The organism is Saccharopolyspora sp. NPDC050389, assembly GCF_040655595.1.
Classification (GTDB): Bacteria; Actinomycetota; Actinomycetes; order Mycobacteriales; family Pseudonocardiaceae; genus Saccharopolyspora.
The window spans coordinates 1-56,302 of sequence record NZ_JBFAKG010000043.1; the positions used below are offsets into that span (position 1 = coordinate 1).

Below are 56,302 nucleotides of genomic sequence, written 5' to 3' on the forward strand. Positions count from 1 at the left end.
ACACTGCGAGGGCCTGAGCCCGGTGCAATACCGGGCCCAGGCCCTCGCTGCCTAGACTCTCAATTACCGAGTCCAACTTCCGGGGCCCACTTCAAACGGTCGGGGCTTCTTCATTTCCGGCACTGCGCACAACGAGTGGTATTAGCCGATGCTTCCCGTCTGCCATTTCGAACGCTGCGCGAGCAAGCGGCGACGAACAGCGATCGAATTGGGAACCACCAGGATTTCCGGGCGATGCCGCTAGCCCGCCGACGACGGTTCGCAGGCGGTGCCCGCCGGAGGCAGGCGGAGGAACGCCAAGTACCGGTTGGCGTGGGCGATGGTGCACGCGTTGCCGGTCAGGTAGAGGCCGTGCCCGAAACCGTTGTAGCGCAACGTGGCCGAGCCCGGCACCGTCACCACGACGTTCGCGGTGTAGTCGTAGTCGGTCCAGGTCCCGGCGCCTAGCATCGGTGGGAGCCGGTCGGCTGGCAGCGGTGCCGGGTCGTTGCGGATCGGGGTCGGCCAGCCGACGCAGGCCAGCGAATGCCACAGCGAGTTCCCGGCGAAGTTCGGCGATAACTGCTCATCGAGCGCCTTCACCCGCTGGAAGTCCTCGAAATCGTCGAAGACGAGGCCGTCCGCGCACTGGGTCACGAACATGCCCCGGAACGCCGGGGGCTTCGGGCTGTTGGTGACCTGCTGGACGAGGTCGGCGAAGCCGGAGACGTCGCCTGCCGCGGCCTTGTCGATGGACCGGGCGAAGCGCTGCCAGTTCCGGAAGTCGGGTGCCGCGCCGGAGCTGATCACGTCGGGTGCGGCGGCGACCTTCAGATCGAACCCGCTGTAGGCGATCCGCTCGCCCTGCACCGGGATCGGCGAACGGTCGGCGGCGGCGATCAGATCGCGCCAGACCGCGCCGGCGTCCCGCCCGTGCAGGGAGCAGTCGGCGCTGGCCGCGCACCAGGCGGTGAACCTGGCGAACTGGGCCTCGCTGCCGCGAGCCTTGAGCCGGATCTGCTCCCCGCGATCGGCGAGGTGGTCGACGACGCCGTCGTCGAATCGGTGCGCCGCGTGGCCGCCGGTGGCACGGCGATGGATGCGGAGGTGATCGGCCAGCTGCTCTCCCGACGCCGACGCGACAAGCCCCTCCCACGACTGACGCCGAGGGAACACGAGGTGCTCGGGATGATGGCCGAAGGCCTGTCCAACGCGGCGATAGCGGCCCGCCCCCGGGTAACCGACAAAGCGATCGGCAAGCACACCCAACAACATCTTCACGAAACTAGGCCTGGCGCCATCGGAAGACCAAACATTGCACCACGCACCACCTCACCCGGCTAGCGTGCAATTTCCCGAGAAATTGACCACCACCCGGGGATGGTCAATTTCTCGGGAAATTGCGCTTTTTAACCCATCCGGGGTATCCGAGTAATCCACAGCCGCCAGACTCATCCACAGATTCGAAAACAGCGGGTGACACACATGCCCCGAGCCGCCAGCCTGTCCTACATGGACACCACTACCGATTTTCCGCAAAAGACCGAAGCGCCGCTGTTCACCCGCGCCGATGCGATCTCGTACGGCCTCAAGGATCGTGAACTGCGCGCCAAGTTCCGCAAGGTCATTCACGGGATCTACACGATCAGCGAGGCGGATGTCACGCACGAACTCCGATGTCGGGCCGCAGCCATGACCCTCCCCGCTGATGCCATCATCAGCGGCCGCTCCGCCGCAACCTTGCTCGGAGTCCCGCTAGCAGGGCCGAACGATCCCGTAGAAGTGCTCGTCGGCGGGACGAACTACATGAACCGCCGGTTCGGGCTACGCGCCTGGGCACGGAAAAGTGCTGATGATGAGCACGTCCCGTGGGACGGCATTCGACTCGCAACACCTACCCGTGCCGCCTTCGACGTACTCGCCCGGAACGCACCGAGCTTCGGCATCGCCAACTGCGATGCCATGCTGCACGCCGGGCTTGTCAATGAGGACGAGCTGGCGCACTTTATCGCAACCCGCCGCTACTACGGGGTCCGCAAAGCTCAGCGGGCTTTCGAGCTTCTGGACCGTCGCTCGGAGTCGATACCCGAGTCCGTGCTGCGGGTGACCCTCGTTGAGGGCGGGCTCTCGCCGACGCCTCAGGTCGAGGTGTACGACGAACGCGGATTCGTGGCCAGGGTCGACCTCGCTTTCGAGGAACGGAAGGTAGCCGTGGAATACGACGGAGCCTGGCACGCCAATCCCGAACAACAACGACACGATCGGCGACGGCGAAAACGCCTTCAGAAAGGCGGCTGGACCATCATTGTCGTAACGGCGGACCACCTCTACGGCAAACCAAAAGAAACAGTCTCCGAAGTCAGACAGGCCCTCAGGCGCCGAGAGTGACCACAGGAGTGCCGTAGGGCAATTTCCCGAGAAATTGACGTTCACCCGGGGGATGGTCAATTTCTCGGGAAATTGCACCGTCCCCGAGTGACTCCGGTCAGGGGAGGGTTCGGATCGCCCGGGTTTGGGTTGCTCTGGCTTCGAGGTCTTCGTCCGACGGGTAGTCGATCGCCGTCAGCGTCAGGCCGTGGGCCGGGGCCACCGCCGTTGTCCGGGTCGTGGACTCCAGGAGCTCCGCCGGCCACGGCTCGGCCTTGCGGCCGTCTCCGACCGTCAGGAGCGTGCCCACCAGGCTCCGGACCATCGAATGGCAGAACGCGTCCGCGCTCACGTTCGCGACGATCAGGTGCTCCGCCACCCGCTCCCATTCGAAGCGCTGGAGCTCGCGCACCGTCGTCGCGCCGTCCCGCGGCTTGCAGTACGCCGCGAAGTCGTTCAGGCCCAACAACTCCTGCGCCGCGGCGTTGAGCGCCGCCACGTCCAGCGGCCGGTTCCAGGCGAGCGTGTCCCGGCGCCGCAGCGGGTCCACGCCCCACGGCGCATCCGACACCTGGTACCGGTAGTGCCGCCGCAGCGCCGAGAACCGCGCGTCGAACGCCGCCGGCACCACCCGCGCCCCGAGCACGCGCACGTCCGGCGGCAGGATCCGGTTCCACCGGTGGACCATCCGCCCCAGGTCCGGAATCCCTTGCTCGTCAACGGAAATCCGCCCGCTCCCGGCCGGGTCGTGGGGCACCGCGTCGAGGTGCAGGACCTGCCCCGAGGCGTGCACGCCGGAATCCGTCCGCCCGGCGACCACCACGTGCCGCGGCACCGACCGCCCCGGCGGCTGCTTCGCCAGCGCATCCTCCACCAGGCCCTGCACGGTGCGCTGCCCAGGCTGCTTCGCCCAGCCGCAGAAATCCGTGCCGTCGTAGGACAAGTCGACGCGCACGCGAACGAGCCCGCCCTCCCCAGCGGGAGCGACGGGCTCGTTCACAGCAGCACTACGTGCCTGAATCAGGACTCGTCCTTCTTCTCGGCAGCGGTGTCCTCGGCCTTGGCCTCGGTCGCCTCCGGGGCCTCAGCGGCCTCGGTGGTCTCCGCCTGAGCCTCGGTCGCCTCGGCCTTCGGGGCCTCCTCGTCCTTGGCGAACTTCGTGCCGCGAGCGGCCTCCGCCTCGGTGGTGACGAGCTGCTCGGTCACCAGCGCGATGACGGCCATCTTCGCGTTGTCACCCTTGCGCGGCATCGTCTTGACGATGCGGGTGTAACCGCCGTTGCGTTCCGCGAAGTGCGGGCCGATCTCCGCGAAGAGCTTGTGCACGACATCCTTGTCGCGGATGGTCTTCATGACCTCGCGACGGTTGTGCAGGTCGCCCTTCTTGGCTTTGCTGATCAGCCGCTCGGCGATCGGCCGCAGCCGCTTCGCCTTCGCCTCGGTCGTGGTGATCCGGCCGTGCTCGAACAGCGAGGTGGCCAGGTTGGCCATGATGAGCCGCTCGTGCGCCGGCGACCCGCCGAGACGCGGACCCTTGGTCGGGGTGGGCATCGGTTGCTCCTCTCAGGGCGCGCCGGTGTACCCCGGACGCGCACAACACAGCTACAGCTGCTCTGTCTCCGCGTAGTCCTGACCGTCGTCGTAGCCGTTGTCCTCGACGGGCCCGACCGCGCCGACGGTGGTCTCCTCGGAGGACCAGCCTTCGGACGGGTACTCGGCCGCCGCGGCCGACGGGTCGAATCCGGGCGGGCTGTCCTTGAGCGCGAGCCCAAGGCCGGCCAGCTTCATCTTGACCTCGTCGATGGACTTCGCACCGAAGTTGCGGATGTCCAGCAGGTCGGCCTCGCTGCGCGAGACCAGCTCGCCGACGGTGTGGATGCCCTCCCGCTTGAGGCAGTTGTAGGAGCGCACCGTCAGATCGAGGTCCTCGATCGGCATCGCGTAGGCCGCGATGGTGTCGGCTTCCGCCGGCGACGGGCCGATCTCGATGCCTTCGGCGTCGATGTTGAGCTCGCGGGCGAGCCCGAACAGCTCGACGAGAGTGCGTCCGGCCGAGGCCACCGCGTCGCGCGGGGTGATCGACGGCTTGCTCTCCACGTCGAGGATCAGCTTGTCGAAGTCCGTGCGCTGCTCGACACGGGTGGCCTCGACCTTGTAGGTCACCTTCAGCACCGGCGAGTAGATCGAGTCCACCGGGATGCGGCCGATCTCGGCACCGGTCTGCTTGTTCTGCATCGCGGGGACATAGCCACGACCGCGCTCGACGACGAGCTCGATCTCCAGCTTGCCCTTCGCGTTGAGGGTGGCGATGTGCAGGTCGGGGTTGTGCACCGTGACGCCGGCCGGCGGCACGATGTCAGCCGCGGTGACCTCGCCCGGGCCCTGCTTGCGCAGGTACATCGTCACCGGCTCGTCTTCCTCGGAGCTGACGACCAGCTCCTTGATGTTCAGGATGACGTCGGTGACGTCTTCCTTCACACCCGGAATCGTGGTGAACTCGTGCAGCACACCGTCGATGCGCAGGCTGGTGACCGCCGCCCCCGGGATCGAGGAGAGCAGGGTACGACGCAGCGAGTTGCCGAGGGTGTAGCCGAAGCCCGGCTCCAGCGGCTCGATGACGAACCGGGAGCGCGTCTCCGACACCGCCTCTTCGGACAGTGTGGGTCGCTGGGAGATGAGCACTTCGTTTTCCTTTCCTCACGACGCCCGCTATTTGACGCCGATGGAATGGCGTTGCCCGCGAAGCGCGGGCCGGTGGCGGATTCCTGCACCACCACCGCTGGTTGCGACCGCCGGCGGCCGGGCCCCGAGGGGTGACCGCCGGCGGGACGCGTCACTTCGAGTAGAGCTCGACGATGAGCTGCTCGGTGACCGGAGTGTCGATCTGCGCGCGCTCCGGGCGCTGGTGCACCAGGATCCGCAGGTTCGAGGACACGACCTGCAGCCAGGCCGGGACCGGACGGTCGCCGAAGGTCTCCTTGGCGATGATGAACGGCGTCGTGCCGACGGACTTCGGCTTGACGTCGATGATGTCCCACTTCGACACCTGGAAGCTGGGGACGTTCACCTTCTTGCCGTTGACCGTGAAGTGGCCGTGGCTGACCAGCTGACGCGCCATGCGGCGGGTCCGGGCCAGGCCGGCGCGGTAAACGACGTTGTCCAGCCGGGACTCCAGCAGCTGCAGGAGGTTGTCACCCGTCTTGCCCGGGCGCCGGTTGGCTTCCTCGTAGTAGTTGCTGAACTGCCGCTCGAGGACGCCGTAGGTGAACTTCGCCTTCTGCTTCTCCTGGAGCTGCAGCAGGTACTCGGTTTCCTTGATGCGCGCACGGCCGTGCTGACCCGGCGGGTACGGACGGCGCTCGAACGCCTGGTCACCACCGACGAGGTCAACCTTGAGACGGCGGGACTTGCGGGTCGCGGGACCGGTATAACGTGCCATCTTTGTCTACTCCTTCCCGCGCCTCAGACCCGACGCCGCTTCGGCGGGCGGCAGCCGTTGTGCGGCTGCGGGGTCACGTCCTGGATGGTGCCGACCTCGAGACCGGCGGCCTGCAGCGAACGGATCGCCGTCTCGCGGCCCGAACCCGGACCCTTGACGAAGACGTCGACCTTCTTCATGCCGTGCTCGGCAGCCTTGCGGGCCGCGTTCTCGGCGGCCATCTGCGCGGCGAACGGGGTGGACTTACGAGAGCCCTTGAACCCGACGTGGCCGGCGGAGGCCCAGGCGATCACCGCACCGGTGGGGTCGGTGATCGAAACGATGGTGTTGTTGAACGTGCTCTTGATGTGCGCCTGGCCGTGAGCGACGTTCTTCTTTTCCTTGCGCCGCACCTTTTTGACGGCACCAGCGCGAGACTTGGGTGGCATGGCTTTAGCTGACTCCTAGCGAGGCTTACTTCTTCCCGGCCTTCTTCTTGCCGGCGACCGTCTTCTTCGGCCCCTTGCGGGTACGGGCGTTGGTCTTCGTCCGCTGCCCGTGAACCGGCAGGTGCCGGCGGTGCCGAAGCCCCGCGTAGCAGCCGATCTCGATCTTCCGGCGGATGTCGGCCTGGACCTCGCGGCGGAGGTCACCCTCGACCCGGTAGCTGCCCTCGATGAATTCGCGCAGCTTCGCGAGCTGGTCGTCATCGAGGTCGCGCGGCCGGGCGTCGGGCGAGATGCCGGTCGCGGAGAGGATCTCCTTCGACCGGGTCTTGCCGATCCCGTAGATGTAGGTGAGCGCGATCTCCATGCGCTTTTCGCGCGGGAGATCAACGCCGACGACCCGTGCCATCTGGCCGGTTCTCCTTCGTTTTCTCCAGGTCTGCTCCCTCGCCGCCCCCGCAACTGGTGCGGAGCCCCGGCCTGGTCCGGGGGTCAGTCGGCCCGCGTTTGAGCCAACAGGTCGAGGGAGTTCTTCTCGTTGTCTTGCGACGCTGTGCTGCGCTCAGCCCTGACGCTGCTTGTGACGGGCGTTGTCGCAGATCACCAGCACCCGCCCATGACGGCGGATGACCTGGCACTTGTCGCAGATTCGCTTCACACTCGGCTGGACCTTCACGGTCGTGCTCTCCTGCTCGGACGCGTGTCCGGTTGCCCGGACACCGTGGAGGTCACTTGTAGCGGTAGACGATGCGCCCACGGGAAAGGTCGTACGGCGAGAGCTCCACCACGACCCGGTCCTCGGGCAGGATGCGGATGTAGTGCTGACGCATCTTGCCACTGATGTGTGCGAGGACCCTGTGGCCGTTCTCCAACTCGACACGGAACATCGCGTTGGGGAGCGGTTCGATCACCCGACCCTCGACCTCAATGGCCCCGTCTTTCTTGCCCATGTCCTCCGCGTTTCGTGACGGTGACGGTTTGCGGACCTAAGTCCCGCCGCTTGCACCGGAGGCCCCGGCACCCGCGACGGGCACACTGCAGCACGGCCCGAAACACCGATGACGACCCGATCCGGATACTCGGAAGCGGATACCCAGGCACAACGAACCGGCGCTACGAGTGCGCCGATATTCCACTGTACGCGCCGCCGTTTGGGCGCTCCACATCGGGGCAGCTCAACGGCATCCTGGTCACTCTGCGCAACATTGATATCACGCTGCACGACTGCACCAATGCGGCGGGTTGCGTGGGCGCTCCGCGGCTCACTACGTTCGATCACGCTCGACACCGGGGTCGAGGCCGACGCCGTGGGACAACCGAGGAGAAGCGTGACACCCCAGCAGGACCAGCAGATCGGCAAGGTCGGGCAGAACGCGGCCAGCAAGCTGGACGAGTACCGGACCTTCTTCCAGACCGCGGTACGCAACCCGCGGATGGTCGGCGCGGCGACACCGACCTCCGCCGCGGTCGCCGCCACGGTGGCCCAGGTGGTGCCGACCACCGGCGCTCCGGTCGTGGTCGAGCTCGGCCCCGGCACCGGCTCGCTGAGCGACGGCATCCGCCGCAGGCTGCCCGAGGGCGCCCGGCACGTCGGCATCGAGCTCGGCGAGGGCATGGTCGAGCACCTCCGGGCCCACAAGCCGTGGATGGAGATCGTGCACGGCGACGCCGGCGACCTGCTGGCGCTGCTGGACAAGCACAACATCGACCGCGTCGACGCGGTCATCAGCAGCATCCCGTGGTCGCTGCTGCCGAGCGACACGCAGAACCACATCCTCCGCCAGGCCTCCGAGGCGCTCGCCCCGCAGGGCGCGTTCACGGCGCTCACCTACCTGCCCGCCGATCAGACGCCGGGCGGCCGCCGCTTCCGCGCCCGCCTGGAGCAGACGTTCGACGAGATCATCACCCACACCACCTGGCGGAACATCCCGCCGATCCTGCACTACATCTGCCGGCGGCCCCTCCACTAACCGCCCTGACCGGGCGGAGCTCGGGTCTTGCCCGGGGGAACCCCGGAGGCGGCGAGGTACGACGGGGGCGCAGGCTTTGCACATGAGCGAGAGCACCCCCGCAACGCGACTTCGTGAAAACGCACTGCCACGCGCTGCGACCCGCGCACGACGGCGGGACGCTGCGATGGAAGCACCAGCTACCGTCGCCGCGTTCAGCGAACTGGCAGGAGCAGCCGTGAGCAAGCGAAAGAAGCTGCGCGAGTACTGGACGTTCCTGAACCGCGCGGCCCGCCAGCCGTCGACGTTCGGCGCCGTCCTGCCGACCTCCCGGCACGTCGCGTCCGCGGTGGCCACCGTGGTGCCCAGCTTCGGCGCGCCCACGGTGCTGGAACTCGGCCCGGGCACCGGCGCCCTCAGCAGCCCCATCCAGCACCGGCTGTCCGGGGACGCGCGGCACCTGGCGGTCGAGATCGACCCGGAGATGGTCCGCTACTTGCACCGCACCAAACCCTGGCTGGAAGTCATCGCGGGCGACGTCACGCACCTGCGCGAACTGCTGGACACCGCAGGGGTCGATCGGGTGGACGCGGTGATCAGCAGCATCCCGTGGACCCTGCTGCCGCCGGACAAGCAGCGCGAACTGCTCGAACAGGCGGTCTCGGTGCTGGCGCCGGGCGGCGTGTTCACCACGGTCACCTACCTGACGACGCTGTGGCGGCCATCCACCCGCGCGTTCGTGTCGGCGCTGGAGGACACCTTCGACGAGGTGATGCCGCGCACTGTGATCTGGCGGAACGTGCCTCCGGCCCGCATCTACGCCTGCCGCCGCCCGAAGTGACCGTTTCCCCTGCTCAACGCCCGTGAGTGTTTTGGGTCGCCATAGCAGCCCAAAACACTCACGGCACCGGACCTGCGGAAACGAAGCAGGAAAAGCAGCGGGCGCGCAGTTCTGTCCAGAACTGCGCGCCCGTTGCTGTGTTCGAGGCCGCCGGTCAGTCCTCGGCGGCGGTGAGGACCCAGGGGCCGTCTTCGGTGATCGCAACCGTGTGCTCCCAGTGCGCCGCACGGGAGCCGTCCTCCGTCACGACGGTCCAGGCGTCGTCGAGCTCTTCGGTCTCCGCCGAGCCCAGCGTGAGCATCGGCTCCACCGCGATCGCCATGCCGACCCGCAGCTTCGGGCCGCGCCCGGGCTTGCCGAGGTTCGGCAGGAACGGCTCCATGTGCATCTGAGTACCGATGCCGTGGCCGCCGTACTCCGCGATGATCCCGTACTCCAGGCCGTCGGCCTTCGCCGCCGCGAGCGCCGCGGTCTCCACCGCGTGGGAGATGTCGGTCAGCCGGTTCCCGGCCCGGACCTGCTCGATGCCGGCCCACATGCTGGCCTCGGTGGCCGCCGACAGGGCGCGGTCCTGCGCGCTCACCTCGCCGATCGCCAGCGTCACCGCGGAGTCGCCGTGCCAGCCCTCCAGGATCGCGCCGCAGTCCACCGACAGCAGGTCGCCCTCGGCGAGGGCCTCGCTGCGCGACGGGATCCCGTGCACGACCTTCTCGTTCAGCGATGCGCAGATCGACGCCGGAAACCCGTGGTAGCCCTTGAACGACGGCACCGCGCCGGCGTCCCGGATCACCTGCTCCGCGACCGCGTCCAGCTCACCGGTGCTCGCACCGGGCTTCGCGTGCTCGGTAACCGCGGCCAGCGCGCGGGCGACCACCAGGCCGGCGGCGCGCATCGCCTCGATCTCGCCCCGCGACTTGAGCTCGATGCCCTTACCCCGACGCAACAAGGCACTCACCTTCAGGATTCTTTCTAGGATTGCGGTTCCGGCCGGCCGCCGCTGCGACCGGCTGACCGGCTCAAGCGCGGTTGCGCAGCGCTTCCAGCGCGCGGGACGTGATCTCCTCGATCGAGCCGACGGCGTCGATCTTGATGATCCGGTCCTGGTAGTACTCCAGCAGCGGCTCGGTCTCCGAGCGGTACACCGCCAGCCGGCGCCGGATGATGTCCTCGGTGTCGTCCGCGCGCCCGCGGGCCAGCATCCGCGTGACCAGCTCTTCCTCCGGCACGTCGAACTGCAGCACCGCGGTCAGCTCCGTGCCGCGCTCGCGCAGCATCTCGGCCAGCACCTCGGCCTGCGAGGTGTTGCGCGGGTAGCCGTCGAGCAGGAAGCCCTTGGCGGCGTCCTCGTCGGAAAGGCGGTCGCGCACCATCTCGTTGGTGACCTCGTCCGGGACCAGCTCTCCGGTGTCCAGGTAGCTCTTGGCCTTCTGACCGAGCGGAGTGGCGTTGCCGATGTTCGCGCGGAACAGATCTCCGGTGGAGATGTGCGGGACGTCCAGCTGCTCGCTGAGCACGGCTGCCTGGGTGCCCTTGCCCGCACCAGGCGGGCCGACGAGAACCAATCGCACCAAGGGTCTGCCTCCGAATCAATCCGATCGCGCGCCAACTGCTGACGAGCTCCGCGGGCGCCCACCTGCATCCGGGCAGCCGCGCTCACACCCTACGCATGGGCTCGACGCACCAGGTCGACCCACCCGTCACGGGGGTATCCGGGCATGCGCCACTGCGCGCCCGGACCGTCCAGCCTACCGGAGGAAACCCTCGTACTTGCGCTGCGTGAGCTGGCTCTCGATTTGCTTCACGGTGTCCAGACCGACGTTGACCATGATCAGCACCGCAGTGCCGCCGAACGGGAAGTTCTGGTTCCCGCCCTGACCGCCGGTGATGCCGAGGAAGAAGTTCGGCAGGATCGCGATGACGCCCAGGTACAGCGAGCCGGGCAGCGTGATCCGGGAGAGCACGAAGCTCAGGTACTCGGCGGTCGGCCGACCGGGCCGGATGCCCGGGATGAAGCCGCCGAACTTCTTCATGTCGTCCGCGCGCTCTTCGGGGTTGAACGTGATCGACACGTAGAAGTACGCGAAGAAGATGATCAGCGACATGTACAGCAGGATGTGCACCCAGCTGGACGGCGACACGATGTAGGTCTGGATGAACCGGGCCCACCAGGTGTCCTGGTTGCCGGCGAGCTGGCCGAGCAGCTGCGGCAGGTACAGCAGCGAGGAACCGAAGATGACCGGGATGACACCCGCCTGGTTCACCTTCAGCGGCAGGTACGTGGAGGTTCCGCCGTACATCCGGCGGCCGATCATGCGCTTGGCGTACTGCACCGGGATCCGGCGCTGCGCCTGCTCGATGAAGACCACGGTCGCGATGATCACGACGGCGAAGGCACAGACCACGGCGAACACCAGGCCGCCGTGCGACTGCAGGATCGCGCCGCCCTCGGCGGGGATCCGCGAGGCGATCGAGACGAAGATCAGCAGCGACATGCCGTTGCCGATGCCGCGCTCGGTGATCAGCTCGCCCATCCACATCAGCACCGCGGCGCCGGCGGTCATGACGACCACGATGGTGATCAGGTTCAGCACCGAGTCGTCCGGGATGACCGACACCGAGCAGCCCTGGAACAGCTGACCGCGGACCGCGAGCGCCACGATGCCGGTGCCCTGCAGGATCGCCAGCGCGATCGTCAGGTACCGGGTGTACTGCGTCAGCTTCGACTGGCCGGACTGGCCTTCCTTCTTCAGCTGCTCGAAGCGCGGGATGACCACCTGCAGCAGCTGGATGATGATGCTCGCGGTGATGTAGGGCATGATGCCCAGCGACAGCACCGACAACTGCAGCAGCGCACCGCCGCTGAACAGGTTGAGCAGTGAGTAAACGCTCTGCGAACCGCTGCCCTGGATCTGCTCGATGCACTGCTGGATGTTCGGGTACGACACCCCGGGAGCGGGGATCGTGGCACCGAGCCGGTAGAGCACGACCATGCCCAGGGTGAAAAGGATCTTGCGGCGCAGGTCCGGCGTCGCCAGAGCCGAGCGGAAGGCGCCGAGCACGCGAACCTCCTGTACGCGAGCCGGTCGGAACCGGCCGGGAAAGATGCGGCAATTTCCGCAGCACCCGATGTTTACGGCACTGCCGGGGCGACTCTAGCAGGCCCGAACGTGGCCACGGACGGCGACCGAAGCCTCACTGCTGATCACGGCGTCAGCCATCGGCGAACAAAGACATTCACAATTTCCCCGAAAACCGGGAAAACCACTGGGCCACGTTCCCGAATTATCCGAAATCGGCAGCGCCGCAACGCAATTCGAGTACCCGAACGGGGTGCTCTGCGCCGAGTTCTCCGCCCGGAAAAGCCCCGCGCACTTCACCTGATCGGGAAAAGACCGAGGGCCGGTGATCGGGAAAAGGCCGAGGGCCGGGCGACTTTGTCGTCGCCCGGCCCTCGGTGGGAAAACCGTTGTCAGCGGTCCAGCTTGGTGACCGAACCACCCGCAGCGGTGATCTTCTCCTGGGCGCTGCCGGTGAACGCGTGCGCGGTCACCTCCAGCTTGACGCCCTCCAGGTCCCCGTCACCGAGGATCTTCACGAGCTCGTTCTTCTTGGCCAGGCCCTTGGCGATCAGCTCGTCGATGCCGACGGTGCCGCCCTCCGGGAACGCCTGGGCCAGCCGACCGATGTTCACACCCTGGTACTCGGTGCGGAAGCGGTTCTTGAAGCCCTTCAGCTTCGGGAGCCGCATGTGGATCGGCATCTGCCCACCCTCGAAACGAGGGGAGACGTTCTTGCGAGCCTTGGTGCCCTTGGTACCGCGGCCCGCGGTCTTGCCCTTGGAGCCCTCACCGCGACCAACGCGGACCTTGTCGCGCTTGGCGCCGGGAGCCGGACGCAGGTCGTGCAGTTTGATGACCATGTCAGTTGACCTCCTCGACCGTCACCAGGTGACGGACGGCGTTGATCATGCCGCGCACGTTGGAGTCATCCGGACGCACCACGGACTGACGGATCTTGCGCAGCCCGAGGGTGCGCATGGTGTCGCGCTGGTTCTGCTTGGTGCCGACCAGACCACGCACCTGGGTGATCTTCAGCTGTGCCATGTCGATCAAGCCCCCTGCTGCGCCGCACGGGCACGCAGGATGAACGCCGGGGCGACATCCTCCAGCGGCAGGCCGCGACGAGCCGCGACCTCCTCCGGCCGCTGCAGCATCTTCAGCGCGGCGACCGTGGCGTGCACGATGTTGATCGGGTTGTCGCTGCCCAGCGACTTGCTCAGCACGTCGTGGACACCGGCGCACTCCAGCACCGCACGCACCGGGCCACCGGCGATGACACCGGTACCAGCGCTGGCCGGACGCAGCAGCACGACGCCGGCGGCGTCCTCGCCCTGCACCGGGTGGGTGATGGTGCCGCCCAGGCGCGGGACGCGGAAGAAGTTCTTCTTCGCCTCCTCGACGCCCTTGGCGATCGCCGCCGGAACTTCCTTGGCCTTGCCGTAACCGACACCGACCATGCCGTCGCCGTCGCCGACGACGACCAGCGCGGTGAAGCTGAACCGCCGGCCACCCTTGACGACCTTCGCGACGCGGTTGATGGTCACGACGCGTTCGAACTGCGGGGTCTTCTCTTGGGCCGCCCCGCCACGGCCGCCGTCGCGGCGGTCCCGGCGGTCCTTGCCGCCGGACTCCCCGCCCTCACGCCGAGTGCGTCCAGGCATCAGGCGTCCCTTCCGTTCTCGTTCTTAGCCACTTGTCAGAACTCCAGTCCGCCGTCACGGGCGGCGTCGGCCAGCGCGGCCACCCGACCGTGGTAGGCGTTACCGCCGCGGTCGAACACGACCTTGTCGATGCCGGCGTCCTTGGCACGGGCCGCGACGAGCTCGCCGACCTTGGTGGCCTTGGCCTTCTTGTCACCCTCGAAGGCCTGGACATCGGTTTCGAGGCTGGTAGCCGAGACCAGGGTGTGGCCCTTGGTGTCGTCGATGACCTGCGCGACGATGTTGCGCAGCGAGCGGGTCACGACGAGGCGCGGGCGCTCGGCGGTGCCGACGATCTTCTTGCGGATGCGCGTGTGCCGCTTGGCACGGGCAAGCCGACGCTTGGTCGAGATGTCCTTGCCCACCGGCTTGCGCTTGGTAGCTGTCGTCTCGCTCATGGTCACTTACCCGTCTTCCCGACCTTGCGGCGGATGATCTCCCCTGCGTAGCGGACACCCTTGCCCTTGTACGGGTCGGGCTTGCGCAGCTTGCGAATCCTGGCCGCGATCTCGCCGACCAGCTGCTTGTCGATGCCCTTGACCGAGATCTTGGTCGGGCCGTCGACCGCGAACTGGATGCCTTCCGGCGGTTCGATCACGATGGGGTGGCTGTAGCCGAGGGAGAACTCGAGGTTCGATCCCTTCAGCAGCACTCGGTAACCGACGCCGTGGATCTCCAGGCCCTTCTCGTAGCCCTGGCTGACGCCGATCACCATGTTGTTCACCAGCGTGCGGGTGAGCCCGTGCAGCGAACGGCTTTCCCGCTCGTCGTTGGGGCGCTTCACCAGCACCGCACCGTCTTCGTCCTTCTCGACGATGATCGGCTCGGCAACCTGGTGGTGCAGGCTGCCCTTGGGGCCCTTCACGGTCACCGCCGGGCCGTCGATGGTCACCTCGACGCCGGAGGGGACGGTGATCGGCAGCTTTCCGATGCGCGACATTGCCGCTCCTCCTCCCTTACCAGACGTAGGCGAGGACTTCCCCGCCCACGCCCTTCTTCATGGCCTGCCGGTCGGTCAGCAGACCGCCGGAGGTCGAGATGATTGCGACGCCCAGGCCACCCAGCACCTTCGGCAGGTTGGTGGACTTGGCGTAGACCCGCAGGCCGGGCTTGGAGACCCGGCGCAGGCCCGCGATGCTCCGCTCGCGGTTCGGGCCGTACTTGAGCTCGACGACGAGCTGCTTGCAGTTCTCGCCCTCTTCGACGCGCGAGCCGGACACGTAGCCCTCGCGCTTGAGGATCTCGGCGATGTTCGCCTTCAGCTTGGAGTGCGGCATCACGACCTCGTCGTGGTATGCCGAGTTTCCGTTGCGCAGACGCGTCAGCATGTCTGCGATCGGATCGGTCATCGTCATGACCTGCTCAACCTTTCTCGTCTGGTTCCGATGGGCCCCGATCGCGTACCACCGGTGAGGTGGCCGTCTGGGCCCTGGCCTGGACGAAGTTCGGGGTTTCCGGCCGAGCAGCCGGTTTCCCTTGTCAATTCTCGCGTGCAAGCACGGCATTAGCCGCGGAGCGTGGGCATCAGCCCTGGTAGCGCCTGCTGAGGGTACCGGCAGCCGGCATCACCCCAGCAGGCGGGCAGTCACCAGGAGGACTTGCTCACGCCGGGCAGCTCGCCCGCGTGCGCCATCTCGCGGAAGCACACCCGGCACAGCCCGAACTTGCGGAACACCGCACGCGGCCGACCGCAGCGCTGGCAGCGGGTGTAGCCGCGGACGTTGAACTTCGGCTTGCGCGCCGCCTTGATAACCAGCGCCTTCTTGGCCATCGCTCAGTTCTCCTTGAACGGGAAGCCCAGGTGCTTCAGCAGCGCCCGGCCCTCCTCATTGTTGGTGGCAGTGGTAACGACGGTGATGTCCATGCCACGCGGGCGGTCGATGTTGTCCGGGTTGATCTCGTGGAACATCGACTGCTCGTTGAGGCCGAACGTGTAGTTGCCCTTGCCGTCGAACTGCTTCGGCGACAACCCGCGGAAGTCACGGATTCGCGGCAGCGCGATGGTGACCAGGCGGTCCAGGAACTCCCACATCCGGTCGCCGCGCAGGGTGACCCGCGCACCGATCGGCATGCCCTCGCGAAGCTTGAACTGCGCGATGGACTTGCGGGCCTTGCGGATCTCCGGCTTCTGACCGGTGATGATCGACAGGTCGCGGACCGCGCCCTCGATCAGCTTGCTGTCCCGAGCGGCGTCGCCAACACCCATGTTGACCACGACCTTGACCACGCCCGGCGTCTGCATCACGTTGGAGTAGTCGAACTCCTCGTTGAGCGCCTGGCGGATCTCCTCGCGGTAACGGGTCTTCAGCCGCGGAACGATCTTCTCAGCGGTAGTCATGATCAGACGTCCTTACCGTTACGACGAGAGATGCGAACCTTCTTGCCGTCCTCACCGATGCGGTAGCCGACCCGGGTGGGCTTGCCGTCGGAGTCCACGACCATCACGTTGCTCACGTGGATCGGCGCTTCCTGGGTGACGATGCCGCCGGACTGCGCGCCACGCTCGGTCCGCGAGACCTTGGTGTGCTTCTTGATCCGGTTGACACCCTCGACCAGCACGCGCTGCTCCTGCGGGATGGCCTTGATGACCTTGCCCTTGGCGCCCTTGTCCTTGCCGGAGATAACGACGACCGTGTCGCCCTTCTTGATCTTCATCACAAAACCTCCGGCGCGAGCGAGATGATCTTCATGAACTTCTTGTCTCGCAACTCGCGGGCGACCGGTCCGAAGATACGGGTGCCCCGCGGCTCGCCACCGGGCTTGACCAGCACCGCGGCGTTCTCGTCGAACCGGATGTAGGAACCATCCGCGCGACGCTTTTCCTTCTTCTGCCGGACGATGACGGCCTTGACCACATCGCCCTTCTTGACACCGGCACCGGGGATGGCTTCCTTGACGGTCGCCACGATGATGTCCCCGAGGCCCGCGTACCGGCGACCCGACCCACCGAGGACACGGATCGTAAGGATCTCCTTGGCCCCGGTGTTGTCGGCGACACGCAGTCGCGACTCCTGCTGGATCACGTCTTTCTCCTGACCCTAAGTACCCGGACCTGGCCCGGGCACACTCTGGCGCGCCAAATTTCCGACCTGACGCGCGCGGTCAACTTCCGGCACGCGAACCGGCCGACCGCTGGGAGGATTCCCGGCGGCCGGCCGGCCGCACACCTTCGTTTACTTGGCCTTCTCGAGGATCTCGACCAGTCGCCAGCGCTTGCTGGCCGACAGCGGACGAGTCTCCATCAGCAACACGCGGTCGCCGACACCGGCGGTGTTGGCCTCGTCGTGCGCCTTGACCTTGCTGGTCTGCCGCATGACCTTGCCGTAGAGCGCGTGCTTCTTGCGGTCTTCGAGGGAGACCACGATCGTCTTGTCCATCTTGTCCGAGACGACGTAGCCCTCGCGCACCTTGCGACGGTTGCGCTCCACGCCCTGTCCTTTCTCGCTCATGCCGCGCCCTCCTCAGCGCCTTCGGGGGAAACCGTCAGGCCCAGTTCGCGTTCACGCATGATCGTGTAGATCCGGGCGATGTCCTGCCGGACCGTGCGCAGCCGCCGGTTGTTGCTCAGCTGACCGGTGGCCATCTGGAAGCGGAGGTTGAACAGCTCCTCCTTGGCTTCCTTCAGCCGCTGGACGAGCTCCTCAGCGTTGAGTTCGCGGAGCTCGGATGCGGTGACACCCGCTGCCATCAGAAGTCACCACCCTCGCGGGACACGATCTTGCACTTCATCGGGAGCTTGTGCGCCGCACGGGTCAGCGCCTCGATCGCCGTCTTCTCGTTCGGGAAGGTCAGCTCGAACATGATGCGTCCGGGCTTGACGTTGGCGACCCAGGCCTCCGGCGAACCCTTACCGGAACCCTGGCGGGTTTCGGCGGGCTTCTTGGTCAGCGGGCGGTCCGGGAAGATGTTGATCCACACCTTGCCGCCACGCTTGACGTGCCGGGTGATCGCGATACGGGCCGACTCGATCTGACGGTTGGTCACGTAGCCGTGCTCGATCGCCTGAATGCCGTACTCACCGAAGCTGATCCGGGTACCACCCTTGGCCATGCCCGTGCGCTTCGGCGCGTGGCTCTTGCGCCACTTCACCCTGCGTGGGACCAGCACGTCTCAGCCCTCCGTCTTCTCTTCAGCCGCAGCAGCCTGCGGCTGCTCGCCTTCCGCGGCCTTCTCGGCCTTGGCGGGCTTGTCAGCTGCGGCGCGGTCCGCGCCACCGGCACCCCGGCGACGGCCACCGCGGTCGGCACGGCCACCGCGGTCACCGCGGTCGCCGCCGCCGCGCGGCGGACGGACCTCGGACTCCTGCTGCTTCTGCTTCAGGCCACCGACCAGCTCGCCCTTGTAGATCCACACCTTGACGCCGATGCGCCCGAAGGTGGTGCGGGCCTCGAAGAAGCCGTAGTCGATGTCCGCGCGCAGCGTGTGCAGCGGAACCCGGCCCTCGCGGTAGAACTCCGAGCGGGACATCTCCGCGCCGCCCAGGCGACCCGAGCACTGCACCCGGATGCCCTTGACCTGCGACGAGCGCATGGCCGACTGAATGGCCTTGCGCATCGCGCGCCGGAAGGACACACGGTTGGACAGCTGCTCGGCCACGCCCTGCGCGACCAGCTGGGCGTCCGCCTCGGGGTTCTTGACCTCGAGGATGTTGAGCTGGACCTGCTTGCCGGTCAGCTTCTCCAGCGAACCGCGGATGCGGTCCGCCTCGGCACCGCGACGGCCGATGACGATGCCCGGCCGGGCGGTGTGAATGTCCACGCGGACCCGCTCGCGGGTGCGCTCGATCTCAACCTTCGAGATCCCAGCGCGCTCCATACCGCGAGACAGCTGCCGGCGGATCTTGACGTCCTCCGCGACGTACTCCGAGTACTGCTTGTCGGCGTACCAGCGAGACTTCCAGTCCGTGGTGATGCCGAGTCGGAAGCCGTGCGGGTTAATCTTCTGACCCACTACCGGGCACTCCCCTTCTGGCTCTTTCGGGACTTGGTCGCCGCCTTCGGCCGAGACTCGACCTCGACCGTGATATGGCTGGTCCGCTTGCGAATCCGGTACGCACGGCCCTGCGCGCGCGGCCGGAACCGCTTCAACGTCGGACCCTCGTCCACGTACGCGTGGTGAACCCACAGCGTCTCGGGGTCGAGGGAAAGGTTGTTCTCCGCGTTGGCGACCGCACTGGCGAGCACCTTCGACACCGGACCGCTGGCGGTCTGCGGCGCGAACTGAAGCACGGCCAGGGCATCGCTGGCGCTCCGGCCCTTGATGAGCTCGACCACGCGCCGCGCCTTCATCGGCGACACGCGGACGAACCGGGCCCGCGCCACTGCGCGCGGGGTCTCCTCCGCGGCAGTGTCGTCGGAACGGGCTGTCATCCTGCTACCCCTTGCTCTTACTCGTTCGTGTCACAGACCCGCTCAGCGGCGGCGCGACTTCCGGTCATCCTTGACGTGGCCCTTGAAGGTGCGGGTCGGGGCGAATTCGCCCAGCTTGTGCCCGACCATCGACTCGGTGACGAACACCGGGATGTGCTTGCGGCCGTCGTGCACCGCGAAGGTGTGGCCCAGCATGTCCGGGATGATCGTCGACCGGCGGGACCAGGTCTTGATCACGGTCTTCTTGCCCGACTCGTTAAGCACGTCCACCTTCTTGAGCAGGTGGTCGTCCACGAACGGGCCCTTCTTCAGGCTGCGTGGCATGTTTGCTTACCTCCCTGCTCAGCGCTTCTTGCCGGTACGGCGACGGCGGACGATGAGCTTGTCACTGGGCTTGCGGCGGCGGGTACGGCCCTCCGGCTTGCCCTTCGGGTTGACCGGGTGACGACCACCGGAGGTCTTGCCCTCACCACCACCGTGCGGGTGGTCCACCGGGTTCATGACGACACCACGGACGGTCGGGCGCTTGCCCTTCCACCGCATGCGGCCGGCCTTGCCCCAGTTGATGTTGGCGTGCTCGGAGTTGCCGACCTCGCCGACGGTGGCCCGGCACCGCGCGTCCACGTTGCGGATTTCGCCCGAGGGCATCCGCAGCTGGGCGTACGGGCCGTCCTTGGCCACCAGCTGCACCCGGGCACCGGCCGAGCGAGCGATCTTCGCACCCTGTCCGGGGCGGAGCTCGATCGCGTGGATCACGGTGCCGGTCGGGATGTTGCGCAGCGGCAGGTTGTTACCCGGCTTGATGTCCGCACGCGCACCGCTCTCGATCGCGTCGCCCTGCTTGATGTTGTTCGGCGCGATGATGTAGCGCTTCTCGCCATCGGCGTAGTGCAGGAGCGCGATCCGAGCACTGCGGTTCGGGTCGTACTCGATGTGCGCGACCTTGGCCGGCACACCGTCCTTGTCGTTGCGGCGGAAGTCGATCACGCGGTAAGCCCGCTTGTGACCGCCACCCTTGTGCCGCGTGGTGATCTTGCCCTGAGCGTTGCGGCCCGCCTTCTTGTTCAGCGGACGCACCAACGACTTCTCCGGCTCCGACCGGGTGATCTCGGCGAAGTCGGACACGCTCGCGCCGCGACGGCCCGGCGTCGTCGGCTTGTACTTGCGAATGCCCATTGTTAACGCAACCTCGTCCTAATCAGCACCGGTCAGGCGGCCGGTCCGCCGAAGATCTCGATCGGCTTGCTCTCCGGCGACAGGGTGACGATCGCCCGCTTGGTGTCCTTGCGCTTGCCGAACCCGGTGCGGGAACGCTTGCGCTTGCCGTTGCGGTTGATCGTGTTGACGCTGGTGACCTTGACGTCGAAGATCTTCTCGACCGCGATCTTGATCTCGGTCTTGTTCGAGCGCGGGTCCACCAGGAAGGTGTACTGCCCCTGCTCGAGCAGCCCGTAGCTCTTCTCGGAGATCACCGGCGCAAGGATGATGTCTCGCGGGTCGGCGCTCACTGCTCTGCCTCCTCTGCGGAAGACGCGGCGGCCTTGACCGACCGGCCCTTCACCGGGCCCGCGACGAAGCGCTCGTACGCGGCCTTGGTGAACACCACGTCATCGCTGTTGAGCACGTCGTAGGTGTTCAGCTGACCCGGGTCGATCAGGTGCACGTTCTGCAGGTTCCGCAGGCTCAGCCACGAGTTCTCTTCCTCGTGGCGGTTGAGCACCACCAGAACCTTCTTGGCCTCGGTCCAGTTGCGCAGCGCGGTCTTGGCCAGCTTGGTGGACGGCGACTCGCCGCCGACCACGCCGGTGACCACGTGCAGCTGGCCGGCGCGAACCCGGTCGGAGAGGGCACCGCGCAGGGCGGCGACCTTCATCTTCTTCGGGGTCCGCTGCGAGTAGTCCCGCGGCTGCGGCCCGTGAACGATGCCGCCGCCGGCGAACTGCGGGGCCCGGATGGAGCCCTGCCGGGCGTTGCCGGTGCCCTTTTGCCGGTACGGCTTCTTGCCGCCTCCGGACACCATGCCGCGCGTCTTCGTGGCGTGCGTGCCCTGGCGCGCGGCGGCCAGCTGGGCCACCACGACCTGGTGCATCAGCGCCACGTTCGCCTGCACGTCGAAGATCTCGGCGGGCAGTTCGACGGTGCCGTCGGTCTTACCGTCCGGGGTACGGACGTCGAGCGTCAGGCTCATCACGCACCACCCTTCGCAGGACTCTTAACCAGAACCAGGCCGCCCTTGGGGCCGGGGACGGCACCCTTGATCAGCAGCAGGCCGGACTCGGACTCCACCTTGTGAACCTTCAGGTTCTGGGTGGTGACGCGGTCCGAACCCATCCGCCCCGACATCCGCATGCCCTTGAACACGCGACCGGGGGTGGCGCAGCCGCCGATGGAACCCGGCTTGCGGTGCACGGCCTGGGTACCGTGGCTGGCGCCCTGGCTGCGGAAACCGTGCCGCTTGATGGTGCCCGCGAAGCCCTTGCCCTTGCTGGTGCCGACCACGTCGACCACCGCGCCGGCCTCGAAGAGGTCCGCGCCGATCTCCTGGCCCAGCTCGTACTCACCGGCGTCCGCGGTGCGCAGCTCCACGATGTGGCGGCGCGGCGTGACGCCGGCCTTGGTGAAGTGGCCGCCTCGCGGCTTGTTCACCTTGCGCGGGTCGATGGCGCCGAACGCCAGCTGCACGGCCGAGTAGCCGTCTTTTTCGGGGGTCCGAATCTGGGTCACCACGTTCGGCCCGGCCTGCACGACCGTCACCGGGACCACCCGGTTCTGGTCGTCGAAGACCTGGGTCATGCCGAGCTTGGTGCCCAGAATCCCCTTGATCTGCCTGTCAGACATAGGTCTCGTTCTCTCCAGCTACCTCGTCGCCGCGCTTACTGGATGTTCACGTCGACGCTGGCCGGCAGGTCGATGCGCATCAACGCGTCGACCGTCTTCGGCGTCGGTTCGAGGATGTCGATGAGCCGCTTGTGCGTCCGCATCTCGAAGTGCTCCCGCGAGTCCTTGTACTTGTGCGGGGAGCGGATGACGCAGTAGACGTTCTTCTCCGTGGGCAGCGGCACCGGCCCAACGACCCGAGCGCCGGTGCGCGTCACGGTCTCGACGATCTTGCGTGCGGACGCGTCGATCGCCTCGTGGTCGTAGGCCTTGAGCCGGATGCGGATCTTCTGTCCCGCCATAGTGGCTTGCCGTTCCTCTAGTCTCGTGCCGCGGATTCGTCTTGGGTGCGGGTGCACCGCACCCTCGCGGGCGGTGGTGCCCCACGCGGCCTCAGCCTGGTGTCGTCCCGATGCCGGGAGGCGCCACAGCTCTCAGTCCGCCCCTGTTCAGGTATCTGGTGCCCGGTACACGCGGTCGGGCGTGTCGCCCGGCTACCGCATACCGGTCCCCTCGAACGTCGCCGACGGGGTGGGCCTTGCGGCCCGTACACCTTCTTGTGCCCTGTTCGGCCCGCCACCGGCGAGCCGGCGGCACCAGCACCGTCTGAGAACAGTCCTGAACCGGAACAAGGGCGCGAGGCCCTCGCAGCAAGGCGGCCGCAGCTTCGAACCTTCTCGAATTCGGTCAGTTCAAAACCCGGCCGCCCTGAACGAGCAACCCATACAGGATGACACACCTGTTTAGCCAGCCCAAACCGGGGGTGGCATTACGGGGGAACTGTAGCCGGACTCACCTTGCTCGAGTGGTCCCGCGGTCACCCTGCGTTGGTCGAGCGGCTGCGCCGCTCCGAAGACGAACCCTGGGCAGGTTTGTCACCTGAAAAGCAAGAGGGCCCGCTCCCGACGCACGGGAGCGGGCCCTCGCCACGTCACTTGTTGATCTTGGTGACGCGACCGGCGCCGACGGTGCGGCCACCCTCGCGGATCGCGAAGCGCAGACCCTCGTCCATCGCGATGGGCTGGATCAGCTGGACCGACATCTCGGTGTTGTCGCCCGGCATGACCATCTCGGTGCCCTCGGGGAGGGTCACCACACCGGTCACGTCGGTGGTCCGGAAGTAGAACTGCGGACGGTAGTTGTTGAAGAACGGCGTGTGCCGGCCACCCTCGTCCTTGGACAGGATGTACACCTGAGCCTCGAACTCGGTGTGCGGGGTGGTGGTGCCGGGCTTCACGACGACCATGCCGCGCTCGACCTCTTCGCGCTTGACGCCACGAATCAGCAGACCGACGTTGTCACCCGCCTGGCCCTCGTCGAGCAGCTTGCGGAACATCTCGACACCGGTGACGGTGGTCTTGATCGGCTTGTCCTTGATGCCGACCATCTCCACCTCCTCGTTCACCTTGACCACACCGCGCTCGATGCGACCGGTGACCACGGTGCCGCGGCCGGTGATGGAGAAGACGTCCTCGATCGGCATCAGGAACGGCTTCTCGATCTCGCGGACCGGGTCCGGCACGTTCTCGTCGACCGCGTCCATCAGCTCGACGATCTTGGCGCCCCACTCGGCGTCGCCCTCGAGCGCCTTCAGCGCGGAGACGCGGACCACCGGCACGTCGTCGCCCGGGAACTCCTGGGCCGACAGCAGCTCGCGGACCTCCATCTCGACGAGCTCGAGGATTTCCTCGTCGTCGACCATGTCGGACTTGTTCAGCGCGACCAGGATGTAGGGCACGCCGACCTGGCGGGCCAGCAGCACGTGCTCGCGGGTCTGCGGCATCGGGCCGTCGGTCGCCGCGACCACCAGGATCGCGCCGTCCATCTGCGCGGCACCGGTGATCATGTTCTTCACGTAGTCGGCGTGACCGGGGGCGTCAACGTGGGCGTAGTGACGCTTCTCGGTCTGGTACTCGACGTGCGCGATCTGGATCGTGATACCGCGCTCGCGCTCCTCCGGTGCCTTGTCGATCTCGTCGAACGGCGTGAAGGGGTTCAGGTCCGGGTACTTGTCGTGCAGCACCTTGGTGATGGCTGCCGTGAGCGTGGTCTTGCCGTGGTCAACGTGACCGATGGTCCCGATGTTGACGTGCGGCTTGTCCCTCTCGAACTTCGCCTTCGCCACTGGATTGTCCTCCTGGACTTGTTAACTTTCCGCCGTACGACTGGTTGTGCCAGGCGGAGTCCTGTCGGGTAGGTGACGGGCGGGCCCCCAATCCCGGAAGAACACTGTCCTTGCGGGGTGGCGGCCCGTCCGCCGCCGAACTGGAGGGGATTGCTCCCCGGTCGCCTTCGCGAGGCGTTGCCTCGTGCTCGGTCCCGGCTCAGCCGCGACCGAGCAGCGGGTCACTCGCCCGTTGCCTTGGCGATGATCTCCTTCGCCACGTTCGCCGGAACCTCGGCGTAGGAGTCGAACACCATCGAGTAGTTGGCCCGACCCTGGGTCTTGGACCGCAGGTCGCCGACATACCCGAACATCTCCGACAGCGGCACGAGGGCCTTGACGACGCGGGTACCGCTGCGCTCCTCCATGGCCTGGATCTGACCACGGCGGGAGTTCAGGTCGCCGATGACATCGCCCATGTAGTCCTCGGGCGTGGTCACCTCGACCGCCATCATCGGTTCGAGCAGCGCCGGGGAGGCCTTTGCGGCGGCTTCCTTCAGCGCCATCGATCCGGCGACCTTGAACGCCATTTCCGACGAGTCGACCTCGTGGTACTGGCCGTCGAGCAAGGTCACCTTCACGCCGACCAGCGGGTAGCCGGCCAGCACGCCGTACTGCATCGCGTCCTGCGCGCCCTGGTCCACCGACGGGATGTACTCCCGCGGGATGCGACCGCCGGTGACCTTGTTGTCGAACTCGTAGGTCGCGCTCTCCGACGTCTGCTCGATCGGCGACAGGCCGATGATCACGCGCGCGAACTGACCGGAACCACCGGTCTGCTTCTTGTGCGTGTACTCGTACTTGTCGATCGACTTGCGGATCGTCTCGCGGTAGGCCACCTGCGGCTTGCCGATGTTGGCCTCGACCTTGAAGTCGGTCTTCATCCGGTTGACGAGCACCTCGAGGTGCAGCTCGCCCATGCCCTTGATGATGGTCTGACCGGTTTCCTCGTCCAGCTTCACCTGGAACGTGGGGTCTTCCTCGGCGAGCTTCTGGATCGCCGTGGACAGCTTCTCCTGGTCGGCCTTCGTCTTGGGCTCGATGGCCACCTCGATGACCGGAGCCGGGAAGGTCATCGACTCCAGCACGATCGGGTTCGCCGGGTCGCACAGGGTGTCACCGGTCGTGGTGTCCTTGAGCCCGATCACCGCGTAGATGTGACCGGCCTGGATCTCGTCGACCGGGTTCTCCTTGTTGGAGTGCATCTGGAACATCTTCCCGATGCGCTCCTTGCGCTCCTTGGTCGAGTTGATGACCTGGGTGCCCGCGGAGACCTTGCCCGAGTAGACCCGGACGTAGGTGAGCTTGCCGAAGAACGGGTGCACCGCGATCTTCGAGACCAGCGCGGCGAACGGCTCGTCGACGCTCGGCTTGCGCTCGGCAGGGGTGACGCCGTCGGGCAGCAGACCCTGCACCGGCGGGACGTCCAGCGGCGACGGCAGGTAGTCCACCACCGCGTCCAGCATCGGCTGGACACCCTTGTTCTTGAACGCGGTACCGCACAGGACCGGGAAGGCCTCGCGGCTGTTGGTGAGCTTGCGGATGCCGGCCTTGATCTGCTCCTCGGTCAGCTCCTCGCCGCCGAAGTAGGCCTCCATCAGAGCCTCGTCGGACTCCGCGACGGCCTCGACCAGCTTCTCGCGGTACTCCGCGGCCTTCTCGGCGAGGTCGGCCGGGATGTCCTCGACCTCGTAGTCCTCGCCCTTCTTGACCTCGCCGCGCCAGGTCAGCGCCTTCATGCGGACCAGGTCGACGACGCCCTGGAAGTCCGACTCGGCGCCGATCGGCAGCTGCAGCACCAGCGGCCGGGCGTGGAGGCGATCCTCGATCGTCCGAACCGTGAAGTAGAAGTCCGCGCCCAGCTTGTCCATCTTGTTGACGAAGCAGATGCGCGGGACGTCGTACTTGTCCGCCTGACGCCAGACCTGCTCGGACTGCGGCTCGACACCTTCCTTACCGTCGAACACCGCGACCGCGCCGTCCAGGACGCGCAGCGACCGCTCCACCTCGACCGTGAAGTCGACGTGGCCCGGGGTGTCGATGATGTTGATCTGAGTGTCGCCCCAGAAGGTCGTGGTAGCAGCCGAGGTAATGGTGATACCCCGCTTCTGCTCCTCTTCCATCCAGTCCATCGTCGCGGCGCCGTCGTGCACCTCGCCGATCTTGTACGTGATCCCCGTGTAGTAGAGGATCCGCTCGGTCGTGGTGGTCTTGCCCGCATCGATGTGGGCCATGATGCCGATGTTGCGGACCTTGGTCAGGTCTGTCAGCACGTCGCGTGCCACGAGTTTCTTCCCCGTTCCCTACAGCAGGTGCAAGCTGTCGAATCGGTGCGCCGAGGCGGGCAAGAGCCGACCCGACGTCACCAGCGGTAGTGCGCGAAGGCCTTGTTGGACTCCGCCATCTTGTGCGTGTCTTCACGCTTCTTGACGCTCGCGCCGAGACCGTTGCTCGCGTCCAGCAGCTCGTTCATGAGGCGCTCGACCATGGTCTTCTCGCGGCGCTGCCGGGAGTAACCGACCAGCCAGCGCAGCGCGAGGGTGGTGGAGCGACCGGCGCGGACCTCGATCGGCACCTGGTAGGTCGCGCCACCGACACGGCGGCTGCGGACCTCCAGGGTCGGCTTCACGTTGTCCAGGGCGCGCTTGAGCGTGACGACCGGGTCGGTGCTGGTCTTCTCCCGGCAACCTTCCAGCGCCGCGTAAACGATCCGCTCGGCCAGCGAGCGCTTGCCGTCCACGAGGATCTTGTTCACCAGCTGCGTGACCAGCGGCGAGCCATACACGGGATCGGCGTGCAGCGGCCGCTTCGGGGCCGGACCCTTGCGGGGCATCAGCTCTTCTCCTTCTTCGCGCCGTACCGGCTGCGAGCCTGCTTGCGGTTCTTCACACCCTGGGTGTCAGCGGAACCGCGGATGATCTTGTAGCGCACGCCGGGGAGGTCCTTCACACGGCCGCCACGAACGAGCACGATCGAGTGCTCCTGCAGGTTGTGGCCCTCGCCTGGGATGTAGGCCGTGACCTCGATGCCGCTGGTCAGCTTGACACGAGCGACCTTGCGCAGTGCCGAGTTGGGCTTCTTCGGGGTGGTCGTGTACACGCGGGTGCACACGCCACGCCGCTGCGGGCTCCCCTTGAGCGCCGCGGTCTTGGTCTTCGCGACCTTGTCCTGGCGGCCCTTACGGACCAGCTGCTGGATGGTGGGCATGGACCGGCTTTCTGTCAGCGTTCGCGTCTTCTGGTACTCGACCAAGCGGCGCTCGTTCGAGCTTCGGCGTGCCCTGGCGTCGAGCACCTGTCAGGCACTGTGTTTCCGGACTCCTCCCGCACCACGAGGTCGGGCGTGTCGCCCGCTCCTCGGCCTTTCGGCGCCGATGCGCCCCAATGGGAACGACCCCAGAGGGTTGTCGAGAGGAGTTCCACACATCCTCGGCGCTGGCGCGGTCTCAACCAGCGGCTGGCGACCACGTCATGCACGGGCATGCGGATCGACCCGATGGGTGTCGGGTCCGATAAACAAAGATACCTGCCCCGTTCTCAGAGGGTCAAAACGGGGTCCCTCTTGACCTGCTCGATCACCCGGCGCCGCGCCGGCGCCACCTCAGGGGTGCGAGCTCGCGTCTTACCTTCCCCGACACTCTACCCACGCTGACAAGGGCTTCCCGCCAAGCGAGATCGATCACATCGGGCCGGTCATTCGGCGGGCCACACCACGATCCACCTGGCCTGGCCGATCGGCCGCCCCGCCGCCGGGTGCTGGCGCTGGATGCGGCCGTGGTCCCGACGCAGCGGGCGCGGATCGCCGTCCGGGCCGCCGACCACGACCTCCACCCCGACGGCGTTGGCCACCGCGAGCGCCTCCGGCGGCGTCCGCCCGACCAGATCCGGGATGGGCCGCGGGTCGCCGTAGTAGTCGAGGTACCGGTTGACTCCGCGCGCCTCCCTCATGACGCCTCGGCTCCGGCGAGCAGCCGGCCGCGGCTGGTCGATGCGATGAGATGGGCCCTGCGCAGCGTTGCCAATGCGGCCTCCTGCCGTGTCACCCCCGAAAATCGACATGCGGGAGCGTACCGGCGGTCGAGGCCGGACCGGCGCACCCAGATGGACGAACCGCCGCCCGGGCCGCGAGCCCGGATGTTCCGCTGGTCACCGGGGCCGTGCGTGTTTTGTGTCGCTATAGAGCCTGTTTTGGATGTGGTGACGTGCGGATGTGATAACGCGGGCGTTTTGTCTTTGAAGCGGCGCAGCCGCTTAGCCCACCCACGCAACCCGCACCGCCGCGGGTTCTCAGAGGTCTTCTCGCGAGGACAGCCCCGACGTAGTGAATTGGCATTCATGATGTCGGGGATCCCACAGCGAGAAGACCTCTGAGGTTCCGCCACCCACACCGCCACGCAGAACGAGTTTAGAAACAGCCTCTACAGCAGCACGAAGTACGCACGGCCCCGGGCCTGCCGGAACGTTGCGCCGAGCCGGTCAGGCCTCGGCGAGCCAGCCGTCCGCGACCAGTGCGTGCAGGTCCGCCGGGAGGAGGAAGGCGGTGCCGCCGCCGACCTGGCCGTAGTCCGGCTTCGCCACGCCGGAGATCACCTGGAACCCGGTGAGCACCCGGTACTTCCGGTAGTCCCCGGCCGGCTGCTGCGGGGGCGCGGATCGCTGCGGCAGCGTCGTGCCCGCGACGAAGGCCGTGTTGCCCGCCGGATCGCCGAACCTGTCGATCTCGTCACCCGCGCGCAGGTCGACGAGGAACTTGTTGTCGTAGGCGTCCAGCGGCGGCTCGCCCGGCAGCGGCTGGATCGGGCACTCGAAGTCGGCCAGCGGCTCGTCGGGCGCGCGCAGGAACAGGTCCCTGGTCAGCGCCATCGCGCCGATCAGGTGCGCGGCGGCGCCGAACGGCTCCGGGAACCGGGACTTGTTCTTGACCTCGCCGTTGTCGACGCAGAACACCGCCCACCAGCCGTCGAGCTCGCGGATCATGCTCCAGCCGCCCTCGACGGCCTGCTCGAAGCTGTAGAACCGGCGGCTCATGCCCATCGCGCTGATGAAGCCCCTGGCCAGCTCGATCGCTTCAGCGGGCGGGATGTTCTCGAGGGTGTCGGCGTCGGCGCCCAGCACCAGCGCCTTGGCCTCCGCCGCGGCGCGCTCGGCGACGACCTCCGGCGGCCGGTGGCCGTTGCGCCGGACGTGCTCGAGGAAGTCGCGCGGCGGCGCGATGTCGTGCACCCCCAGGTAGTAGGCCATCGCCAGCGGCCACACCCAGGTGCCGTCGGTGTGGAACTGCTTGGGCACCTCCGGCGGCTGCTGCGGGTCGACCTCGTCCGCCGAGGTGCCGGGGGCCGACAGCAGGATCTCGCCGCCGTAGAGGTAGTCGAGGACCGCCTGCTTCTCGGCCCACGGCAGCGCGGGCCGGTGCGCCACCGGGCGGTCGTCGGCGCCGCGGCCGTCGAAAACCTGGACCATGCGGACGGGGTCGGGAACTTCGAAGCCACCGCGGTTGTCCGCGTGGTGCTGCCATGCGGCTTCGAACAGCCAGTCCGGCGCCGTCACGCGCGGGTAGAAGCGCAGTTCGTCGTAGTACGCGCGGAGGCCCTCGTCGCCGCGAGTCCACTGCGGAGCATCGTGCCCGGTCCGGTAGTCGGCGCCGTCGCGGCTGATCGCGACACTCGCCGTGGTCCACGCACCGGTGTCCGGGCGGTACTCGACGTCGCGGAGCCGGCGCAGCGCGTCGACGACCTCCTGCGCCGGAATCCACTGGTGCTCTTCGTCGGTGGTGACGGTCGCGGTGATCTCGATCCGGGTGCCCAAGGCCGTGCAGTTCACCTGGGCCTCGCGCCAGCCTTCCGGCAGCGCGGCGGCGAGCGTGCCGTGCAGCGACTCGACCAGTTCCTGCCGCAACGCCGACCGGTCCGGCACCGAACCGAAGGACGCCGACGCCGGGAACTGCGGCCGCACCGGGTGGGCGTCGTCCTCCTGCTCGAAGAACACCGCGGTCACCTGCTCGACCGGGATCGCGTCCGGCCTGCCGTTGATCCGCGCCCCGCCGTCGCGCAGGTCGACCACCAGCTGAGGTTCACCGTCGATGACGCCGTACAGCCCGATGATGTGCGTACCGAGGATCACTTGCCCTCTCCCTCGAACGTCTCGGTGCGAACGACGCCGTTGATGCGCCGCGGCGCGGGCTTCGGCGCCGGGAACTCCGCGACGGGCTCGTCGCCGGCCCCTCGCAGAGCGGGCTCCGGAATCGACCACTGCGGACGGACGGGATAGCGCTCGTTCCAGTCCTCGTCGGTCGGCGGCTCGATCGCGGCCTGCCCCGGCTGGAACGCGCCCCGGCCGAACTCGGCCACGCAGTCCAGCGCCACCTGCTCGACGACGTCGCGCAGCTCCAGCTCGGCCAGCCAGTCGACCGGGAGAGCGCCGACGCCGAGCAGGGCGCCCACGATGTTCCCGCAGATCGCGCCGGTGGAGTCGCTGTCCCCGTCGTGGTGCACGGCGATCCGCAGCGCGAGCTCGACGTCCTCGCCGCCGACCAGCGCCGCGCACACCGCGATCGCCAGCGCCTCCTCGCCGACCCAGCCGCCGCCGAGCGTCTCGGCGACCTGCTGCGGCGTCGGCACGCCGGCCTCGGCCAGGTCGACGGCGGCCTTCAGCATGGCGCTGGTCTCCTCGTGGTCCTCCCAGGTCTCAAGGACCTGCAGGGCCAGCCACACGCCGTCGTCGAGGCCGCGGCCGAGCAACGCCTGCTGGACGATCACCGCGAGCGCCCCGGCGGAGTGGTAGCCGGCGGGGTGGCTGTGGGTCAGCGCGGCGGTGCGGGCGGCCAGCCGGAACACCTCGGCGGGATCGGTGGAGCACAGCGCGACCGGTGCGGCGCGCATCACGCCGCCGCAGCCCTTCGAGTTGTTGATCTTCTCGGTGAACGAGCCGGCCGGGTGGCCGTCGCCGAACCGGGCCAGCGCGCGGAACACGGTCTTGCCGGGGGCGCGGGTCTTGAACAGGCCGGGCACCTCGATCAGCCAGCCGTCGGGCGCGGGATAGTCGGCGAGGAACCGCCCGGCGGCGGCATCCCACTCGACGCCCTGCGTGTGCAGCCAGCGCTGGTAGGCCAGCTGAACCTCGGGCAGCGGGTCCTCGACGCCGAGCATCCGGCCTGCGACGCTGCCGCGGATCAGGCCTTCGGCGGTGAACAGCGTCATCTGCGTGTCGTCGGTGATCGCGCCGTGCACCCCGTACGCCTCGCGCAGGCCGTGCGGCCCGTCGGGGCCGAAGCGCCTGGTGATCTCCTCGGCGGTGATGAACTCCAAGTCGGAGCCGAGGGCATCGCCGAGCGCCCCACCGAGGAAGCAACCCAGCACCCGCTCGGTCAGCGACGGGGCGCTGTCGTCGGGCCGGTCCGCCTTGGCGTGCTCGCCGCGAACGATCGGCGCGACCACAGCCGCGGGCTCGGCGGGCTTCGGCTCGGTTTCGGCCTGCTGGGCCTCGACGTCCGGCTCGTCGGCCGGTTCGTGCTCGTCGACCTCGACCGGCTCGGCGCCTTCCGGCGCGGCGGGCTCCGGCGCGGTGTCTTCCGGCAGGGCGAGCTCGGCGAGGCTCCGCCGAGCGAGGTGATCGACGCCCGACGACTCGGCCGCCACCTGGTCGACGTCCTCCGACGCGACAGGGTCGGTGGCGCCCGACTGCTCCGGCTCTCCGGACTCCTCCGCGTCGAGCGGCTCCACGGATTCGAGCTCGGCGGGCTCCGAGATGCCGGACGGCTCGGGCTCCTCGGCCACGTCCGCCGGTTCGGCTTCCTCGACCGCGACGTCTTCCACGGCGGGCCCGGCGACGCTCCGCCGGGCGATGTGGTCGGGGCCCAGCGGCTCGGGCTCTTCGGCCCTCACTTCTTCGGCGCCGAACGCACCGGGCATCTTGGCCGGCTCCGCCGACTCGGCGTCTTCCAGCTCCGCGAAGGCCGAAAGAATCGCCCCGTCAGCCTCCGGTTCGTCGGCTTCTGCCAGATCGGCGTCTGCTGCGACCTCGTCCGGCAGGCTTTCGCCTGGCGTCGTGTCGAAAACGGCTGGTTCGAGGTCGATCGGTGCGCGCGCGGGCGGCTCCATGTCGACCGGATCGCGCTCCACCGGCTCCTGCGGAGCGGGCGGCTCGGCGTCGAGCTGGTCTTCGGACCAAGCCGGGACGACGTCCTCCGCGATGGCTCCCATCGATGCGGACATCGCGGGCTCCTCCGGCGCCGCTTCGTCGGCAACGCTCTCAGCCAACGCCTGCTCGGCGGCCGCCTCTTCACCGGTAGCGATCTCCGCGGCCACTGCTCCGCCATCGGCTGGTCGCTCCGCGAACTCCGACGCGGCGGCGATGTCGTCGGCCTCCGGCACGACGATCCGCCCGAAATCCGGGTCGGCGGCCTGCGTCCGCTCCTGCTCGACCGGTGCCGAATCGGCCTCATCCCAGGATTCGACCGGCGTCGCACGGACTTCCGGCGCCGGGAATTCCTCGGCCCGAGCCGCCGCGCGGGGAGCGGCCAGCGGAGGAAAGGCTCCGATCTGCGGTTCGGCGTCGAACTGCTCGGGCTCGGCCGGAGTGTCGACCGCCGGGAACACCGCGGTGGTTTCGAACGGTGCCTCGTTCGACAGCAGGCGCGGCACCGGGATCGGCCCGGTGCTCGACGGATCGGTCACCACGAATTCCGTCGGGGTTTCGGCGCGGGCCACCGGGAACGTCGGCGCCCCGATGTTCTCCGAGCGCGCGCTCTGCGGCGGGATGCCCTGCGGGGGTGTGTCGACGGCATCCGGCGCGGCCGGGATCGCGGGCATGATCATGGTCTGCTCGGCGGAGCCTTCGACGGTGTTCGGCGTGCCGGCGGCGAGCTCCCGGGGGCCGCCGAGCCGCCGGGGGTTCGGCGCGTACCGCTGGGCCCACTGCGGCGGCGGTGGCGGCGCGAAGGCTTCGGTGGCGTCCGCGCAGAGGATCTCGATGACCTCGCGCAGTTCGAGTTCTTCCACCCACTGCGCGGGAATCCCGCTCGGCCCGTAGATCGCGCCGGCGAGCTGCCCGGCCAACGCCCCGGTGACGGCGCTGTCGCTGGAGTGGTTCACGGCGACCCGCACCGCGTCGGCGAAGTTCCGGGTGCTGCCCACGGCGGCCAGCGCGATGCCGAGCTCGCCGGGCTTGTCCTCGGTGTCGAATTCGATGTCGATGTCCGACGGCGAAGGGCGGATGCCCCGCTGCCCGACGAACATCGCCGCGTGCACGGTCCGCCGGACGTCGGCTGGAACCTCGCGGACCTGGTAGGCGCTGCCGAGCCGGCTGCGGTCGGACGCGGTCGCCGCGTCCCACAGCGGCACGCCGCGGATCAGCTGAGCCAGCACGTCGCCGTGCATGCCGGCGGCGCTGACGGAGTTCGGGGCGGAGGTGAACAGGTTCGCGGTCGCGGCGCCGGTGGAGTACACGGCCTCGGGCACGTTCGACCACACCATGGCGGGCGCGGCCCAGGCCACGCAATCCGCCAACCCGTCCACATTGGTCGGAGGACGCAGCAGGCCGTCGGCGCCCAGCGGAGACCGCCGAGCCATCCGCCCGAGCAGGGCGATCGCCGCGCCGTCCGGGTTGCGGGTCGAATACAGCTCGGGCCGTTCGAGCAACCAGCTGGTGGGAGCGGGTTCCGTCGACAGGTAGGCCGACATCGCGTAGTCCCACGGAACGCCCTGCGTGTGCAGCCAGCGCAAGTAGTTGGTGAAGACGAACTCGGTCGGCAACCACCCGTTGCCGCCCGGGTTGGCGGCCTTCGCCCGCAGCAGGGCCTCCAGCGTGAACACGGTGAGCTGCGTCAGGTCGGTGACCGCGCCGCGCCGCCCGTAACCGGGCAGGTAGTCGACGACGCCCTGCGGCCCGAACCACTGCTGGATCTCGGCGGTGCTGGTGTGCCGCACGCCGGCCCCGAGCGCGTCGCCGACGGCCCCGCCGAGCATGGCGCCGCGGAATCGTTCGGCCCACGACAGCTGCGGCGGTCGAGCGTCGGTCATCGCGATGTCTCCCTCATGGTCACCAGGCGGGATACCGCCGAGTCCATCCCGGATCGGTCGGCGGCCCAGGGCTGAACTCGACCAGCGCATCCTTGGCCAGCGTCTCGACGAGCTCCCGCAACTCCAGGGACGCGAGCCACTCCTGCGGAACGGCCCGAGCCCCGTAAAGCGCCCCCGCAATGTTGCCGCACACGATCCCCGTGGAATCGGAGTCCCCCGAGTGGTTCACGGACAGCAACAGCGCGTCCCTCAAGTTATCGGTGGCCAGCGCGGCGTAGAGCCCGATCGCGAGAGCTTCTTCCCCGACCCACCCCTGACCGAGTGTGTCCTTGATCTCCTCGGGACTGACGGCGCCCTTCTTCGCGAGCTCGACGGCGGCGTCGAGGAACTTCAGCTGCTCGTCGTGCCCGCGCCACCGGGTCAGCAGATCCCGCGCCATCCGAACGCTTTCCGGCAGCGGCACATCGCGGATCAGCTGGTGAACGATCACCGCGATCACGCCGGCGGAGAGGTAGCCGGAGGGATGGCTGTGCGTCAGCGCGGCGGTACCGACGGCGGCGTAGAAGACCTCGGCGGGATCGTTGGACCACACCGCGACCGGCGCGGCACGCATGACGCCGCCACAGCCCTTGGAATCGTTGATCTTGAACTGCGGAGTGGCATGCTGATGCGTCTGCGCGAACTTCGCCAGCGCCGACATGCAGGTGCTCCCCGGAGCCCGCGAGCTGAACAGCTCGGGATGAGTGATCAACCACCCATCAGGCTGCTGCAGATGCTGTGCATAGGGCCCACCGGCGCGCTCCCACGGCTGGCTCTGCGTGTGGAACCACCGCTGATAAGCGTGCTGAACTTCGGGAACGGGATCGTTGTCGGTCGGATTGATCCGCCGAGCGACGTGAGCCCGGATGAGCCCTTCGAGGGTGAAGAGCATCATCTGCGTGTCATCGGAAACCTGAGCGACACCGTCGCGAAGCACGGGAGAGGTGAGCCCGGCATCCCCGTGGTTCCGGCGGATCATCCCGATGTCGTGGAACTCAATGGCAAACCCGAGCGCATCGCCCATCGCCCCGGCCAGCATCGAGCCGATGAACCGCTCGTGGGCGTCCAAGGTCTGCGGAGGCTCAGCCTGAGCAGGATCAGCGGGCTGCGACGGGGAGTTCCCATTTCGGACATCGGGTTGCGGGGTGATTCTCACCTCGTCCGGACCGAATTCGGTCATGAAAGTTCCGGCGACGGATTCGAGCTGGCCGGCGGATTCGAGTTTCCGGCGCCACAGCAGCGGGAATGCCTCCGTGCCGTGTCTTGCGCCGGTGAGCAGGCCGGACACCTGCGCATTGCGGGACCGGGTCCCTCCGGCGAAGGCGTGGAGGACCTCGGCCCATCCGCCGGTGTTGCGGGCTCCGATGCAAAGCGCCCGGGAGACGACCTCCGGTCCAGAGGAGCCGTCGCCCAGCTCCGCGAGAATCCCCTGCTCGTTGGCGTCTTCGCGCACCGTCGCAAGGTATTCCAGCCTGCGGCGGAGCTCAGCGTGCTCAGTGCCCAACTGCTCCAGCAGTATCTCGGAGATCTGGTCGAGGCGGAGATTCTGGCCGTTGAGCGCCCGTACGAGCGCCACGGCGAACACGCCCGCACTGGCCCAGTCCTCCGGGTGCTCTCTGAGCAGTCGGGCCAGTCCCGCAGCTCGGCGGAACGCGTCTTCGTCCGGGCTGGTGATGCTGACCAGCGCGGCCGGAATGGAAGCGGCGAAACATCCGAGAGTTCCAGCGAATTCCGCTTCTCGGGCACGTGTCATCAGCGCAGCGTCGAGATCCGCGCCCTCGCCCTGATCTGCGTGGGCGCGTGTCGCGATCTCGACAGCGCTGACCAAGGCCGCCGAGTTCGGTGCCTGCCACGGCCGCGACCGGATAGCGGCCAGCAGCGCACCCCCGGTCCCGATTCCTTCCGCTTCAGCCGTGGCCCCGAGGGAATCTCCCAGAGCTCCGCCGACGAGCATGCCCATCACCCGGCCGAGGACCTGGTATTGCCGCCGCGGCCAGGCGAGCGGATCGTTCCGATCGCCCCCGAAGACCATCCCGACCTGGCGGTCGACTCCCTCGAACCACGACATCGGGAGCAGGATCGGCCGGGACTTGATGTCCCGCCACGCCTGCAGCGTCTTCCGCTCGTTCGGGGTCAGCTCGTCCTGAGCCGTGATGCTGTCGTTCATCTGCTACTCCCCGTGCTCAGAACCCCGGGTAGGGACCGGCCCAGTCGGGCGTCCAGACCCGCTCCGGCAGTCCGACCTGAACGGCCGCGACGTCGAAGACCAACCGATCCACCACGTCTCGAAGCTCCAGCCGCTCCAGCCACTCCCGCGGAAGTCCCTGCTCACCGTTTCGCGCGCCGTGGAAGCCGCCGACCAGTGGCGCCGCGGCGGGCAGGACCTCGGCCGCACGCCGCACGGCGGACTCGAAATCGTTGTCCCGCGCCGCGACCACCACGGCGACGGCCAGCGCATTTGGAGCCGCACCGTCCGCCACCAGCGCTGACAACTCGCTCGGCGACGGCGGCGGACCGGTCAGCTCGCAGGAATCCAGCAGGCGCCGAACGTTCTCGTCCGGCCACTTGACCAGCTCGTCCGCCACCACCTCGATGCCGTCTTCCAGCGTCCCCCCGGACAACACCGTGTTGACCAGGACCGCGTACGCGCCCGCGCTCAGGTATGCGTCGGGGTGGCCGTGCGTGAGCAGTGCGTTCGCGACGGCCTGCTCGAAAACTCGCTCCGGAATGTCCGACCACGCCGACAGAGCGATCGCCCTGGGCACCGCAGACGGAGTCCGAGCCCTGTTGATCGGCTTCGAGAACCACCCCGTCACGTCCCTTTCCGCGAATGCGGACAGCGCCTCGATGCACACCGGATCCGGGTCGCGAGGCTCGAAGAGTTCCGGGACCTTGATCAGCCACCCGGACGGTTCGGGCACTTCTTCGAAGATGCCCGCGGTCACGGCCCTATTCCACGGGACGCCCTGGGTGTGCAGCCATCGCAGCAGACCCAGCAGGCCGATCGTGCGCGGGATGAGCCTCTTCGTCTGACGCAGCCAGGTCTCCGTGCGCACCACCGCGTCGAGGCAGAACAGCGTCATCTGGGTCGACGAGGAGAGCCGTCCGTGCACGACCATGTCGGCCAACGCGGACTCCAACGCCGCGAACGGGAAATGCATCCCGATCCCGTAGAACAAGGACGCGTCTTTGATGGTCTTGTCGTAACGCAGTTCCTGGCAGAACTCGTCACTGCTGCGTCCGAAGACCCTCCGCACCCGCTGGGCATCCCAATAGCCCATGACGCGTTCGCCGTTGCGCCATTCGTAGTCCGTCGTCGTGTCCGACCGACCGCGGGTCTCCAGCACGACCTGCTCGTCGAGGGTCAACAATTCCGCGACCTTCCCGGTCAGCGCTGCACTCGGCCGCTGATGCTGATCCATCGCTCACTCCCGCCCGCGGTCGATCAGGTGGATCTTCCACTCACCCGATTCAGGGTCGAAATGTTGCTTCGAGACCTCGAAGCGGTTGCCGTCCGGCCACAGGATTTCCCGCTCGTCCGGGTTCATGAACTCCAGATCCTTGGCATAGCGGGGGTTGTCGATGACGAACTGAACCCGATGCCTACCGTCCACCTTGCCGAACTGGTCGAGCGGAGCATCCTTGCTTGCGCTGGTGAACGCGTTTTCCGTAACCATGCCGCCTGGCTTGTAGCGCTCCAGCAGCGCGTCCAGGTCTTGCGGTTCGACGCTGATGTGCCGGTAAGCGGTCGAGCCCGCGTAGTCCGGCATCTGGTTGAGGGCGCTGCGCAGGGCCTTGATCTCCGGCGCCAGGTACTCCAGGTCGATTTTGTCCAGGGTCCGCAGCGCATGATTCATTTGCATCGCATCCTCGCCCACGTAGCGGCGGAAGGCCACCGCTTCGACGTCGGGGAGGTGCGCCAATTGCGGGTACTCCGCGCGCAGCTTGGCGACGCTCTCCTCGAACGTCGTGCCGCGCAACCGGCTTCTTTCGATGCGTTCCCGGTATACCTGGCGATCCGCCTCGGTAGCCCGGAAGTCGGAACTCTGCTCGCCGACCACTTCGAGCGCGTCCGGCTTTTCAGACTCGGGCGCGCGCGAACCCAGGTCGGGGTCGTGTCCATCCAGGTCAGGCGCGTGCGGGACCGCATCTGGAGCGTGCGTGCCCAGGTCGGGCCCATGGGTGGTTGGACCGCTGGGCGAGTCGCCTGGACCTCCCAGGAGGTCCTCGATCTTGGACCGCACCGGGGGCTCGTGCGTGGTGGCCGGCCCGTCGAAGTCCGAGAGGCTCTTCGACGGGCTGTCCGGGGATGAGCCGGGGCTTCCGCCGCCAGAGTTGTGGCCCAAGGTGTGCGTCGGGGTGACGTCCATCCTGGCCCACGACTCGCGAGCGCTCAGACCAGGCCCGGGGGAACCCGCCGACTCCCCGGTGTGTGAGGGGTCCGGGCTCGACTTGGGCGGGTCGAACGGGCTGTGCCCATCAGCACCCTGCCAAGGCGACGAGCCCGAAGTCCCCGGCTGCGTCGGAGCGGGGTCGACGGCGCTGTCCGGGAGATCGTCCGGCACACCGTCGCCGTCCGGCGATTCGTCCAGCTGATCCCACGGCGATTTCTGCTCTTCAGCGGGCTTCTCGCCCACATTTCCCGACTGTTGGTCGGAGTCCACATCGCTGGACGTGTCGGCGTCGGCATCGTGATCCGATGCCGGGGTCGGCCGCGAAGCCGGGTCCGGCTTGGGATCGAACGGGCTTCCGCCATCCGATTCCCACCACTTCGGCGCAGGCTTCGTTGCGTCGCTCGGGCTTGGGGCGTCGGTCTCGGTGTCCAGGTCCCCGTGCTGGCTGTTCGACGGGCTGGATGGTTGGGACGGAGTCGGCTCGAAGTCCTTCTGCCGGTCCGACGAATCCGCGCCGCTCGTCGAGTCCGCGGGCTCGGGCGACTTCTGCGGGGCTGGTTCGAAGTCGTTCTGCCAGCTTTCGGCTTGCTGGTCGGTGCGCGGCGCGGTCGTGTCCGTCGGTTTGCCCGGCTCCGGTGCGTGCGACGGCGCATCGGCCGGCTTCGGCCCGGGACCGTTGGTCTCGGCGGGTGGTGCATCCGAGCGGTGGCCGGCGGGTGCCTGGGGCGAAGTGCCCTGGCCCTGTGCGGAATCCGGTCGGCGCGGGGCTTCCGGTGACTGCGGTTGCCGGGGGCCGCTGACGTCTGCCGGTGGTTGGGCAGGACGCGAACTTCCAGGCGTAGGCGGTTGGCCGCCGGCGTCGGTGGATGGCGCCCTGGTTGGGGACGACGGGCCGTCCATGCGGGGGCCTCGGACATCCACCGGCGGCGCCGCCTGGCGCGGAGCCGCAGGCGCTGGGCGCGGACCGCTGACATCCGCGGGCTGCGGTGCCGACGGACGCGCAGATGGCGCTGCGGGCTGCTGAGGCGCACTCGGCTGCCGACTTGCCGGGAACTGCGGTGCCTGGCGTTGCGGGCCAGCGGCGGGTGATGCTCCTGCCGCAGGTCGGTTGGGCTGCTGGGGCGATTGCTGCGCATTCGCAGCGGGCGGCTGCTGACGCATCCCTTGCTGCTGCGGCGCGCCATGCGGCGTGGCTGCCGGGGGTTGCTGCTGCCGTGCAGGGGGCGGCTGTTGCCCGAACTGCGGCGCAGCAGCCGGCGGCTGTTGTGGTTGCCGCGGAGGTTGTGCCGGTTGCTGCTGCATTGGTTGCGGCTGCTGACCGGCATGTGGTGCCGCAAGCGGCTGCTGCCCCGCGTGCGGGGGTGCGGGTTGCTGCCAGGCGTGCGGAGCGGCCGGTTGCTGGTGGATCGGCTGTTGTCCCGCGTGCGGGGCAGCCGGTTGCTGGTAGTTCGGTTGCTGCGGAGCCTGCTGCTGCATCGGCTGCTGGTGCGGCGATTGCTGAGGTGCCGCCGGGTGCTGTCCGGCCTGCTGGTGCGACCCGTATCCGGACTGCGCCGTCATCGGCTGCGGAGCCTGAGCAGGTTGCGAATGCGGCGCAGCTGGTGGCGGCTGCTGGGCCTGACCCGCGTTCGGTGCCGACTGGTGACCCGGTCCTGCCTGCGGTGGACCGGCGTGGGGCACCTGCTGCGGCGGGTTGTTCGGGACGAACTGGCCGGTGTTCCGGTCGACGTAGCCCGTGGGTTCCCACTGGTTTTGCGGGTTGAACCGGCCCAGGTCGTGGTAGCCGTCGGCGTCGCGGTGGACCGGGACCCAGCGGCCGAACTCGTCGGTTCGGCCGTGCGCGACCCACGCGCCGTTTTGGTCGTAGTGCCCGTTGGGGGCCAGTTGGCCGTTGGCGTTCAGGTGTCCCGGCACCCAGCGGTTGAGGTTGTCGAGCTGCCCGTGCGGGATCCACTTGCCGTGGACGTCGAACTCGCCGTGCGGCACGAACTCGCCGTTCGGCATGACGTGCCCGGGTATCGGCTCGTTGTAGGCGTCGGGCCGCGAATGCCAACCGCCCCAGGCGGGGCCACCCGGGTGCTGGAACTCCTTCGGCGGTTGGTCGCCGTAGCCGCGTTGGTGGGCTGCGTCTGCTTGGTGGCCGAAGCGGGTCCACTCCGGTTCGTGGCCTGGGGGGAACGGGCTGTCGTGGACCGCTTTGGTTCCGTCCGGGCCGAAGCTGACCCATTGGCCCGGCTCGTCGAAGCGCGGCTGCGGCGTGCCCGAGGCGTCCGGGTGGAACTCCGCTCGGCTGCCGCTCGCGTACATGTTGCCGAAGTTGTCGACCCAGGCGTCCTTGTTGGGCGCCAGGACCTCCACACCGAGTTCCTTCGACAGCTGCTGGGCGAAGTTCGGGGAGCCGTCCGGCAGGTCGGCGCCGGTTTGGCAGGACAGCAGGCGGACCGGCTCTCCGTGTTTGTACCCGGGCGCGCCCTTGATGATCTCGGCCAGTTCCTTGGCCGAGAGTTCCTGGCCGTTGAACTTCACGCCGTTCGGGCTGCCGTGGACCTCGACCGTGAACCGCTTCGGATCCACGGCCGGCCGCGGCATGCGCCGAGCGGCATCCGCCCCGTTGAAGTTGGAACGCGGGGCATCCTGGATCATCGAGAGCCCGGAATCCGTGTTGCGGATCCCGAGTCCCTTTCCGCCGAGCTTCTCGCGCAGCTCGTGGGAGATGTCCACCGGCTGGCCCGGGCCGATCCTCTCGTTCCAGCGGTGCTCGAGCGGCTTTTCCGGCGGCCTTTCGGCGGCCATCGACTCCGCTGTGGACCGTGGCGGCGCTTCCGGTTCCGGTTCCGGAGAGCGCGGGCGTTGCGGCGGCTCGTGGTAGCCGAGGGACTCGGCGCGAATCCGGGCGTCCTCGACCACACGCTGCTGCCAGCCGGGCCCCCAATGCCGGACGCCCTCGCCCTTCACGTTAGCGAAGTCCTCGTGCTTCACGTCCGCGTACTTGTAGCGATCTGCGTCGGCGTGCCGGGCCGCCGCCGGCGGGCGGCTCACCTGCGGCGCATCCACGCGCGGAGCGTGCGGGCCGTCGACGCGGGGTGCGTCCGGACGCGGGGCGTCCGGACGCGTGCCCTGCGGGCGCGGATTGGCGGGATCGTTCAGGCGGGACGGGGTTTCCGGCTGCCGCTGGCGCGGCATCTCCGGGCCGCCGTCCGTTCGTCCACTGCGGACAGATCCGTCGGGGCCGCCGGGGCGCGACGGGCCGTCGGGACGTGCCGGGGCATCCGGGCGCGCGGGACCGTTGGGCCGGGCTGGGGCATCTGGCCGAATCGAGCCGTCGGGTCGAATCGGACCGTTGGGGCGCGCCGGGGCGTCCGGGCGCACCGAGCCGTTCGGACCGTCTGGGCGCACCGGACCGTTCGGGCGGGCTGGGGCATCTGGACGTACCGAGCCCGGGGCGTCGGGGCGCGGTGAGCCTTGGGGGCTGGCCGGACCGTTGGGCCGGGCCGGCGCGTTCGGGCCGTCAGCGCGAGCCGGACCGTTCGGCCTGGCCGGAGCGTCCGGGTGTGCCGATCCGCTGGGGCCGTTCGGGCGCATCGGAGCGTCGGGCCGCGCCGGACCGTTCGGGCTTGCTGGGGCATCCGCGCGCGCCGGACCGTTGGGGTGTCCAGGCCCATTCGCATGCGCCGGAGCATTCGGGCTCGCCGGGCCGTTCGGCCTGGCCGGACCACCCGGCTGCGCCGGGCCGTCGGCCCGCGGCGACCCTGCGGGGCCTCCCGGCTGCGCCGGTCGCTGACCGGCTCCGCCGGGGCGGTGCGGCGAGCCCGGCTGCGCCGGTCCGCGCCCCGCCGGGGAGCCCTCGGTGCCGCGTGGCCGCGGCGCCTCGGGGCCGCTGGGCATGCTTCGCCCGGCTGCGCCGGGGCTTCCGGGGGTGCCCGTCCAGCCGCCGCCCGAGCCCGGGCGGCTGCCGCCTGGCGAGGACGACGGTGCGCCTCCCGGCGCGCCTGCGGCCGCGCCACCCGCGGCTCCGCCGCCGGCGGCGGGCTGGTCCGGGCGTGCCGAGGGCGCGTTGGGGGGCGGTGCGGCGACGCCCATGTCCGCCGGTCGTTCCGGCGCGCTCACGCTGGCGGTCGAGGTATGCGCCGGGGTGGACGGCGGGCGGTTCGCGACGTCCGGGCCGAAGCCGCTCCCGGTGGGAGCCGGGCCACCGCCCGAGCCACCACCGACATGGCCGCCCGAACCGCCTCCGAGGTGCGGCGATCCGCCGCCCGAGCCGCTCCCGCCGGTGGCCGAACCGCCGCCGGAGTGCGACCCCGCACCGGAACCATCGGCCGGCGCCCCGTCCGGCGCCGATGCGACGCGTGGGCCGCTTTCCGGGGCCGCGGACCGCGCGTCCGCACCGCCGTGACCGCTCGATCCAGTGTCCATTGAGGACGCGCTTCGCGGCGCATCGGCCGACCCGCCGGAGCCCGTGTCGGCAGCGCTACGACCGGACGATTCCGGCGCGTGCGAGCCCGAATCGGTACCGGCGCGTGGCGAGTCCGAACCGCTCGGCGTCCCGGAAGAGCCAGAACCGCCGTGCGAACCGGAACCATCGGTCGAAGAGCCGGAACCACCGTGGGAGCCCGAACCATCGGGCGAAGAACCCGAACCGCCGTGCGTGCCCGAACCGCCGGGCGAAGAACCTTGCGAATCCGGGCCATTCGATGAGGAACCCGAGCCGCTGTGCGAACCGGCAGCCTCCGGCGAAGAACCGGAGCCGCCATGCGAACCCGAATCATCCGGCGATGAAGACGAGCCGGAACCGCCGTGCGAGCCCGAGCCGGGAGCGTCGGTGCCGCCGGAGCCGCTACCCGTCGATGTGGAACCGGAACCGCTCGTGCCGCTGCCCGTGGGGCTCGAAGTCGAGCCGTTACCCGATCCCGTTCCGTCGCCCGCGGAACCGGAGCCGTCCCCGGACGAACCGGAACCGGTCCCGGCCGACCCCGATCCCGTTCCGTCACCCGTCGAACCCGACCCGGTCCCGGTCGATCCGCTCTCGTTGTCGCCGCCGTCCGAGCCGCCACCGGGTGCGTCCGGGCCGCCGAACTTGGCGTTGTGCTTGCCCACGACGTCCGTGCCGAAGACGTCGTCGACCTTCTTCCAGGTCTTCTCCGCCAGCTTGTCGCCCAGTTTGCCCGCGACGTCCAGCTTGTCCGCGACCTTGCCGACGTTCGTCGCCGCGGTCTTCACTCCGTCGGCGGCCTTTTTCCCCAGCTTGCCGAGGGCCTTCATGATGTCGCCGAAGACCTCGACCAGCTTGGCCAGCTTCGGCGCCACGTTGCTGATCGTCTTGATCAGCTTGGTGACGATCTCGGTGATCTTGCCGACCGTCCTGGCGATGAACGAGACCGCCTGCGGCACCACCCAGGCCAGCGAGACTCCCGGCGGGGCCAGCGCTTCCAGCGCGTAGGTGATCAGGCGCGAGATGCAGTCGGCGACCAGGTCGCGGACGAACTCGCGGACGAACGAGACGACCTCGCCCATCACCGTGACCACGGTGCTGATCGTGTTGGCGAGTTCCGCGGCGCCGGCGAGGGCTTCGCCCTTCTCGGCGGCGTGCTGGCGGTAGGAGTCGCCGGCCGCGCCGGTCCACTGGGCGGTGTCGGCCTTGACCGCGTCGTTGTACTGGGTGGCGGCTTCGCCCACCGCCTTGGAGACGTTCGCCCAGGTCTCCCCGTACGCCTTGACGCCGTCCGGGTCGCCGGCGAACCAGTCCAGCGCCTCCTTCAGCGGCTCGACGTGCTCGATCAGCCATGACAGGCCGTAGGACAGCAGGGTGCCGATCGGGTCGGTGGCGATGCTGACGACTTCCAGCGCCAGCCCGCCGTAGGCCAGCCCGGTCTCGACCCAGCTCGACCCGTCGTTCAGCGACGAGACGTCGTTGATGGATTCGGCGATGCCGATCCCGGTGCCCCACCCGGCGTCGCCGGTGCCGGCGGTGAGCGGGCCGGGCCCGTCCGGATTCTCCTTCTGCTGCGCGACGAGCGGGTTGCTCATACCTCGATCCCGCCGATCAAGTCGCTGCCCTCGTCGTCGGCCGACTGGTAGTCCTCGGCGGCGCCGCGCACGTTCTCGGCGACCTCCTGCATCGCCTCGACGGCCTTCTGCAGCGTCTGGACGCCGTGCTGCTCCACCGGGTCGAGCATCCAGGCGAAGGGACGGCAGAGGATCCCGTACGCGTCGTTGTCCAGCGAAACCTGCTGCGACGCGTCGACGGCGACGTTCAGCTGATCCACCACACCGTCCACTTTGGACGCATGGGTGCGCAGGTTCTCAATGACGACGTTCATCTCGTCCGGCATCGCAAAGGGCCCCTCGAGTCAGCTAGGCAGGATCAGCGCAGGAAGGAACCGCCGCCGAAGTCGTCGTCGAAGTCGTCCGGACGACGTCGCGACGGCGGCTGCTGCGGTGGGGCGGCCGGACGCTGGGGCGGCGTCGGCGGCTGCGGCGGGACCGGGGGCTGCGGCGGAGCCGGGGACTGGCGCCGCTGCTGCGGCTCCTCGTAGTCGTCCTCGACGCCGTACTTCATCTCCTGCAGGCCGGAATCCCGCCTCTGCGGCTCTTCCTCGTCTTCCGGCAGATCCGGGAAGTACTTGCGGGCCTGGCCCAGCACGTGCTGCGCGGCGGAATCCTCCAGCCCGACCGTGCCCGCCACGGCCTGCTGCATGAGTTCGGGGACCTTCGCCTGCGCGGTCTGCACGGCGCGCATGATCTCGGCCGCCAGCTTCGCCATCGGGCGGTTGCTGGCGTTCTCGGAGAGCTGCAGGTTCTGCAGGATGCCGGCGGAGTTCACCGTCACCTCGATCGCGCCGTCCCGGGAGGACTCCGTCACCGAGATCTGCTCGATCTCCTGCTGCATCCGGCCGAACTTCTCGGCCTTCTCGGTGGCCCGCTCCTGCCACTCGCGAACCATCCGCTCAGCCGCGCCGATGTCGCGTCCGACGTCCTCAGGCAACACGTCCCCCGACCCGCTCCGCCGCGCACCGGCGGGAGCGCTGCGCCACCACCCGGCGACTACGCGCGATCCCCAGCCCTAGCACGGTTTCCTTCTCGATCTCGTCCTGCGGCGGGAACCGTATCAACCGCGCGCGAGAGACCGGATCGGATCGGCCGGATTTCCCATGTAGTGACGATCACGGGCGGGCCGGAAGCACCGGGCCGCGAGCCATTCGGACGGTCAAACAGCCCAAAAGGTTCACGGCCGGAGCAAGCGGCGCGGGAACGGGACGGTCGACCGAAGTCGGGGTCGGCGAATCGGGCACTTCGGTAGGCTCGACGGTTGTGACAGTCGGATGGCCCGCTTCGTTGGATCTGCACCTGGATTGGGTGGGCCGACCCGACAGCAGCAAGCTGGCCGAGGCGCTGCGCACCGCGATCCGCGACGGCCGCCTCCCGGCCGGCAGCCGCGTTCCCTCCACCCGCGCCCTGGCGCAGGACCTCGGCGTCGCCCGGGGCACCGTCACCCGCGCCTACGACCAGCTGGTCACCGAGGGCTTCCTGCTGTCCCGCCAGGGCGCGCCGACCACCGTCGCCGAACGGCTGGCAAGCCCGGACCCGATCGCCGCCCCGCCCGACCCGGAAACGCCGGCGCCGCGCTGGGACTTCCGCCCCGGCCGGCCGAACCTCAGCTCCTTCCCGCGCCGGGACTGGCTGGCCGCCAGCCGCCGTGCCCTGCAGACGACTCCCGACGGCGACCTCGACTACGGCGACCCGCAGGGCCACCCGGCGCTGCGCGAGGCCCTCACGGAATACCTGGCGCGGGTCCGCGCGGTGGCCACCACGCCGGACCGGATCATCATCTGCAACGGCTACTCCCAGGCGTTGTCGCTGCTCAGCAAGGCCCTGCACGACCAGGGGCTGGACTCGATCGACTTCGAGGACCCGTCCCTGCCGCAGCTGCGCGCGATCCCCGCCAACCTCGGCATGGCGGTGCGCGGCGTGCCGGTGGACCGCGACGGCATCGACGTCGCGCAGCAGCTCAGCCGGGCCGTGGTGGTCACCCCGGCACACCAGTTCCCGCTCGGCGTCGCCATGAGCTCGGCCCGCCGGACGGAGCTCGTGCAGCTGGCCAAGGCCGAGGACCGGCTGATCATCGAGGACGACTACGACGGCGAGTTCCGCTTCGACCGCCGGCCGATCGGCTCGCTGCAGGGCATGGCGCCCAACCACGTCGCCTACGCGGGCACGGCCAGCAAGACCCTCGCCCCCGCCCTGCGGCTCGCGTGGCTGGCGCTGCCGCCGCAGCTGGTGGCGCCGGTGCGCACGCTCAAGGAGCACAGCGGGCTGCACGCCCCACTGTTCGAACAGCTGGCCATGGCGGAACTGATCCGGTCGGGCGCATACGATCAGCACGTCCGCCGATCGCGCGCCGTGTACCGGAGGCGACGGGAGCAGCTCCGCGATGCGCTGAGCGGCATGCGCGCGAACCACCGGCCCTACCCGGCCGGGATCTCGGCCGGACTGCACATCACCCTGCAGCTCGACCCGGAGGGACCGACGGAGCGAGAAGTTCTGACTCGGGCGCGGAAGCACTCGGTGGAGCTCGAAGTACTCGGGCCGCACTGGGTTTCGCCCGGCCAGCAGCCGCCCGGCGTGGTCGTCGGCTACGCCGCCCCCGCGGAGCACGCCTTCCGCCCCGCGCTGCAAGCATTGGTCACCGTTCTGCAGCGGTGACCTGATCGGGCGGCACCGCTGGATCGCCCGACATGTCCGCACCACCAGAGGGGAACACCTGTTCTATTCTGGGTTCCCCCGCCGCGACACACAGGAGACAGAATTGACCGAAGAGCAGACGAGCACCGAGCAGACCGCGTCGGCCGAGTCCGAGCAGGCCCAGCCGGAGTCGACCCAGCCCGAATCGGCCGAGCCCCAGTCGGCGCAGCCTGAGTCGGCGCAGCACGAAGCCGAGTCCGCCGACTCGGCCGACTCGGCGCCGAAGAAGCCGCGGGCCCGCAAGCAGAGCGCCGCCAAGAAGACCCGGACGGTCGAGCTCACGCTGACGGTCACCGGCACCGCCGACGGCGAGTGGCAGGCCGACCTGATGCACGCGGGCAAGCGCATCGTGCAGGGGCTGCCGGTCGCGGCGGCCGCGGTGTCCAAGGCGGCCGCCGAGCTGCACCAGGACATCTCCGACACGATCGAGAACGTGCTGAACGAGGCGCGTCAGCAGCACGAGGCGAAACTCGCCGAATTGGAGGCCGAGGTCGAGCGGGTCCGCAAGGCCCTCGCCGAGCTCGAAGGCTGACAGCTGCGAACAGCCGGGCATGCCGTGCCGGCCCCTCGACGACACGGCATGCCCGCCGCAGTCCCGGCATGGTCGGCTCCGCCGACCGAACTACCGTGCGGTAACCCGCGCGGTGGGAGACTTCCAGACGCGGCGGCGGCCCCGCAACTCCGGTACCGGCCAGTCGATCGAGCCTCATGCTAGCCGCATGAACTGCGCTCCCCTGGCACGAGAATCCGCCCAGAAGCCGCACTCCCCAGCTTCACCGCCTCCTGATGACCTCACCGAAATCGCATTGGTCGGGCCAATTCCGGGCGGCCGATCGAGAAACTGCGCGCGTCATTGCGGTAAACGGTGGCGGCGCGGCCGATGAAATCGGCACCGAATACCGGAAATTCGAACGCAGTGGCGATGACCAGCTGGGACGCCTGGACCGGAAAGCGTTGCGCCAACTCCGGGATTTTTCCGAGTATTCGACCCGCCACCCCGGCCGATGGGCAAGGATAGCCGATCAGAACCAATGAGCACTGGGCCGAGGAGGCGAATCATGTCGGCGGATCTGGATGATCTGCAACGCAAACTGGATGCGCTCAAGGAAGCCGGCCGTCGGGCCGAGGAGCGGATGGGCGATTTCGGCCAGATGCGCGAGCAGATCAGCGAGCTGCAGGCGGCCGCCACGTCCGCGGATCGCTCGGTCACCGTCACCGCCAGCCCCGGCGGCGTCACAGGCATCGAGTTCACCCAGGACGCGATGCGCCTGTCGCCCGCGCAGTTGTCCAGCACCGTCATGAGCACCTTGCAGCTCGCCGTCGCCGAGGCCGCCCGCAAACAGGCCGAGATCGTGCAGGAGTACGTGCCGGACAGCGACGTCCTCGACCGAGTGCTGCGCACCCAGGACGAGCTGTTCGGCGCGCACCCCGAGCAGCAGCACCAAGCGCCGGTCGACGACGACGAGCAGCCGGATTCCTTCCTCGACGGCCGGAGATGACGATGCCGGGTTACAAAGCATCCGCCGAAATGATCATGCAGTGCGGCGGCAACATCGGCGGGATGAACGCCGACGCGAAGGCCGTCCGGGACAAGGTCGCCGGCGCCGAGGTCCCGGAGGTGTCGTGGGGCCTGCTCGGCCTGGCCACCACCTACAGCTCCTACCGCGACCTGCTGGAGAAGTTCAAGCAGCACCTCGACGAGATGAGCCAAGGGCTGACCAAGGCGGGCGAGGACATCACCGCCTGTGGCCGTGACTACCAGGAATCCGACCAGTCGATGGCCGAGATGTTCAGCAAGATCCTCGGCGAGGTCGGCAAGGGCGGCGGCGGTGGCGGAGGTGGTTCCTGGTGACCGGCAACGCGGAAGCGATCAGCGAGAACAGCGCACTCAACCCGGCGGCCCCGCGCGTCGACGGGTCGGCGTTCGGGAAGCTGCCGTTCGTCAAGGACATCATCAAGGCCAACGACGACGCCGGTAAGGGCGACGTCGAGGCGCTCAAGGGCGACATCGAGAGCTACCTGTCCAGCGCGACCAGCTTCGCGCTGGACCCGATGGGCTTCCTCATCGGCACCGGCGTCGAGTTCGTGATCAACTTCGTGGCACCGGTGCGCGACGCGATCCAGCTCGTCACCGGCGACAGCGAGGCGCTGGCCAAGGGCGCGCAGTCGTTCGCCGAGGTCCAGGGCGAGATCGACAAGCTCGGCCAGAACCTGACCGACAGGCTGGACAGCGAGCTCGCGGACTGGGACGGCGAGGCCGCCGACGCGCTGCGCAAGAAGATGGCGAAGTTCGTCGACGGCGTGCACGCCACCGGCGGCCAGGCGAACAACATCTCGCAGCTGCTGCAGATGAGCGGCACCATGATGGAAGCCGCCGAGGGCGTGATCAAGGGCATCCTCGCCGACTTCCTGACCTGGGCGATCACCACCTGGATCACGGCAACGGCCTCGGCGGGCCCGACCTTCGGCGGCTCGATCGCCGCGGCCACCGCGGTGACGACGGCGGAAGCGGGCATCACCTGCGCCCGGGCCGCCCAGCAGATCCAGAAGATAACCAAGATCATCGGTCACATCATGGACGTGATCACGGCGATCAAGGCGATCCTGGACACGATCCGAATCATCGAGAGCGTCCAGCAGATCACGGACGGAAAGCCCGGCGGAGACGGCGGCAAGAGCCCGGCGGACATCGGCAGCAAGATCCTCGGCGGAGTGACGAAGGAAACGGCGGACGAGCGCAAGGTCGTGGGCCAACTCGGCACAGGATTCCAGTCCGAAGCTGAGGACCGCGGCTACACCGTCGACGACAAGTCGGGGCACGTCACGGAGATCGACGCCGACGGCAACATCACCGAGCGAGACAAGACCACCGGTGACCCTGTCGTGAACGATGACGGCACGACGTCCACGTACCAACGCGATGCACCGTCCTACGGCGCGAAGGACGTCGCCAAGTCCGGCTTCAACCAGGTCGCCGGCGGTCTCGGCTCCGCCGCCGACGCCCTGGAGAAGCAGGCCCAAGGAGGCGGTTTCACCGACGTCCCGCCGGACGAAACGATCAGCGGCGACCTCAACTGGTGAACCGCTTGATCAAGTGACGAGCGAAGGGCCCTTCAACCGCTATACCGGTCGAAGGGCCCTCACAAGGTAGATCAGCCGAATGGGAGCCGCAGCTGCGTGAGCGGGACGTGCTGGCGGTCGGCTGCTGCGGCGGCTGGGTCCTGGAATGCGGCGGGCGGAATCCAGCTCGTCACGTGATGCGCCCATCCCAACAACTCGTCAACCGTGTCCGGCCGGAAGAGCTGGCGGCTCGTCCAGAACATCACTTTTCGACCAGACAGCCGGAAGAGCGGTGTGCTGGGCACCTTCAGCCCAGCGAAATTGCTGAACGACTGGTACAGCCAGTGCAAACGTTCCGGAGTCACCACTGCGTGTGCGTATTCCGGGCTGGCCCCGGAAATGTCGTAGGTGAATGCGTTCGTCGATCGGCTCGGATCGCCGATCTGCACGGTCGCGACCGAGCTCCCCTCGGAACTCCCCTTGGAGCGCCCGAAGCCGAGCAGGCCACGCAATCCACCCGACTTTTCGCGCCGCCGGGAGACCAGGAGCTCCGGCACGGGCGACGGCAGCTCCAGCACCGCGACACTGGTCACCGAAGTGGCGGTGCCGGATTTCGACGTGGTCATCTGCCGATCGGAAGTGGTCGAATAGTACGAACCGGTTGTCGCCGTGTATTTGTACGAGCTCGCGATCTGCATCACCAGCGCCGGCATGCCCTGGTGGAGACCGGCCAGCAACAAGGGAATCCCCTTGTGCTCGTAGTCGTGGAACGGTGGCCCGGGCAACTGGTCAAGCACGTCCCCCGGCACGTCCCGCGCCATTCGCCAACTGCGCTGCGCCGCCCACTGCTGAAACGGATCACCCGCCGGCGGGTGCATCGGCTGCTGCCACGGTTGTCCGGGCTGATTCATCCCCGCCTCCCATCACCGCCGCACACCGTATCTGCCAAGCCCCTGCCGGCCAACCAGGTCTGATCAGGTGTCGTGCGTGGGACGAGTGCCTCTGACCTCGAAGAAGATCACGCCGACGGGACCTGGAGCCGGGTCAGCGGAACGTGTTGGCGGTCGGCTTCCGCTGCCTGCGGGTCCTGGTACGCGGCAGACGGGATCCACCGCCGGATTTCCTCGGCTGTTCCGAGGAGATCGTCGAGCACGACGGGATCCTTGAAGTCGCGGCCGCACCAGACGATGATCTTGCGGCCGGACAGGCGAAAGTGGACCTCGCCCAGCGTGGTGTTCGGCGCCGGGCCGTGCCCGTCGCTGTACAGCCACCGCGTGCGATCCGGTGTCACCACCGAGCGCGCGTACTCCGGCGAGGCACCGGAAACGTGGTAGATGTTCAACGAAGCCGACCCGGCATCGATTCCTTTGACCCGCGCATAGAGAAGGGCCCCTGTCCGGAGGAGTCGGACAGGGGCCCTTTGGTTCAACTAGCTACTTCAGCGGTAGTCGCGGCCGAAGTCGTAGTCGTCCAGCGGAACCGCCGCACCGGTGCCGGTGCCGAACACATCCGGGGTGTAGTAGCTGTCGTCGTAGGACGGGATCGCGTACGCCGCGGCCCGCGCCTCCTCCGTCGGCTGCACCTGGATGTTGCGGTACCGGTTGATGCCCGTGCCTGCCGGGATCAACTTACCGATGATCACGTTCTCCTTCAGGCCGACCAGCTTGTCACTCGCGCCCTCGATCGCGGCGTTGGTGAGGATGCGGGTCGTCTCCTGGAAGGAGGCCGCCGACAGCCACGAATCGGTGGCCAGCGACGCCTTGGTGATGCCCATCAGCACCGGACGGCCGGACGCCGGGTCGCCGCCCTCGGCGACGACGCGACGGTTCTCCGACTCGAACTGCGAGCGCTCGACCGGCGAACCGGGCAGGAACTCGGTGGCACCCGAGTCGATGATGATGACCCGGCGCAGCATCTGACGGACGATGACCTCGACGTGCTTGTCGTGGATGCCCACACCCTGCGACCGGTACACCTCCTGCACCTCGCGCACCAGGTGCAGCTGGGCCTCGCGCGGGCCCATCACGCGCAGCACCTCGTGCGGGTCGACCGCACCTTCCAGCAGCTGCTGGCCGACCTCGACGTGGTCGCCGTCGGCGATCTGCCGCTCGGTGCCGTCCACCGAGATCGCCGCGAGCCGCTGCCGCTTGGACAGCTTGTCGTAGACGATCTCCTCGCCGCCGTCGTCCGGAATGATGGTGATCTTCCAGTAGCGGTCGTTGTCCTCCATCCGGATCCGGCCCGAGGTGTCGGCGATCGGCGCCTTGCCCTTCGGGACCCGGGCCTCGAACAACTCCTGGACACGCGGCAGACCGGTGGTGATGTCGTCACCGGCGACGCCGCCCTGGTGGAAGGTACGCATCGTCAGCTGCGTGCCCGGCTCACCGATCGACTGGGCGGCGACGATGCCGACGGCCTCGCCGACGTCCACCAGCTTGCCGGTGGCCATCGAACGGCCGTAGCAGACCGCGCAGACGCCGACGCCGGACTGGCAGGTCAGGACGCTGCGGACCTTGACCTTGGTGACGTTGGCGGCGAGCAGCTTCTCGATCGCCGGGTCACCCAGGTCCGAACCGCGGGCCAGCACGATGTTGCCGTCGGCGTCGGTGACGTCGTCGGCCGTGGTGCGGGCGTAGATGCTGGTCTCCACGTGCGCGTCGCGCAGCAGCTTGCCATCCGGCAGCAGCTCCGCGATCGGCATCCGGATGCCGCGCTCGGTGCCGCAGTCGGTCTCGCGGACGATGACGTCCTGCGAGACGTCCACCAGACGACGGGTCAGGTAACCCGAGTCGGCGGTACGCAGCGCGGTGTCGGCCAGACCCTTGCGGGCACCGTGGTTGGAGATGAAGTACTCCAGCACCGACAGGCCCTCGCGGAAGTTCGCCTTGATCGGGCGCGGGATGTACTCACCCTTCGGGTTCGACACCAGACCACGCATACCGGCCAGCTGGACGACCTGGGTCATGTTACCGGCGGCCCCGGACTTCACGATCACGCTGATCGAGTTGTCCTCGGGGAAGTTCAGCTCCATGGCCTCGGCGACCTCGTCCTTGGCAGCCGTCCAGACCTTGACCAGTTCGGCGTTGCGCTCCTGGTAGGACAGCGCACCGCGGCGGTACCGCTTCTCGACCTGGTCGGCCTTGGCCTCGTAGGAGTCCAAGATCTCGGTCTTGTTCGGCGGCACGACCACGTCGGTGATCGACACGGTCACGCCCGAACGGGTCGCCCAGTGGAAACCGGCGTCCTTGAGCTTGTCCAGGGTCTGCGCCACGGTGACCATCGGGTACCGCTCGGCCAGGTCGTTGACGATCGCGGCCTGCTTCTTCTTCGGCAGCAGGTCGTCGACGAACGGGTAGTCCTCGGGCAGCAGCTCGTTGAACCACACGCGGCCGAGGGTGGTCTCGGCCAGCCACGGCTGACCGGGCTCCCAGCCCTCCGGCAGCTGCGCCTTGTTCGGCACCACGTCGCGCAGCCGGATCTTGATCTTGGCCTGCAGGTCCAGCGCGCCGCGGTCGAAGGCCATGATGGCCTCGCCGACCGAGGAGAACGCCAGGCCCTCGCCCTTGGCACCGTCCACCTGACGGGTCAGGTGGTACAGGCCGGTGACCATGTCCAGACGCGGCATCGCCAGCGGCCGACCGGAGGCCGGCGACAGGATGTTGTTACTGGACAGCATCAGGATCCGGGCCTCGGCCTGGGCCTCGGCCGACAGCGGCAGGTGGACCGCCATCTGGTCACCGTCGAAGTCCGCGTTGAACGCCTCGCAGACCAGCGGGTGCAGCTGGATGGCCTTGCCTTCCACCAGCTGCGGCTCGAAGGCCTGGATGCCGAGGCGGTGCAGCGTGGGAGCACGGTTGAGCAGCACCGGGTGCTCGGCGATGACCTCTTCCAGCACGTCCCACACCTGCGGGCGCTGGCGCTCCACCATCCGCTTCGCGGACTTGATGTTCTGCGCGTGGTTGAGGTCGACCAGCCGCTTCATGACGAACGGCTTGAACAGCTCGACCGCCATTTCCTTCGGCAGACCGCACTGGTGCAGCTTCAGCTGCGGGCCGACCACGATGACCGAACGGCCGGAGTAGTCGACGCGCTTGCCGAGCAGGTTCTGGCGGAACCGGCCCTGCTTGCCCTTGAGCAGGTCGGACAGCGACTTCAGCGGCCGGTTGCCCGGGCCGGTGACCGGACGCCCGCGACGGCCGTTGTCGAACAGCGCGTCCACGGACTCCTGCAGCATCCGCTTCTCGTTGTTGACGATGATCTCGGGAGCCCCGAGGTCGATCAGTCGCTTGAGGCGGTTGTTGCGGTTGATCACCCGGCGGTACAGGTCGTTGAGGTCGGAGGTCGCGAAGCGGCCACCGTCCAGCTGCACCATCGGACGCAGGTCCGGCGGGATGACCGGCACGCAGTTGAGCACCATGCCGCTCGGGTCGTTGCCGGTGGCCTGGAAGGCCGCCACGACCTTGAGCCGCTTGAGGGCGCGCAGCTTCTTCTGGCCCTTGCCGCTGCGGATGGTCTCGCGCAGCAGCTCGGCCTCGGCGCCGATGTCGAAGGTCGACAGCAGCGACTGGATGGACTCGGCGCCCATGCCGCCGGTGAAGTACTCGCCGTACCGGTCGTAGAGCTCGCGGTACAGCATCTCGTCGGCGATGAGCTGGCGGGGCTCCAGCTTGGTGAAGGTCTCCCAGATCTCGTCGAGCTTGTCGAGCTCGCGCTGCGCGCGGTCGCGCAGCTGCTTCATCTCGCGCTCGGCGCCTTCCTTGACCTTGCGGCGCTGGTCGCTCTTGGCGCCCTCGGCCTCGAGCGCGGCCAGGTCGGCTTCGAGCTTCTGGGCCCGGGCCTCCAGGTCGGCGTCGCGCTGGTCAGCGACGCGCTTGCGCTCGACGCTGATCTCGCTCTCCAGCGTCGACAGGTCGTTGTGCCGCATCTCGGTGTTCACCGAGGTGATCACGTACGCGGCGAAGTAGATGATCTTCTCGAGGTCCTTGGGGGCCAGGTCGAGCAGGTAGCCCAGCCGGGACGGGACGCCCTTGAAGTACCAGATGTGGGTCACGGCGGCGGCCAGCTCGATGTGACCCATCCGCTCACGACGAACCTTGGCGCGGGTGACCTCGACGCCACAGCGCTCGCAGATGATGCCCTTGAACCGGACTCGCTTGTACTTACCGCAGTAGCACTCCCAGTCCCGGGTCGGGCCGAAGATCTTCTCGCAGAAGAGCCCGTCCTTCTCCGGCTTCAGGGTGCGGTAGTTGATGGTCTCGGGCTTCTTGACCTCGCCGTACGACCACTGGCGGATGTCGTCGGCCGTGGCGAGGCCGATGCGGAGTTCATCGAAGAAGTTGACGTCAAGCACGTCGGGTCTTCTCCCTTGATCGAAAGGTTCTGCCGGGTACCACCGGCAGCGGTGCCAGGATGGGTCGGACGCCGGTCCGCGAGATCAGATCCCGCGGACCGGCGGCGAGGTTCAGTGCGCTAGGTCGTCGACGGATGCCGACTCGTTGCGGGACAGGTTGATGCCGAGGTTGGCCGCGGCACGCTCCAGGTCCTCGTCCTCGCTGTCGCGCATCTCGATGGCCGCACCGTCGCTGGAGAGCACCTCGACGTTCAGGCACAGCGACTGGAGCTCCTTCAGCAACACCTTGAAGGACTCCGGGATGCCCGGCTCGGGGATGTTCTCGCCCTTGACGATCGCCTCGTAGACCTTGACGCGGCCGACCACGTCGTCGGACTTGATCGTCAACAGCTCCTGCAGCGTGTACGCGGCGCCGTAGGCCTGCATGGCCCAGCACTCCATCTCACCGAAGCGCTGACCACCGAACTGCGCCTTACCGCCCAGCGGCTGCTGGGTGATCATCGAGTACGGGCCGGTCGACCGGGCGTGGATCTTGT

General features: G+C 68.4%; 59 protein-coding genes (1 of these 59 cut by a window edge). 10 read left to right on the top strand and 49 right to left on the bottom strand.

Annotated elements, in window-relative coordinates; translation table 11 throughout:
* Positions 1–240: 240 nt before the first annotated feature.
* On the bottom strand, positions 241–1,155 hold the full coding sequence (locus AB0I53_RS26325) for an alpha/beta hydrolase (protein ID WP_358608182.1): 915 nt from the start codon (positions 1,153–1,155) through the stop codon (positions 241–243).
* Between the two features lie 15 nt (positions 1,156–1,170).
* On the opposite strand from AB0I53_RS26325, the gene AB0I53_RS26330 reads away from it, so the two are divergent.
* Together AB0I53_RS26330 and AB0I53_RS26335 are read left to right on the top strand one after the other, a co-directional pair.
* The gene (locus tag AB0I53_RS26330) at positions 1,171–1,323 is read left to right on the top strand and encodes a hypothetical protein (protein ID WP_358608354.1); all 153 of its coding nucleotides are present in this window, start codon (positions 1,171–1,173) and stop codon (positions 1,321–1,323) included.
* A gap of 168 nt (positions 1,324–1,491) precedes the next feature.
* On the top strand, positions 1,492–2,367 hold the full coding sequence (locus AB0I53_RS26335) for a DUF559 domain-containing protein (RefSeq protein WP_358608185.1): 876 nt from the start codon (positions 1,492–1,494) through the stop codon (positions 2,365–2,367).
* A gap of 97 nt (positions 2,368–2,464) precedes the next feature.
* Here the strand turns inward: AB0I53_RS26335 and truA are convergent, their stop codons facing one another.
* The 8 genes from truA to infA all read right to left on the bottom strand — a co-directional run bounded on the left by truA (position 2,465) and on the right by infA (position 7,160).
* Positions 2,465–3,346 (bottom strand): tRNA pseudouridine(38-40) synthase TruA, encoded by an 882-nt coding sequence (gene truA, locus AB0I53_RS26340; protein WP_358608188.1) that lies wholly within the window; start codon positions 3,344–3,346, stop codon positions 2,465–2,467.
* Positions 3,347–3,366: 20 nt separating this feature from the next.
* Positions 3,367–3,897 (bottom strand): 50S ribosomal protein L17, encoded by a 531-nt coding sequence (gene rplQ, locus AB0I53_RS26345; protein WP_358608190.1) that lies wholly within the window; start codon positions 3,895–3,897, stop codon positions 3,367–3,369.
* Positions 3,898–3,948: 51 nt separating this feature from the next.
* On the bottom strand, positions 3,949–5,028 hold the full coding sequence (locus tag AB0I53_RS26350) for a DNA-directed RNA polymerase subunit alpha (protein WP_132493021.1): 1,080 nt from the start codon (positions 5,026–5,028) through the stop codon (positions 3,949–3,951).
* A 151-nt stretch (positions 5,029–5,179) separates the two neighbouring features.
* A complete protein-coding gene (gene rpsD / locus AB0I53_RS26355) occupies positions 5,180–5,785 on the bottom strand; it encodes a 30S ribosomal protein S4 (RefSeq protein WP_358608193.1) in 606 nt (201 codons plus the stop codon).
* Between the two features lie 23 nt (positions 5,786–5,808).
* Positions 5,809–6,213, bottom strand: coding sequence for a 30S ribosomal protein S11 (gene rpsK, locus AB0I53_RS26360; protein ID WP_132493023.1), 405 nt, complete (start codon positions 6,211–6,213; stop codon positions 5,809–5,811).
* A 25-nt stretch (positions 6,214–6,238) separates the two neighbouring features.
* Positions 6,239–6,619, bottom strand: coding sequence for a 30S ribosomal protein S13 (gene rpsM, locus AB0I53_RS26365; protein WP_358608195.1), 381 nt, complete (start codon positions 6,617–6,619; stop codon positions 6,239–6,241).
* A gap of 153 nt (positions 6,620–6,772) precedes the next feature.
* Positions 6,773–6,886, bottom strand: coding sequence for a 50S ribosomal protein L36 (rpmJ, locus tag AB0I53_RS26370; protein WP_010315372.1), 114 nt, complete (start codon positions 6,884–6,886; stop codon positions 6,773–6,775).
* 52 nt (positions 6,887–6,938) lie between these two features.
* Positions 6,939–7,160: a translation initiation factor IF-1 gene (gene infA / locus AB0I53_RS26375; protein WP_358608198.1), complete on the bottom strand. Its 222-nt coding sequence runs from the start codon at positions 7,158–7,160 to the stop codon at positions 6,939–6,941.
* A gap of 378 nt (positions 7,161–7,538) precedes the next feature.
* On the opposite strand from infA, the gene AB0I53_RS26380 reads away from it, so the two are divergent.
* Entirely contained in the window at positions 7,539–8,180 is a 642-nt protein-coding gene (locus tag AB0I53_RS26380; protein WP_358608201.1) for a methyltransferase domain-containing protein, read from the top strand.
* Between the two features lie 217 nt (positions 8,181–8,397).
* Positions 8,398–9,000 (top strand): methyltransferase domain-containing protein, encoded by a 603-nt coding sequence (locus AB0I53_RS26385; RefSeq protein WP_358608204.1) that lies wholly within the window; start codon positions 8,398–8,400, stop codon positions 8,998–9,000.
* Between the two features lie 154 nt (positions 9,001–9,154).
* Here the strand turns inward: AB0I53_RS26385 and map are convergent, their stop codons facing one another.
* The 36 genes from map to AB0I53_RS26565 form a co-directional block, all read right to left on the bottom strand.
* A complete protein-coding gene (gene map / locus AB0I53_RS26390; RefSeq protein ID WP_358608207.1) occupies positions 9,155–9,946 on the bottom strand; it encodes a type I methionyl aminopeptidase in 792 nt (263 codons plus the stop codon).
* Positions 9,947–10,016: 70 nt separating this feature from the next.
* On the bottom strand, positions 10,017–10,571 hold the full coding sequence (locus tag AB0I53_RS26395; protein WP_358608210.1) for an adenylate kinase: 555 nt from the start codon (positions 10,569–10,571) through the stop codon (positions 10,017–10,019).
* A gap of 174 nt (positions 10,572–10,745) precedes the next feature.
* Positions 10,746–12,059: a preprotein translocase subunit SecY gene (gene secY / locus AB0I53_RS26400; RefSeq protein ID WP_358608213.1), complete on the bottom strand. Its 1,314-nt coding sequence runs from the start codon at positions 12,057–12,059 to the stop codon at positions 10,746–10,748.
* Between the two features lie 410 nt (positions 12,060–12,469).
* Positions 12,470–12,919 carry a 50S ribosomal protein L15 gene (rplO, locus tag AB0I53_RS26405; protein WP_358608216.1) on the bottom strand — a complete coding sequence of 150 codons (450 nt, stop codon included), beginning with the start codon at positions 12,917–12,919 and terminating at the stop codon, positions 12,470–12,472.
* 1 nt (position 12,920) lies between these two features.
* Entirely contained in the window at positions 12,921–13,103 is a 183-nt protein-coding gene (gene rpmD / locus AB0I53_RS26410) for a 50S ribosomal protein L30 (RefSeq protein ID WP_358608357.1), read from the bottom strand.
* Between the two features lie 5 nt (positions 13,104–13,108).
* Positions 13,109–13,720 carry a 30S ribosomal protein S5 gene (rpsE, locus tag AB0I53_RS26415; RefSeq protein ID WP_093265628.1) on the bottom strand — a complete coding sequence of 204 codons (612 nt, stop codon included), beginning with the start codon at positions 13,718–13,720 and terminating at the stop codon, positions 13,109–13,111.
* A gap of 35 nt (positions 13,721–13,755) precedes the next feature.
* Positions 13,756–14,157 carry a 50S ribosomal protein L18 gene (gene rplR / locus AB0I53_RS26420; RefSeq protein WP_358608360.1) on the bottom strand — a complete coding sequence of 134 codons (402 nt, stop codon included), beginning with the start codon at positions 14,155–14,157 and terminating at the stop codon, positions 13,756–13,758.
* 2 nt (positions 14,158–14,159) lie between these two features.
* A complete protein-coding gene (gene rplF, locus AB0I53_RS26425) occupies positions 14,160–14,699 on the bottom strand; it encodes a 50S ribosomal protein L6 (protein WP_358608219.1) in 540 nt (179 codons plus the stop codon).
* Between the two features lie 16 nt (positions 14,700–14,715).
* Complete coding sequence (gene rpsH / locus AB0I53_RS26430; protein ID WP_010315396.1) at positions 14,716–15,114, bottom strand: 30S ribosomal protein S8; 399 nt, start codon at positions 15,112–15,114, stop codon at positions 14,716–14,718.
* A 230-nt stretch (positions 15,115–15,344) separates the two neighbouring features.
* A complete protein-coding gene (locus tag AB0I53_RS26435; protein ID WP_010315398.1) occupies positions 15,345–15,530 on the bottom strand; it encodes a type Z 30S ribosomal protein S14 in 186 nt (61 codons plus the stop codon).
* A 3-nt stretch (positions 15,531–15,533) separates the two neighbouring features.
* Entirely contained in the window at positions 15,534–16,097 is a 564-nt protein-coding gene (gene rplE / locus AB0I53_RS26440) for a 50S ribosomal protein L5 (protein ID WP_132493032.1), read from the bottom strand.
* Positions 16,098–16,099: 2 nt separating this feature from the next.
* Complete coding sequence (gene rplX / locus AB0I53_RS26445; RefSeq protein WP_358608222.1) at positions 16,100–16,414, bottom strand: 50S ribosomal protein L24; 315 nt, start codon at positions 16,412–16,414, stop codon at positions 16,100–16,102.
* Positions 16,414–16,782: a 50S ribosomal protein L14 gene (rplN, locus tag AB0I53_RS26450; RefSeq protein ID WP_010315405.1), complete on the bottom strand. Its 369-nt coding sequence runs from the start codon at positions 16,780–16,782 to the stop codon at positions 16,414–16,416. The genes rplX and rplN overlap by 1 nt, the downstream gene beginning before the upstream one ends.
* A gap of 150 nt (positions 16,783–16,932) precedes the next feature.
* Positions 16,933–17,208 (bottom strand): 30S ribosomal protein S17, encoded by a 276-nt coding sequence (rpsQ, locus tag AB0I53_RS26455; RefSeq protein WP_132493034.1) that lies wholly within the window; start codon positions 17,206–17,208, stop codon positions 16,933–16,935.
* The gene (gene rpmC / locus AB0I53_RS26460) at positions 17,205–17,447 is read right to left on the bottom strand and encodes a 50S ribosomal protein L29 (protein WP_093265636.1); all 243 of its coding nucleotides are present in this window, start codon (positions 17,445–17,447) and stop codon (positions 17,205–17,207) included. Before rpmC ends, rpsQ begins: the two co-directional genes overlap by 4 nt.
* On the bottom strand, positions 17,447–17,866 hold the full coding sequence (rplP, locus tag AB0I53_RS26465) for a 50S ribosomal protein L16 (protein ID WP_358608225.1): 420 nt from the start codon (positions 17,864–17,866) through the stop codon (positions 17,447–17,449). Before rplP ends, rpmC begins: the two co-directional genes overlap by 1 nt.
* Before the next feature lie 3 nt (positions 17,867–17,869).
* The gene (rpsC, locus tag AB0I53_RS26470; protein WP_358608228.1) at positions 17,870–18,709 is read right to left on the bottom strand and encodes a 30S ribosomal protein S3; all 840 of its coding nucleotides are present in this window, start codon (positions 18,707–18,709) and stop codon (positions 17,870–17,872) included.
* Positions 18,709–19,128 (bottom strand): 50S ribosomal protein L22, encoded by a 420-nt coding sequence (gene rplV, locus AB0I53_RS26475; protein WP_358608231.1) that lies wholly within the window; start codon positions 19,126–19,128, stop codon positions 18,709–18,711. The genes rpsC and rplV overlap by 1 nt, the downstream gene beginning before the upstream one ends.
* A 42-nt stretch (positions 19,129–19,170) precedes the next feature.
* Positions 19,171–19,452, bottom strand: coding sequence for a 30S ribosomal protein S19 (gene rpsS / locus AB0I53_RS26480; RefSeq protein ID WP_093265642.1), 282 nt, complete (start codon positions 19,450–19,452; stop codon positions 19,171–19,173).
* An 18-nt stretch (positions 19,453–19,470) separates the two neighbouring features.
* Entirely contained in the window at positions 19,471–20,304 is an 834-nt protein-coding gene (gene rplB / locus AB0I53_RS26485) for a 50S ribosomal protein L2 (RefSeq protein ID WP_093265644.1), read from the bottom strand.
* A 32-nt stretch (positions 20,305–20,336) separates the two neighbouring features.
* Entirely contained in the window at positions 20,337–20,636 is a 300-nt protein-coding gene (rplW, locus tag AB0I53_RS26490; RefSeq protein ID WP_010315423.1) for a 50S ribosomal protein L23, read from the bottom strand.
* A complete protein-coding gene (gene rplD, locus AB0I53_RS26495; protein ID WP_358608235.1) occupies positions 20,633–21,316 on the bottom strand; it encodes a 50S ribosomal protein L4 in 684 nt (227 codons plus the stop codon). Before rplD ends, rplW begins: the two co-directional genes overlap by 4 nt.
* A complete protein-coding gene (rplC, locus tag AB0I53_RS26500) occupies positions 21,316–21,966 on the bottom strand; it encodes a 50S ribosomal protein L3 (protein ID WP_358608238.1) in 651 nt (216 codons plus the stop codon). The genes rplD and rplC overlap by 1 nt, the downstream gene beginning before the upstream one ends.
* 35 nt (positions 21,967–22,001) lie before the next feature.
* Positions 22,002–22,307 (bottom strand): 30S ribosomal protein S10, encoded by a 306-nt coding sequence (rpsJ, locus tag AB0I53_RS26505; protein ID WP_009948626.1) that lies wholly within the window; start codon positions 22,305–22,307, stop codon positions 22,002–22,004.
* Between the two features lie 629 nt (positions 22,308–22,936).
* A complete protein-coding gene (tuf, locus tag AB0I53_RS26510; RefSeq protein ID WP_358608241.1) occupies positions 22,937–24,130 on the bottom strand; it encodes an elongation factor Tu in 1,194 nt (397 codons plus the stop codon).
* Positions 24,131–24,351: 221 nt separating this feature from the next.
* Positions 24,352–26,454, bottom strand: a complete 2,103-nt coding sequence (fusA, locus tag AB0I53_RS26515) for an elongation factor G (protein WP_358608244.1) — start codon at positions 26,452–26,454, stop codon at positions 24,352–24,354.
* A 77-nt stretch (positions 26,455–26,531) separates the two neighbouring features.
* A complete protein-coding gene (gene rpsG / locus AB0I53_RS26520; RefSeq protein WP_358608247.1) occupies positions 26,532–27,002 on the bottom strand; it encodes a 30S ribosomal protein S7 in 471 nt (156 codons plus the stop codon).
* Positions 27,002–27,376, bottom strand: a complete 375-nt coding sequence (gene rpsL, locus AB0I53_RS26525; protein ID WP_009948619.1) for a 30S ribosomal protein S12 — start codon at positions 27,374–27,376, stop codon at positions 27,002–27,004. Before rpsL ends, rpsG begins: the two co-directional genes overlap by 1 nt.
* Before the next feature lie 485 nt (positions 27,377–27,861).
* Positions 27,862–28,116 (bottom strand): hypothetical protein, encoded by a 255-nt coding sequence (locus AB0I53_RS26530; protein ID WP_358608250.1) that lies wholly within the window; start codon positions 28,114–28,116, stop codon positions 27,862–27,864.
* A gap of 528 nt (positions 28,117–28,644) precedes the next feature.
* Entirely contained in the window at positions 28,645–30,288 is a 1,644-nt protein-coding gene (locus AB0I53_RS26535) for a TNT domain-containing protein (RefSeq protein ID WP_358608253.1), read from the bottom strand.
* Complete coding sequence (locus tag AB0I53_RS26540; protein WP_358608256.1) at positions 30,285–34,184, bottom strand: ADP-ribosylglycohydrolase family protein; 3,900 nt, start codon at positions 34,182–34,184, stop codon at positions 30,285–30,287. Before AB0I53_RS26540 ends, AB0I53_RS26535 begins: the two co-directional genes overlap by 4 nt.
* A gap of 19 nt (positions 34,185–34,203) precedes the next feature.
* A complete protein-coding gene (locus AB0I53_RS26545) occupies positions 34,204–36,390 on the bottom strand; it encodes an ADP-ribosylglycohydrolase family protein (RefSeq protein ID WP_358608259.1) in 2,187 nt (728 codons plus the stop codon).
* Positions 36,391–36,406: 16 nt separating this feature from the next.
* Complete coding sequence (locus AB0I53_RS26550) at positions 36,407–37,645, bottom strand: ADP-ribosylglycohydrolase family protein (protein WP_358608262.1); 1,239 nt, start codon at positions 37,643–37,645, stop codon at positions 36,407–36,409.
* A 3-nt stretch (positions 37,646–37,648) separates the two neighbouring features.
* The gene (locus AB0I53_RS26555) at positions 37,649–44,641 is read right to left on the bottom strand and encodes a hypothetical protein (protein WP_358608265.1); all 6,993 of its coding nucleotides are present in this window, start codon (positions 44,639–44,641) and stop codon (positions 37,649–37,651) included.
* Positions 44,638–44,946 carry an ESX-1 secretion-associated protein gene (locus tag AB0I53_RS26560; protein WP_358608269.1) on the bottom strand — a complete coding sequence of 103 codons (309 nt, stop codon included), beginning with the start codon at positions 44,944–44,946 and terminating at the stop codon, positions 44,638–44,640. The genes AB0I53_RS26555 and AB0I53_RS26560 overlap by 4 nt, the downstream gene beginning before the upstream one ends.
* 32 nt (positions 44,947–44,978) lie before the next feature.
* Entirely contained in the window at positions 44,979–45,602 is a 624-nt protein-coding gene (locus AB0I53_RS26565; RefSeq protein ID WP_358608272.1) for a YbaB/EbfC family nucleoid-associated protein, read from the bottom strand.
* A 323-nt stretch (positions 45,603–45,925) separates the two neighbouring features.
* Between AB0I53_RS26565 and AB0I53_RS26570 the strand changes: the two genes are divergently transcribed.
* From AB0I53_RS26570 to AB0I53_RS26595, 6 genes are all read left to right on the top strand, one after another.
* Entirely contained in the window at positions 45,926–47,317 is a 1,392-nt protein-coding gene (locus AB0I53_RS26570; protein WP_358608275.1) for a PLP-dependent aminotransferase family protein, read from the top strand.
* 103 nt (positions 47,318–47,420) lie between these two features.
* Entirely contained in the window at positions 47,421–47,888 is a 468-nt protein-coding gene (locus AB0I53_RS26575) for a DUF6319 family protein (protein ID WP_358608278.1), read from the top strand.
* A 254-nt stretch (positions 47,889–48,142) separates the two neighbouring features.
* Positions 48,143–48,391, top strand: coding sequence for a hypothetical protein (locus AB0I53_RS26580; protein WP_358608281.1), 249 nt, complete (start codon positions 48,143–48,145; stop codon positions 48,389–48,391).
* Positions 48,392–48,414: 23 nt separating this feature from the next.
* Positions 48,415–48,855, top strand: coding sequence for a YbaB/EbfC family nucleoid-associated protein (locus tag AB0I53_RS26585; RefSeq protein ID WP_358608283.1), 441 nt, complete (start codon positions 48,415–48,417; stop codon positions 48,853–48,855).
* A 2-nt stretch (positions 48,856–48,857) separates the two neighbouring features.
* Entirely contained in the window at positions 48,858–49,208 is a 351-nt protein-coding gene (locus tag AB0I53_RS26590) for a hypothetical protein (RefSeq protein ID WP_358608285.1), read from the top strand.
* Positions 49,205–50,437 (top strand): WXG100 family type VII secretion target, encoded by a 1,233-nt coding sequence (locus tag AB0I53_RS26595; protein ID WP_358608288.1) that lies wholly within the window; start codon positions 49,205–49,207, stop codon positions 50,435–50,437. The genes AB0I53_RS26590 and AB0I53_RS26595 overlap by 4 nt, the downstream gene beginning before the upstream one ends.
* 71 nt (positions 50,438–50,508) lie before the next feature.
* Here the strand turns inward: AB0I53_RS26595 and AB0I53_RS26600 are convergent, their stop codons facing one another.
* The 4 genes from AB0I53_RS26600 to rpoB all read right to left on the bottom strand — a co-directional run.
* Positions 50,509–51,327: a hypothetical protein gene (locus AB0I53_RS26600; RefSeq protein WP_358608291.1), complete on the bottom strand. Its 819-nt coding sequence runs from the start codon at positions 51,325–51,327 to the stop codon at positions 50,509–50,511.
* Positions 51,328–51,434: 107 nt separating this feature from the next.
* A complete protein-coding gene (locus AB0I53_RS26605; RefSeq protein WP_358608293.1) occupies positions 51,435–51,758 on the bottom strand; it encodes a hypothetical protein in 324 nt (107 codons plus the stop codon).
* 96 nt (positions 51,759–51,854) lie between these two features.
* Positions 51,855–55,766 carry a DNA-directed RNA polymerase subunit beta' gene (locus AB0I53_RS26610; protein WP_358608296.1) on the bottom strand — a complete coding sequence of 1,304 codons (3,912 nt, stop codon included), beginning with the start codon at positions 55,764–55,766 and terminating at the stop codon, positions 51,855–51,857.
* Between the two features lie 111 nt (positions 55,767–55,877).
* Positions 55,878–56,302, bottom strand: partial view of a DNA-directed RNA polymerase subunit beta gene (rpoB, locus tag AB0I53_RS26615; protein ID WP_358608299.1) — the 3' portion only. The gene runs 3,070 nt beyond the window's last position; the window shows 425 of its 3,495 coding nt (coding positions 3,071–3,495); its start codon lies off the right edge, out of view — the gene reads right to left on this strand; the stop codon is at positions 55,878–55,880.

What these genes read in the sequence shown, in the direction of transcription:
- AB0I53_RS26330 (WP_358608354.1), top strand. Translation starts at nt 1,171, where the DNA reads ATGGCCGAAGGCCTGTCCAACGCGGCGATAGCGGCCCGCCCCCGGGTA.
- AB0I53_RS26335 (WP_358608185.1), top strand. Translation starts at nt 1,492, where the DNA reads ATGGACACCACTACCGATTTTCCGCAAAAGACCGAAGCGCCGCTGTTC.
- rplQ (WP_358608190.1), bottom strand. Translation starts at nt 3,897, where the DNA reads ATGCCCACCCCGACCAAGGGTCCGCGTCTCGGCGGGTCGCCGGCGCAC.
- rpsD (WP_358608193.1), bottom strand. Translation starts at nt 5,785, where the DNA reads ATGGCACGTTATACCGGTCCCGCGACCCGCAAGTCCCGCCGTCTCAAG.
- rpsK (WP_132493023.1), bottom strand. Translation starts at nt 6,213, where the DNA reads ATGCCACCCAAGTCTCGCGCTGGTGCCGTCAAAAAGGTGCGGCGCAAG.
- rpsM (WP_358608195.1), bottom strand. Translation starts at nt 6,619, where the DNA reads ATGGCACGGGTCGTCGGCGTTGATCTCCCGCGCGAAAAGCGCATGGAG.
- infA (WP_358608198.1), bottom strand. Translation starts at nt 7,160, where the DNA reads ATGGGCAAGAAAGACGGGGCCATTGAGGTCGAGGGTCGGGTGATCGAA.
- rplO (WP_358608216.1), bottom strand. Translation starts at nt 12,919, where the DNA reads ATGGTCATCAAACTGCACGACCTGCGTCCGGCTCCCGGCGCCAAGCGC.
- rpmD (WP_358608357.1), bottom strand. Translation starts at nt 13,103, where the DNA reads ATGGCACAGCTGAAGATCACCCAGGTGCGTGGTCTGGTCGGCACCAAG.
- rpsE (WP_093265628.1), bottom strand. Translation starts at nt 13,720, where the DNA reads ATGCCTGGACGCACTCGGCGTGAGGGCGGGGAGTCCGGCGGCAAGGAC.
- rplR (WP_358608360.1), bottom strand. Translation starts at nt 14,157, where the DNA reads ATGAGCGAGACGACAGCTACCAAGCGCAAGCCGGTGGGCAAGGACATC.
- rplF (WP_358608219.1), bottom strand. Translation starts at nt 14,699, where the DNA reads ATGTCGCGCATCGGAAAGCTGCCGATCACCGTCCCCTCCGGCGTCGAG.
- rpsH (WP_010315396.1), bottom strand. Translation starts at nt 15,114, where the DNA reads ATGACGATGACCGATCCGATCGCAGACATGCTGACGCGTCTGCGCAAC.
- AB0I53_RS26435 (WP_010315398.1), bottom strand. Translation starts at nt 15,530, where the DNA reads ATGGCCAAGAAGGCGCTGGTTATCAAGGCGGCGCGCAAGCCGAAGTTC.
- rplE (WP_132493032.1), bottom strand. Translation starts at nt 16,097, where the DNA reads ATGACTACCGCTGAGAAGATCGTTCCGCGGCTGAAGACCCGTTACCGC.
- rplX (WP_358608222.1), bottom strand. Translation starts at nt 16,414, where the DNA reads ATGAAGATCAAGAAGGGCGACACGGTCGTCGTTATCTCCGGCAAGGAC.
- rpsQ (WP_132493034.1), bottom strand. Translation starts at nt 17,208, where the DNA reads ATGAGCGAGAAAGGACAGGGCGTGGAGCGCAACCGTCGCAAGGTGCGC.
- rpmC (WP_093265636.1), bottom strand. Translation starts at nt 17,447, where the DNA reads ATGGCAGCGGGTGTCACCGCATCCGAGCTCCGCGAACTCAACGCTGAG.
- rplV (WP_358608231.1), bottom strand. Translation starts at nt 19,128, where the DNA reads ATGACAGCCCGTTCCGACGACACTGCCGCGGAGGAGACCCCGCGCGCA.
- rpsS (WP_093265642.1), bottom strand. Translation starts at nt 19,452, where the DNA reads ATGCCACGCAGCCTGAAGAAGGGCCCGTTCGTGGACGACCACCTGCTC.
- rplB (WP_093265644.1), bottom strand. Translation starts at nt 20,304, where the DNA reads ATGGGCATTCGCAAGTACAAGCCGACGACGCCGGGCCGTCGCGGCGCG.
- rplD (WP_358608235.1), bottom strand. Translation starts at nt 21,316, where the DNA reads ATGAGCCTGACGCTCGACGTCCGTACCCCGGACGGTAAGACCGACGGC.
- rplC (WP_358608238.1), bottom strand. Translation starts at nt 21,966, where the DNA reads ATGTCTGACAGGCAGATCAAGGGGATTCTGGGCACCAAGCTCGGCATG.
- rpsJ (WP_009948626.1), bottom strand. Translation starts at nt 22,307, where the DNA reads ATGGCGGGACAGAAGATCCGCATCCGGCTCAAGGCCTACGACCACGAG.
- rpsG (WP_358608247.1), bottom strand. Translation starts at nt 27,002, where the DNA reads ATGCCCCGCAAGGGTCCGGCCCCGAAGCGGCCGCTGCACGCCGATCCC.
- rpsL (WP_009948619.1), bottom strand. Translation starts at nt 27,376, where the DNA reads ATGCCCACCATCCAGCAGCTGGTCCGTAAGGGCCGCCAGGACAAGGTC.
- AB0I53_RS26530 (WP_358608250.1), bottom strand. Translation starts at nt 28,116, where the DNA reads ATGAGGGAGGCGCGCGGAGTCAACCGGTACCTCGACTACTACGGCGAC.
- AB0I53_RS26540 (WP_358608256.1), bottom strand. Translation starts at nt 34,184, where the DNA reads ATGACCGACGCTCGACCGCCGCAGCTGTCGTGGGCCGAACGATTCCGC.
- AB0I53_RS26545 (WP_358608259.1), bottom strand. Translation starts at nt 36,390, where the DNA reads ATGAACGACAGCATCACGGCTCAGGACGAGCTGACCCCGAACGAGCGG.
- AB0I53_RS26550 (WP_358608262.1), bottom strand. Translation starts at nt 37,645, where the DNA reads ATGGATCAGCATCAGCGGCCGAGTGCAGCGCTGACCGGGAAGGTCGCG.
- AB0I53_RS26555 (WP_358608265.1), bottom strand. Translation starts at nt 44,641, where the DNA reads ATGAGCAACCCGCTCGTCGCGCAGCAGAAGGAGAATCCGGACGGGCCC.
- AB0I53_RS26560 (WP_358608269.1), bottom strand. Translation starts at nt 44,946, where the DNA reads ATGCCGGACGAGATGAACGTCGTCATTGAGAACCTGCGCACCCATGCG.
- AB0I53_RS26580 (WP_358608281.1), top strand. Translation starts at nt 48,143, where the DNA reads ATGACCTCACCGAAATCGCATTGGTCGGGCCAATTCCGGGCGGCCGAT.
- AB0I53_RS26585 (WP_358608283.1), top strand. Translation starts at nt 48,415, where the DNA reads ATGTCGGCGGATCTGGATGATCTGCAACGCAAACTGGATGCGCTCAAG.
- AB0I53_RS26590 (WP_358608285.1), top strand. Translation starts at nt 48,858, where the DNA reads ATGCCGGGTTACAAAGCATCCGCCGAAATGATCATGCAGTGCGGCGGC.
- AB0I53_RS26600 (WP_358608291.1), bottom strand. Translation starts at nt 51,327, where the DNA reads ATGAATCAGCCCGGACAACCGTGGCAGCAGCCGATGCACCCGCCGGCG.